This window comes from Bacillus cereus group sp. BfR-BA-01355 (assembly GCF_022663675.1).
GTDB lineage: Bacteria > Bacillota > Bacilli > Bacillales > Bacillaceae_G > Bacillus_A > Bacillus_A thuringiensis_S.
On record NZ_JAKUFY010000022.1, the window covers coordinates 1 to 57548 of the forward strand.

A 57548-nucleotide genomic window follows, 5' to 3' on the forward strand; every position below is an offset into this window, starting at 1 on the left:
CTCAAGAAGCAGCTAAAGCTCAGGCAGATGCTGAAGCTCAAGCAGAAGCTAAAGCTCAAGAGGCGGCTAAAGCTCGTGAAGCAGCTAAAGCTCAAGCAGATGCTGAAGCTCAAGCAGCGGCTAAGGCTCAAGAAGCAGCTAAAGCTCGTGAAGCGGCTAAAGCTCAAGAAGCAGCTGAAGCTCGTGAAGCAGCTAAGGCTCAAGAAGCAGCTGAAGCTCGTGAAGCGGCTAAGGCTCAAGAAGCAGCTAAAGCTCGTGAAGCGGCTAAAGCTCAAAAACCAGCTACACAACAACCTGCTGCAAAAGAAACTGAAACAAGTACACCATCATCTTCTCGTGAGTTACGTGTTGTAGCAACAGCTTACACAGCAGATCCACTTGAAAATGGTTATAAAGCAGGCGACCAAGTAAAATCAGCTATGGGTCATAACTTAACAGCTAATCCAAACATGAAACTAATTGCAGTTGATCCAAGTGTCATTCCATTAGGTTCAAAAGTATGGGTTGAAGGTTACGGAGTAGCAATCGCTGGTGATACTGGTGGGGCTATTAAAGGTAATAAAATCGACGTTTTAATGCCAGATAAAGGCACATCAAGTAGCTGGGGACGTAAAACAGTTACAGTTAAAGTATTAAACTAGTTATAAAAAAGAGTCAGTCTCATCGTTGAGGCTGGCTCTTTTTTATGATTCTTACATGCTTTCTTTCTCTTGAAAGTAAGTAATATTATCTCGAAGCCACTCCCTCTCCGACATAAACAAGTTTCCACGTTTTTTGTACACTTTATCAAATATCTTTAAAACTTCTTCATGATTAGCAAACTTATGTAAGAAACGAAGAGCAATGATAATCTCTGCTTCATCCGTAGGCTCTACTTCATTTTTACGTCTTCTAGCAACAATTTTATTCACACGTTCGCAAATTGCTCTCATTGCCATTTCGTCGCCATACGTATAAATAGCTCGAACAGCTTCATATTTCACCATCACATTTCTATCATGTAAAGCTTCAATATAAACTATTTGTAAGTCCGATCCCCCTATTTTTGCTAAAACCTCAATAACGGTTGAACGAACATAGACACTATTACTATATAAAAGCTTTGTTAACGGCAGAATCGATTGCTTCGTTCCAATCTCAAGCAATGTATAACAAATATGTGTAATCTCATCTTTATTTTCTTCAGTATCCAGCAACTTTAGCAACGCACTTTCCGCTTCTAACGATTTATATAACTTTAAGGAAGCAACTGCCCAATAACGAACACTATCGTTTTTATGATAAATATACGGAATGATTTTATTTGTACTACTTACTTCTGGCAATGTATAAATATTACTAAGCAGTTCACTTAACAAAGTCGGGATTTGTTCACATTCCAAACGATCTATAAGATAATCAGCAATATAGATTTCCTTCGTATTGATGGCGAGTTTCGTCATTAAATAATAAATATCTTTCTTCATAGATACCTTTTTTGCTTTGATTACCTTCTGCTGTAAATAAGGAAAAGTTAATAAGTCATTTAACGCTTTTGCTTCATCATACGCACGATGCCAAATCTCTGTTTCTTCATCAGCCATCCGCCTTAATAAATCATCTATATACTCTTCCATCTCCTTCTCTCCCGTCCAAATGAAATCTATCTCTTTGCATTCTATATACGATAGACTACTATATCAATAGAAAAAAGAGGATGCCACAGCATCCTCTCCTTCTCTTCTCTATTCCACACAAGTAAACTGCGTCCAAGCTCCTACATAATTTAGTAAGAATAACTCCTCTTCCGCAATTGTACCGACGATATTTTTCCGTTCATCTATCGGCATTTCTTTTAAAATGATTTGCAGTTCACCTTTATACTTTCCGAATGAGTTATTACCAATTACAACTTGCCCTCTTTCCTGTAGCACACTTTCGCGCACTGGGAAGTCATAGTCTTTATATTTTTTACGCACTTCTGTAGAACGTATCATATACTCTGTTATGTCGCCGCGTCTTACATGTAATTCTTGCAGCGTAGCTCTCTTCTCTACTTCAGTCGCTTCGTCTACAAAGTGCACTTTTAGCTGTAACATGTAGCGATTTAAATTTCCTAGTTTTTCTAACTCCTCTTCACTTGCATAAGCATTTCCGATAATGACATCATCAATTAGCCCTGTTGCCCATAAATGCTTCGCTTGTACTTCAATTGGTAAATTACGATGCTCTTCTAACGTACATAATCCGTCGTTAATATCCCATGGACCGATGTTTGCGGCATGTGATGTAATAAAGGCTGCACTGCGAATACCATGCTTTTTAAAGCGTTCACTACAGCGAATGAAATAATCGTACGGAAGACCAGTGAATTTTTGCGGATAAAAATTATGGCAACCAATTAAAGCTGATTTATTCGCTTGATGCGAAAGAATATTTTCTAAGTACGCAATATCGTTACTTACATTTAACTCGATTTTTAAACCGTACGGATTATTCGTCATTTTCGCTTCCGTCAATCCGTCAAAGCCTACATCTAATCGAATACCATCTGCACCTAACTCTGCGAAAAATGATAGATCACTATAACTAATACCAAGCTGATCAAACACAGCTGGAGCTACATCTAAAATAACTTCCATATTGTTATCTTTCGCATGATTAATAATCTCTTTAAATTCAGCTATAATTTCTTCTTTCGGACGATTCACAGATAACAAACAAGTAAATATTCTTGAAAAACCGTGTCGTGCCGCTGACGAAATATAAGCCATATCTTTTTCTTTCGTTGAATGTTCTGGATAAAGTGAAATCCCTAATTTACGCTCCATGCTTTTGCATCTCCTTCACACGTTGTATTAATGCCATGCTCGTAAATCTATATTTTGCAGATAAACATGTTGCACATAAAATTGTCGGTACAATAATTACGTACGGTGAGTGTAGACCTAACATTACATATGCACCCATTGAACAACCGATAAATAAAACTGATACTAGTAGTAACACTAATAAGGATTTACTTTGTACCCATTTCGAATAATGGGCAATACACTGTCCGATCACAAATGTAATTAAGATGATAATTGCTCCGAGCATTCTGTTTTCTCCTCTCCTGCTAATTGTTGTTTCTCATACATTTTGAAGAATGGATAGTAAATAACGAATGAGATTACAAAGTTAACAAGTACAAGTACACCAGCCATAATTGTCCAGTCCGTACTAATCACCGCTGCAATTGGTGCTAACATCGTAAATGGCAATTTCGCCATCATGAGTGGAATCATACCTGAAACAACTGCGAAATATGATACTGTCGTTGTCACTAACGGTGTAATAACGAACGGAATAATTAAGATTGGGTTCATTACAATTGGTGCCCCGAAAATAATTGGCTCGTTAATATTGAATAAACCTGGTACGAATGATAATCTACCTAACTCTTTTAGGAACTTAGATTTAGAGAACATAAACATAATTACTAAAGCTAACGTTGAGCCAGATCCGCCAATCCATACGAACCATTGAATGAACTGCTCTGTAAATAAGTTTGGTAACTGATGTGCATTTCCTGTAGCCGTGAACACTTCCATATTTTCAAGAATTGCGGAATCCCACATCGGACGAATGATTGGTCCTAAAATTGCCGGTCCATGTATACCAAATGACCAGAAGAACACGATTAAGAATACTGTTAATAAACCACCGAATAAGTTATTTCCTACTAGTACTGATTTTAATGGTGCGATTAAGTATGTAATTGTTGTATTTACATCGAATTTCAAACCGTAGCGAATGCCCCAGAATAAAAGAATAACTACTAATGTTGGAATTAATGCTGCAAACGAATTTGAAACTGCTGGTGGTACACTGTCTGGTAATTTTATTGAGATATTATGCTTAATCATAAAATGATAAATTTCCACTGCAATTAATGCTGTCACAATTGCGCCGAATAAAGACGTTGCACTTAATGTTCCTACTGAAATATATCGACCTGCATCAATAACACCTGGTACAGCTTTCGTAATTTGAATTGGTTCAACTGATGCTAGTAAAAAGGCGAGTACAGATAGTAGCCCTGCACTTAATTGATTGAGCTGATAAAAGTTCGCGAGCGAAGCCCCTACTCCAAACGCTGCGTATAAGGCCATTAGTCCTACTGTAAATCGGAATGGAATATCTAAAATATGGCGAAACGGTGCAATCCATTCCATATATGCATCAATTGGTAAATTTAAAAAGATAACGAAAAATGACCCGACGATCGTTAACGGTAATGTAGAAATAACCCCATTTCGAATTGCCAATAAATGTCGTTGTCCTGCAATCTTTTGCGTTGTTGGCATAATCTTTTGTTCCATAAAACTCATAAACCCATTCATCAATAGCCCTCCTCTTTCTCTCTACTATAAAAGAATGAAATAAACTTTATAACATTATAATGTTTATATTTAAAAAAATATAATTATGCTAAAACTAATTGTTCTGCTTGCCTAAGCACTTTCAAACCATCACACATGCCATAATCTCGTTGGTCTATAATTGCAACTGGTATGTTGTATGAGTTTGCAAGAAACTCTACAGCTGGAAATAAATATTTCACTTGTGGACCGATTAAAACGACATCGGCTTCTTTTATTTCAAGTTTCACAAGTTCTGAATCAACCGCCTTAATTTTATAATTCTTCCCCTGTTTCTTTGCCTCTTCTTGCATTTTTCTTACGACCATACTCGTTGACATGCCTGCTGCACAACATAATAAAATATACATCTTATACTGTCACTTTCTCTTCTACTCGTTTATGAAGAGTAATAAATTCTTCAGCTAGTTCTTTCACTGTAATTGCATTCATTAAATGGTCTTGTGCGTGCACTAACAGTAAACTGATTTCTGCATGATTTCCTCTTGCCTCTTCTTGAATTAAATCCGTTTGAATACGATGTGCTGCTGAAATTTCCTCACTAGCAAGTTTCATCTTTTCACCCGCATTCTCAAAATCTCCTTGTCTTGCAAAAGCGATTGCTTCAAGCGCTGCACTTCTCGCATTGCCACCATGTAAAATTAATGCAAATGGAGTTTGCATATCAGCCATTTTAAATTCCCCCAAGCTATATGTTTTCTATATTTTTATCTTATTATGAAAACGCATACAATTAAACATAAAAAACTTCCGTTATGTAACGGAAGTTTTTATATACTTTTTCAAAATGATAATAAAATCTCTTGAAAATCTTCAATTACCTCGGTCTGAGTAAGTTTCTCTATCGTAGTTTGACTAGACATAATATCATATAAAAAATCATAAAGCCTTTGCAAATCTTCATTATTATTGCGCTTTACACTAAATAAAATAATTACTTGTACTTTTTTATCTCCCCAATCAACAGCCTTTTCAAGTGTGCAAAACATCAAAAAAGTTTCCTCACTTAATAACTGCATCGGATGCGGGATTGCAACTGAATTCCCAACCGCTGTCGGAGACGTATTTTCTCTTTCCATAACAGAAGCATAAAAGTTTTCTTGTACATAATGTTTCTCAGCAGCTTTCTCACATAAAAACTGAATAACATCCTCTTTCGTAGAAGCACTATGATTTAAAAAAATTAAATCTTCCTTAATATAAGGCTGCACACTATTATTCACATGCGTAAACAACCGCTGACCAATCGATTTAATCTCTTTATCATCAAATATTGAATTCACTTTTATAACTGGAACAGGCAAGCCACTCGGTATATGAATCGTACTAATAATACAATCTATTTTTTCTTTATAAAGATCTTCTACTTTCAATTGATAATAGCCTGTAATACCTACAATCTCTAATTTATCTCGGAACTGTGATAAAATTTTATATTTTAATAGTTGTGCACTTCCTTGACCAGTCGCACAAACTAATAAGCATCTTTTCTTTTGATTTTGCTCCTGCAAACGGCTCATCGCTCCGCCGAAGTGAATTGCAATATAGCCAATTTCACTTTCAGGGATCGATTCACCCGTATATTCACCAATGATATCTCCAACAAGAACCGCAATTTCAAAAGCATACGGATAATTCTTTTTCACTTCTGCCAAAAGAGGATTTCTCGTATTTAACTTATACTTCAAACGATTTAATAACGTTTTTAAATGAATACCAAATCCAAATAATAATTCTTCATCATAATAAAAAATAAGATTCCGTTCTTCCGCTACTTTAAAAAGAATATGTTGCATAAATGCATATATATCTTTTCCTAATAGCTCTTCTACATTTTCATAGCGATCTCTCGTTGTAACAGCAGTACTTAATAAATGCATCGTCACATATAATACTTCTTCTTCTGGAAATGAAAATTTCAACTCTTTCTCTAAATCTCCTAAAATCTGCTTCGCAATTGTATATTCTTTCTTTATTATAAGTTCTGATTGCTCCGTATGCAGTTCTTTCATATAATGTTGACTTTGACAACGCTTTAATGCGATTGCAATATGAATGACTAAATTATCAATTTCTATATCAGATAAATATATTGTTCCACCTTCAATATACTTTAATATAATTGAACGGATGTGTGATATATAAGGTAGCGATAAATATGTCTCCGTCTGCTCAAATTGCTCATGAAACGGAGTATGGTCATAACGCGGTAAACCATATTGTGATAAACAAGAACGAATATTAAATTCCTCTCCAACAATACGTATACCATAATACGGTCTCTTCTCAATTTGTAATTTATAGCGACCACATATATCTGTAACATCTTTCATAATTAAATTAACCGTTGATTTGCTCACATAAATCTCTTCCGCTAATTCTGAAAGCTTCACATATCCCTCTGCCGTTAAAACACGCTGCAGAATGTACGCTATTCTTTCTTCATAAGAAGTTGGGATCTTTTCCGTCTGTTTTTGAAATAGACTCACACAAAAGTCTTCAAATTTCTTCGTTTGTATAATTTCTAATTCGTACCCAGTCCCTCTTTGCGATTCGATTTTCGCTCCGTTTTCTTCCAATATATCATTTAATAATTTTATATCCTTTTGAATCGTCTTCGTTGATACATGTAAACGGCCCGCTAAAAAAGCTCGATTTAACATCGATTTCTCTTCTAAAAACTCCTCTAAAATAGAAATTAATCGCTGCTGCACCTTTGTCATAGCTCTTCCTCTCGCTCTTTATATATAAAGGGGGAAAAGCTGCTGAAATCAGTAGTTTTTCCCCTTTATATTCTCTCTATTTCTTTAATATGAATCCGAATTTATCCCATGCTTGTAAATAATCTAATAAGAAAATTTCTTCTTCTATAATTCGACCAACTACATTTGTTTTTCCTGTATTCACCATATCTTTTAATGCAATTTGTAATTCGCCCTTATACTGGCCATATTGTTCATTATCAATTAATAAATCTCCACGCTTAATTTCGCGCGTATTATGAGGTTTAAACTCTTCTTTTTTATATTTCACACGACTTTGTGTAGAACGAATCATATATTCAGATACATCTCCGCGATAAAAATGTGGTTCGTCTAATACGATAATTCTTTCTAGTTCTGTCGTTGTATCATATAGTTCTATATCAAATGTTTGTTTCTCTTTATTTAATGCACCTAGTGCTTGTAATTCTTCTTCTGACGCATATGCGTTTGCAATAATAACATCATCAATTAATTCTGTCGCAAATAAATGCTTCGCCTGTGTTGTCATCGATAATTCACGATGCTGCTCTAATGTACATAACCCTTCTGTTACTGGCCAAGGTCCGTATGTTGCATCAAATGATGAAATAAAAGCAGCCGTTCTCATACCGTAATCTTTAAATTGTTTCGAGCATTTAATGAAATGATCGTATGATAACCCTGAATAACGATGCGGATAAAAATTATGACAACCAATTAAATTTTCACGATTTGGTCTATGACTCATAATGTTATCTACATACTTCGTACCATTGCTCATATTAATCTCAATTTTCAAACCATACGGATTATAAGTCATAATTGATTCTTCTAATCCTGAGAAACCAACATCTAAACGAATACCGTACGCACCCAATTCATGGAAGAATGATAAATCATTATACGAAATACCTAATTGTTCAAAAACAGATGGACTAATATCAACTAATACTTGGAACCCTAATGCATTCGCATGTGAGATCGTTTCTTTAAATTCTTCAATAATTTTCTCTTTTTCTCCATCCACAGATAATAAACATGTGAACACACGTGTAAATCCATATTTACTTGCTAATGTTAAATACTCCTTATCTTTCTCTACTGTTGAATGTTCTGGATAAATAGAAATACCTAATCGTCTCATATGTACACGCCTCTTTCTTCATCATATTGTAAACCTTTTCAAATATATGTAGTGAAAAAGTATATCTCCCCTTCTTGTTCACTACTCTTTTGAATCCGCTTTCTTTAAAGAAAAAACAATTTCTATCATTCTTAACACCTACAAGTCTATACATCTATACTTTACATCTTTTTTTCATAGTTGTGTAGCTTTTACACAAATTTGTCAGTTTTTCGCCTTAAAAATTGTTATCCGTTTTCAAGACACCTTCCTTGACTGTTGCATTGGCCAATACATATACTCGAAAGAAAAGAGATAAAGTGAAACTTTAATCAGTGAGGGGGGTGTTCATCCCCCACTGATTATTAGTTGAACCAATCGGGCATTTACGGGCAGTTGATCTCCCACCTAACTTCTTTGCTCCAGTCCGATTTTGAGGTGGGAGTTTTACTGCCCGTTAATAGCGGGAAAATTTTATATAGGGGATGAATATATGGGAGAAGCAATACTCGTAAAACGAGAACCGTTATGGACAAAAGAGTTTGTTGCTTTAATTTTTGCAAACTTATGTATGTTTTTAGGGTTTCAAATGTTAATTCCAACCTTACCTGTTTATGTGAAAGAAATTGGTGGCACAAGTTCCAATATCGGATTTGTTGTCGGTATGTTTACCGTTGCGGCACTTTTTGTTAGACCGCTAACTGGGAACGCCTTGCAAAAATTTAATAAAAAAATCATTTTAATGATCGGTACTGCTATCTGTTTACTCGCTATGGGCAGTTACCTTTTCGCCTCAACTATCTTTCTCTTGCTTGCTGTTCGTATTTTACACGGAGCTGGTTTCGGTATTACAACGACTACATATGGAACTGTCGTTTCTGATTTAATTCCCTCAGCTCGCCGCGGAGAAGGCATGGGATATTTTGGCCTTTCTGGAACAATTGCAATGGCCCTCGGTCCACTTATAGGACTATGGCTCATGCAAACATATAACTTCACAATTCTTTTTTTATGTGCACTATCGTGCACAATTGTTTCATTAATATTAACGAAACTACTTCAAATCCAAAAAACGAAACAGCCGCCACAACAATCATCTAGTACTTTTCTCGATGGATTTATTGAGCGTAAAGCTTTACTTCCTTCATTATTAATATTATGTATTACATTAATGTACGGAGGAATCGGAAGTTTTATCACACTATTTGCTACAGAAGTCGGCATAGCTGATATTAGCCTCTTCTTTTTATGTAATGCACTAGCAATTGCTGTAACTCGTCCATTCTCTGGAAGGCTATATGATGCGAAAGGCCATACATTCGTCATCATTCCGGGAGTTATTATAACGTTTACAGGCATTATTTTATTGTCGTATACGACGACAATTCCGAGCTTAATTATTGCTGCAGCATGTTACGGAAGTGGTTTTGGAGCGATCCAACCTGCACTACAAGCATGGATGATTGACCGCGTAGCACCGCATCGACGCGGCGTAGCAACGGCTACATTCTTCTCCGCATTTGACCTTGGTATCGGCGCTGGAGCTATTATATTTGGATTTATTGCTCATTTTACAAACTATGCAACTGTATATCGTTACTCCTCTCTGTTACTTATTGCTTTTCTCTTCATTTACATTACAAGCATAAGAAAACAAAAGCATAGCGATAAAAACACGGAAAAAGCTGCTGGATAAATCAGTAGCTTTTTTATCGTGTTAAAAAATTATTTTCCCTCATTTTGCTGTTATAAAACTACATGCATTTTCCTGCATATTTTTTTAACTTTCATCAAAAAATATACGATGAACTCGCAGACGCTTTCCTTGATATTCAACTGAACATTATTATTCTAAAAAGTGTGATTTCTTTACAGAATTAAGATTTTTACAAGATGAAAACCAATAAAATACAGCTGTTTCTTTAAGGGATTGTAAACTTTTCTTCTCTTTGTAAAATTAGTGTAAATTTTACTAGCAAACCGTTTACAGTGTCTCAAGGTTCAGTTAATAATTACATCGTACATGAAATTTAAGGAGTGGAATGCGTGGAATATAATGTTCAAGATATGATCTTCCAGTTCATTGGTGGATTAGGTATTTTCTTATTCGGGATTAAATACATGGGCGATGGACTGCAACAAGCAGCTGGAGATCGTCTTCGAGATATTCTAGATCGTTTTACAACAAACCCACTTATGGGTGTACTAGCAGGTATGTTAGTTACCGTATTAATCCAATCAAGTTCAGGAACAACCGCTTTAACAGTCGGACTTGTAAGTGCTGGATTTATGACATTAAGACAAGCAATCGGTGTTATTATGGGTGCAAACATCGGTACGACAGTTACTGCATTTATTATCGGAATTAAAATCGGAGAATATGCTCTCCCAGTTATGGCAGTTGGAGCAATCTTACTATTCTTCTTTAAAAATAAAAAAGTACATTCTGTAGGTCAAGTTGTATTCGGTTTTGGTATGCTATTCTTCGGTTTAGAATTAATGAGCGCAGGTATGAAACCTCTTCGTTCTTTAGAGTCATTCCAAGATTTAATGATTAGCATGAGTGATAATCCAATTTTAGGAATTGTTGTCGGTACAGTCTTCACTTTAATTGTACAGAGCTCAAGTGCAACAATCGGTATTTTACAAGAACTATTCGGTCAAGGTGCAATCGATTTACAAGCATCTCTTCCTGTATTATTCGGTGATAACATCGGTACGACAATTACAGCAGTATTAGCAGCAATCGGTACTTCAATTGCAGCAAGACGTGCAGCATTAGTTCACGTTATCTTTAATATTATCGGTACAATTATCTTTACAATTTTATTAGTACCATTTACAAGTTTAATTCAATATTTCCAAACATCATTAAACTTGAATCCAGAAATGACTATTGCATTTGCACACGGAACATTTAACGTAACAAATACAATCATTCAGTTCCCATTCATTGCAGTATTAGCATGGATTGTAACAAAAATTATCCGCGGCGAAGATTCTGCTATTAATTTCAAACCGCAACATTTAAATCCAATCTTTATTGAACAATCTCCAGCCATCGCTTTAACTGAAGCTCAAAAAGAGATTGTGCGTATGGCTGAGTTTTCATTACACGGATTAAAAGAAGCAAATCAATTTTTAAATACGCAAGACAAAAAACATGAAAACATGGCCACCCAACTAGAAGGAGCTATTAACAATTTAGATAAAAAAATTACCGAGTATTTAGTTTTACTATCTGAAAAGCCACTTTCACCTTCAGATTCTGAAAAACATTCCGTATTAGCAGGTGTTGTTGGAGATATTGAACGTGTCGGTGATCATGTAGAAAACCTTGTAGAACTTGTAGATTTCCAAATTTCAAATCGTGTTTCACTATCAAACGAAGCATTAGCTGAGTTAAACGAAATGCTTGAATTAACAATTTCAACACTGCAAGACTCAGTTGAAGCATTAACAAACTTCGATACTGAACTAGCTCAAACTGTTATTGCAAAAGAACGCAAAATCGATCAAATGGAACGTGTTCTTCGTAAACGTCACGTATTACGTCTAAACGAACGTAGCTGTTCAGGTGATGCAAGTATCATCTTCGTCGATATGGTAAGTAACTTAGAGCGCATTGGCGATCACGCTGTAAATATCGCTGACGGTGTTTTAGGCGAACAAGGAAAAATCAATTTAAAACAATCATTATAATAAGAAAGAGACGCTAACTTAAGCGTCTCTTTTTTCATTATATTTTAACAACTGTTCTTCCTTTTAACTTTCCTTGCAATATAAGTGTAAACTTCTTCTCTAATTCTTCTAATGTACATTCTTCTGTATAAGATAGTAACTCTTTATTTCCCCATTCATTCGCTAAAAGCGTCCACACATCTCTTCTCACATCCACTGGACATTGCACGGAATCTATCCCTAAAAGGCTTATACCTCGTAAAATAAACGGATATACCGTGGTTTGTAGTTCCTGGCCTGCCACATTACCGCATGTCGTTACACAACCACCATACTTTACTGTTTTTAAAGCTGTTTCTAACATATGTCCACCTACAGTATCGATAACTCCGGCGTATATCCCTTTTAACATTGGTCTTCCTGATTCATCATTCAATTCCGCGCGATGAATCACTTTTTTCGCTCCTAGACGTAGTAGCATCTGTTCCTCTTCCATTTTCCCTGTCGCTCCTACTACGTTAAACCCTAACTTACTTAATATACTAACAGCTACACTCCCTACGCCGCCTGTAGCACCCGTTACTAAAACATCTCCCATACTAGGCTTGATTCCTGCTCCAATAAGCTTATATACCGACAAAGCAGCAGTAAAACCCGCTGTCCCATACATCATACTTTCCTTTAATGACATTCCTTCTGGTAAAGGCACGACCCAAGATGATGGGACGCGAATATATTCTCCGAAACCACCAGAGGTATTCATACCTAAGTCATATCCCGTTACAATAACTTGATCTCCTACCTTAAAGGAGTTATCTTCACTACTCACAACTTCTCCTGCGGCATCAATTCCTGGCGTATGAGGATACGTTCTCGTAACACCTTTATTACCAGTAGCTGAAAGGGCATCTTTGTAATTTAATGAAGAATAATGAACTTGTATGAATACGTCTCCCTCAGGTAAACTACTTACTTCTCTCTCAACAACTTTTCTTACAAACTGATGATTTTCCGTTTCGTTCACAACGATTGCTCGGAATGATGTATGATTCATTATGCTCTCTCCTTTATCCGTCAAATTCTTCTTTATTATATAGAAGAAATAAGTAAGCTTACTCATTTCTTCTTGGCTATATTTCAACAAATCTTACTTCCCTATCACTTTCTCATAATATATATTTTCATTTCTACCAAAAGCCCTTATACTTATTCTACATCTAAAAAAGAATATATAGAAAATCTGACTTTTTATAAATAAATTGAATTTTTACGAAATGTAAATGATTTGTAATGTTTTTTTTCGCTAAATTTCATTATAATAAGTGGATATGAGTGTCGTATTTCAATCCAAATGAAGGAGTACAGGAAATGGAGCAAAACCCATCTTTGCAAGAAAATACACGCAGTAAACCGAACAAAAATAAGAAAAAAATAAAAATTATTATAAGCGCTATACTATTCGTTTTATTAATAGGTGGCGGTTATACTTGGTTTTTAGTAAATAAAGCATCTTCTGCTGTTCGAAATGCCGCACACGATTTAGCACGCGGTGATAAATCAGATTTACGAGATAAAGCTGTTAAACCTATTACAAATAACGTCTCTGTTTTAATAATGGGTGTTGATGAAAGCGATGTCCGAGGAAAAGAATATGGTGAAGCTATAAGAACAGACGCGCTTTTACTTGCAACATTTAATAAAGATAGCAAAACTGTTAAACTATTAAGTATCCCACGTGACACATATACTTATATTCCAATAGAAAAGAAAAAAGATAAAATTACACATGCTCATGCATTCGGTTCTGCTAAAAACGGAAAAAATGGTGGACCACAAGCAAGCATTGATGCAGTTGAAAAATTAATGAATGTTCCTGTCGATTATTTTGTGAAATTTAACTTTAAATCATTTATAAAAATCGTCGATGACTTGGGCGGTGTTGAAGTTGATGTACCAGTTGAATTTACTGAGCAAGATAGCAATGATAATGCTGAGGCAATTCACCTAGAAAAAGGTGTTCAAAAGTTAAATGGCGAAGAAGCTCTTGCTCTTGCTAGAACAAGACACATCGATAGTGATGCAATGCGTGGACAACGTCAACAACTCGTTATCGAAGCTATTTTAAAGAAACTAACAAATGCTGGTTCTGTAACAAAAGTTGGCAACATCATTGATGATATTAACGGACAATTCGTTACAAACTTAACATTTGATGATATGCTTTCATTCTATAAGTACGGATCGGATTCGGAAATTGAGAAATTACAAATCCAAGGTGATGATTGCTATATGGCAAAAGGTGACGATACATGTAGCAAATCTGCTGGTGGTGGTCGAACTTACTACTACAATCCAGATAAAAAAGAATTAGCTAATGTTACAAATGAACTTCGTACTCATCTTGGGCTACCTGCATATACAAAGTCTGACTCAGACTCTGATTCGAAAAAGACAAAAGAATCTAAGTCTGAAAATTCAAGTGAACGCGAATCAAGTAACAATGAAGTGAAAAATAAGAACAAAAATAGCAGTGAAGATACAGAAACATCGTCTAACGACAATGAATAGTAAAGAAGCAGTACTCTATGGAGGTAGAGTACTGCTTCTTTTTATTTCGTCAGAATCAAAAATCAGAACTTTCTAACTATCTTTTTTAATATTTTTAAATTATAATAAACAGTAGCAATCTATTCCAATTATCAGGGGGCTCATACATATGAAAGCTGCAGTAAAACATAACATCTCAGATTTTAAAGACTACTTAAAATCCAACGATATATACATGGAAGAAAATATAGATGAAAATGATGGCTCTGTTCATTTTTCAGTAGGATTAGAGACAGAAGCTGGCGCAAAAATTCAACTTATCGCTGCTTTCCAAAACGAACATCCTACGGTGGATATATACTGCTTCAATGTTGCTCACGTGCCTGATGCAACATCAACAAATGATATTTTACATGTCATTAATGAATTAAACACATCTTATCGCTTTGCAAAATTCACATTAAACAAGCAAAATGCAATTGATATTTCAGCATCTCTTGCATTCTCAGAACCAAACTTTAATCCAGCACTTGTCTTTGAACATACGAGAATGCTATATAAATTAGCAAATGACGAATATAAAAACTTAATGAAAGTTATTTGGGCATAAATAAAAGGATGGGCTACAAGCAGCCCATCCTTTTATTTCGATATCATATCAATCCACATTTTAACAGCAGTGCCTACAATCAAAATCGATAACATATATTGCAGTGCTTTTTGATTGATCCTCTTCCCGACTCGCACTCCAAGCGGCGCAGCAAAGATACTTGCAACCGCAATAATAAGAGCTGGAATTACAACTACTTGACCAGTTATCACTTTTCCAGTCGTAATCCCTACTGAGGAAATAAACGTAATAGCGATAGATGTTGCTATTGTTGTACGTATCGGCAATTTTAAAATAACTAACATAATCGGTACTAATAAGAAAGAACCGCCAGCACCTATAATGCCTGATGCTCCTCCTACAATAAACGCTAACAAGCTTGCTAACCATTTATTATATGTCACTTCACCACTATTATTTCGTTTCGGTACGAACATCATAATAGCAGCAATTGTTGCTAACGCTGCATAAACAACATTGACCGTATGTTCCTCTAATACGTTAGCACCAAAGCTCCCTATGAAACTTCCTATTAAAATACTAGCTCCCATATACACAACTAACGTTTTATCCATATCATTACTTTTCCGATAAGCCCATGCGCCTGCAAAAGTTGCAAAGAATACTTGTACCGCTGTAATACCACTCACTTCATGTGACGTATAACCAGTAAATCCTAACAATACTGGAATGTATAAGATCATCGGATAATTAATAATCGCACCGCCAATTCCAACCATTCCTGATATAAACGATCCTATAAACCCAATTATAAAAAGTAATAATACTAAACTCACCTTACATCCCCCTCCTTCTAAAAAGAAGGTGATTTAAATGAATAAGTTTACATTCCCATCCGAAGCATCTGCTAAATATGCCCCTACGCCTGCAAACTCTACCCCTTCCATAATCTCTTCCTCTTTTAACCCTAATAAATCTACTGTCATTTGACAAGCTACAAGTTTAATTCCTTGTTCTTTCGCCAAATCAATTAAATCTGGCAAAGGCATTGCGTTATGTTTTTTCATAATGCCTTTAATCATCTTTGGCCCCATGCCAGCAAAATTCATTTTGGATAATCCCATCTTATCGGCACCGCGTGGCATCATTTTTCCAAATACTTTTTCTATAAATGTTTTCTTTACATTCACATGTTCATCTTTCCTTAAAGCATTTAATCCCCAGAAAGTATGAAAAATAGTTACCTCTTGGTCATACGCCGCTGCACCATTTGCAATAATATAAGCAGCCATTGCTTTATCGTAATCTCCGCTAAATAACACGATTGTCGTTTTCTTCTGTTGTTCCATATTGTTCCTCCTTCAAATTACCTATAGGGGTATTTAATTATTTATAAAAAGGCTCAAACCTTTTATCTCTATGCTATATGACTTTACCTTCCCAAGCTAACATACCACCTACCATATTGATTGCTCGAAAACCGTAACCTTCTAAAAATTGAACGGCTCTTGCACTTCTCGCGCCAGAGCGACAAACGATAATATATTCTTTCTTTTTATTCAACTCATGCATACGAAACTCTAATATCCTTAGCGGAATATTACATGCTTCTGGAATTTTTCCTTCAGCTACTTCTTCTACTTCACGGACATCCACAATATTTACTGCTTCTTTACGTAATAATTTTTCTTCTAATTCTTTTGCTGTCATTTCTTTCATTTTAAAGTCCTCCTCACAAACCATTCATACCACCTGAAACATTGATAAGGTGCTGGAATCCTAATTTCTTTAATACCTTTGCCGCTTGCTTACTTCTCATCCCGCTCTGACAAATAACGATTACTTCCGCATTTTTATCTAATTGATTTGCTTTACTAGCTAACTCATTTAACGGGATATTTCGAAATCCCTTCATATGATTCCCTCTATATTCACCTACTGTACGAACATCGATAAATTGCTTCCCCTTTTTCCCCACTATACTCTTTAATTCTTTTCCACTTATATTTCGAACACCTTTTACCGGTAAAAAACGTGAAATAACAAATCCTGCAGCAAGTACAATGAAAAGCGTACTTAATATTGTGTTCATATAACTCCCCCTCTATATTTATAAAATTATTTCTTTACTACGCCTTCTTAATCCAAAACTTTAGTACATCGCCTTCTTCTTCATGCTTTACAATGTCATGACCACTTTTATTTGCCCACGCTGGAATATCCTTAACTGACCCTTTATCCGTTACATGTATTTCTAACACTTCTCCAGTGTCTAAAGCATCCATTGCTCTCTTTGTTCTTACAATCGGCATTGGACATGCTAAACCTTTCGCATCTAATACTTGTTTTATATTCATGATCAATTCCTCCAATTTGTTATTTTTATAATGACTCATGCACTGCACAACGATTTGGGCCAATCTCCATTTCTCGCTCTTCTTCCACACTCGGATGAATTTTCCCCATATTCGTTTGACGAATTTCTTCATATGCATTTGGTTGTGGCGGTAAGTTCTCTGTCACAGCTTTACGAAACTCTATTTCATCAGCAATATTTAACCCTACATTCTCTTTAAATAAATCTTGTAAGCTCGCACTCACAACGCCTCTTTCATCCATTTCACTTATTTTTGAATAATGGGCTGGTAAAACAATTAAATCTTGAGACAGTTCCTTATAAAGTGTATATAACGTATTTCTTAAATCACTCACCCAATCTTCAGCCTTACCAGCAAGATCAGGACGCCCGATTGAATCTACAAATAAAATATCGCCTGATAATAAATAAGAATCATCAACAATGAATGACGTACTTCCAATCGTATGCCCTGGTGAGTATAATGCGTCAATTACAATTTTAGTACCCCCCACCGTAATAACAGATCCTTCAACAAGCGGTTCGTATGAGAAAACAACTTCCTCGGCATCTTTTGGCGGTAACCAATACGTACCACCTACCTTTTCAGCTAACTTACGTCCACCAGAAATATGGTCTGCATGTAAATGTGTATCCATTACATTCGTAATCGTAACGCCATGCTCTTTCGCAAACTCTTCATATGCCTCGGCTGTCCTTACCGCATCAATAACTGCTGCTTCACCGTTAGAAACAACCATATAAGATAAACAGCCTTTTCCAAGACGATTAAATTGATATATACTCCCTCCGCCCTGTACATCCCCTACTTTTAACGGCTTCACATATTCACTCCAAGCTTTCATTCCACCAGCTAAATAATAAATATTTTGTAATCCCGCTTCTGTTAATTGCTCTGCCACAAATATAGAAGACCCTTCTTTTGCACATACTACTAAAACATCTTTATCTTTAGGTAATTCACTTACAATATGATCTACACCATCTAACAAGTCAAAGTAAGGTTTATTAATAGAAGAAACTTGTTTCCCTTCAATTTTCCAATCTTCATAATCCGTCTCATTACGAACATCTAAAATGAATAACTCTCCGAATAAAACTTTCTCTGCAACATCTTTTGCTTGTAACATCTTAATGTCCATTTAATTACCCCCATAGGTATATTTTTGTTTAAAAAATTTTATTTCTCCACATTTCCTTGCCACCCTAACATACCAGGAATGACATTTTTCACATTTGAAAAACCTTTCTCTTTCAACATTTGGCAAGCTACATCACTGCGGTTACCAGTTCGACAAATAACATAAATTTGCTTCGTCTGATCTAACACTGCGCTGTCTAATTCACCTAATGGCACCGAAATGGCAGATGGAATATGGCCAAAAGTAAATTCCGCTGCTTCGCGAACATCTAATACAATGCTCTCTTCCCCATGAGACAATATAGACTGTAATTCTGCATTCGTAATTGTATGTGGATATTTCACAGCTTCATTCACTTCATGCTCGTTTGCTTTCCTAACATAATGCACCAATACATCACCCTCGTGTTTCGTCCCGATATATTGATGTCCTACTTTACTCGCCCAACTTTTTATATCTACCGTAGATCCTTTATCTGTTGCCTTAACTTCAATCACCTGCCCTGGTGTTAACCCTTCTATCGCCTTCTTCGTTTTCACAATAGGCATCGGACAAGCCAAACCTTTACAATCTAAACTCATATCCACTTTTATACTCATAATCGATTCCTCCACAATTTACATACATATACCTGTAGGGGTATATTAAAATGTTTTTGAAAATCTGTCAACACTTACGTTTGACAGATTATCGGCTTTTTACAAGTAATTGAACAGCTTCTTTAATTAACTCTTCATTTGAACCATTGCCACTTTCAAACTGTTCACGTAAACAATGCTCTAAATTCGTTCCAACAACAAGTCCAATTGTACGATCAAGTGCAGAACGAGATGCCGTTAACTGTGTAATAACTTCTCGGCAATCTTTTCCTTCTTCCATCATACGAAGCACACCACGAACTTGACCTTCAATACGTTTCAATCTATTTTTCATATCTTGATTGTATTCCACTATAGACCACCTCCGTAATTGTAACTATATTATACATTACTTTATAACTTTGTATAATATCATATACCCTTCAGGGTATATTGTAAAGTTTTTAATCTTTAGACTGAAATTTATACTTACTTCACAATTTTTCTAAATCATATAAAAATAGGCCGAATCAACCATATGATTGGTTTCGGCCTATTTTTATTAATTTACGTTAATCATTATTAATTTAGCTACATTTCTATCATTAATCACAATCTCTTTTTTCTCATTATTCGGCAATAAAATTATATACTTTCCTTTTCTAGGAATCTTCCAAATCAATTTTCCTTCTTGATTAGTTTTCCCTATCGAAATCACGATTTCTTTACTAGACTGAGGTAATTCATCTTTTATAAGCATAATTTCAAAGTCTTTTATCTGTTGTTTCTCTTTATTTTGAACATAGAAAGTTATAGGATTAACAACTTTACTAACATTCTCTTCGTTATTTACTATATAACTAGACATCATGATTATGACCAATATACAATACAAAATCCAAATAGAATTACTATATTTATTCAGGCCATTTTTTAATATTATTAAACACATCGTCTGTTATCCGATTTCCAAAATTCATATTTTTATTTCCTCTTGTATGAATGGCTATTATTTTGATACCGGTATCGAAATACTGATATACAGGTGATCCACTTTGCCCCTCATAAGTATCAATCTTGTATGTTAACATTCTAGGAGAAACTCCCTCAATTGGACCATAGTCTCTCCACATTGTGTAACGTTCATTTCCTATTTTATCAGCGGGATATCCAGGAATCGCCGCAAGTAAACCTTTTGGTGATTCTACATAGGTAGTTCTATATCCCAACCAGCCAATATAATCTCCTGGAGACCCATTTAATTTAATCGTTCCATAATCATAATCTGAATTTTCATTATCAGTCCATCCACTTACTGAATAGAGTTTTGTCCAACTATAAGGTAAATACGGTGCTTGGTTTCCATTTCTACCAGGGGTCACAATAACATTTGTCGCCCATCCACCAATTTCTTTATTGTAAATACAATGTCCAGCTGTAAGCACTGTATCTTTACTAATTAGTGCTCCTGTACACCCATAAACTTCTCCACTATTATACTGAGTCGCAACATGGACTATAGCGCTATACGGATATGAATTTGTATCATTAACCCGTATTCGATCATCGCTTCCTATAACAGAATAGGTAAGAATATTAGGTGAATAATTTAACGTACTATTTTCCAAATATGCTCCCCAATCTTCCCCACCATGTTTTCGCCCTTCAAATGAGGGCGAAACAAGATCTTCTCCCCTTCGATCATTACTATACAATGATTGTTCTTGAAACAGTTCACGTTCTCCCTCATTTGAGACCGATGTCCACGGTACATCTTCTGCATACACCTTCTGATGCACCAAAAATACTATGCAAAAAAATATAAAAAGAACACCAAAACGATAAAGAGCCAACCTGCATCTTATAGAAATAAAGCTATCCAACATAACTTACCTCCTATACAAGTGATAGCAAACAATTGAGGATCCCTTTATAAATTCTAGTTTTTCTTTTTTTAGAAGTCAATGTAATTAACAATGATAATCATTGTTAATTACATTGACTTAATAAACTCAAACAATTATTTATATTCTTTACTCTGCTTTCAAAAATCTGTCTTATTAAAGCTTCACTTTATTACATAAGCCCGTAACCTTCTTCACAATCAGCTCCGCAGTATTTTTCTCCGGTGGCATCAATAAATTCGTAACAGGCCCATATACAACAGGATTTAATTCTACTTCATATCCACCATATGTAAACTCTTCCCTTGTCGGTAAATAACCAATATATCCATTCGTATATCCACCAAGAAAGGCTATTTCATTTTGAAGACTCTCTTTCACTTCTAACGCGGTTTCTGAAAAAGGTTCCATCGGTATACCAAAGAACATTCCATCATTAACTTGAAACAGTTGAACTTCTAAATCAATACGTAACTGCCGAATACCTTGCTTATATTTCTCTAAAACGATAGTAAGCCACTCGTCCGTGTTCACACCCCACTGCTTCTCCGCCAATTGAGCCATGCTTCGTATCTCATTCATTTCAGGAATATCTTTCAACTTCATTTGCATCATACTCGAAACTGTTCTTAAATTTACAATTGGGCTATATGTAACTATTGGCAATATTGTTAATACATGTCCACTAAGTGTGTAAGCCATTTGCTTTACTGCTTCCCTTGAACCGCGATACTTCGCATTTACATTACCAGCAGCTCCTTGCACAATAATAACAGGGCAATTTACGATTTTCTCAAGAATCTCCCTCGTCATTCCAGGATAATCCGCTGATAATACATCGCTATCACCTTTTAAAACATTCGGATGCGCAGTACAAAATACAATAATCCCAGATAGCTCCTTCGTTTCAGCATTTCTTATTGCTAACATGCCAATTCGCTTATCTACAACACCCTCTATATTTGTTCCCATCTTTGCTCTTCCATCAGATGTTCTCTCTCTTCGGTTTATCCCAATATCACCTGTCGTAACACTCCAGCCAACTTCACATAGCCCCAAGTTATTATTTGCAGTAACAGCACCGTGCACTACATTATTTACTAAACTCGTTTTATACGACTTTACTAAAGCTTGCTCACCAACAGTTTCCGGACCAGAATGTGTATGTGTATAAACAACTGTTATTCGCTCAAATGGCACATGAAGCCTGCTAGCTACGCGCTCACGAATAATATTCGTATCTTCTACTAACATCCCAATATTATCAATGCTTATAAACACAGTTTTCATTTCATCTTTTTCAAATACAAAAACTGTCCCATAAATATGCTCTTCAATATTATTTATTCCTGTCTCTCTATGGTATCCAACAAAATCAATACCGACAGGCGGCGTAATATCTACCTTGCATACCCCTATTTTGCTCATTTGAATCGCTCCATTTCTCTATATAACTCCCTTTCTTCAAGAATAGCATATTTAACTTTGCCCCAAATAAAAAAGAACGGACATAGCATTCTATGTCCATTCTTTTCATCACACATACTTCCGATGCACCATCTTCCCATCATAAGAAAACACAACGCCCTTACTTTCCACAATCGACTCCATATGCACCGTTCTTCCCCATAACTGATGAATGTATGGCAGTACTTTTTCTAAGTATTTTAAATCGAGCTCAATTCCTTCGTAACTATGTTTAATGTACAACTCTCCGTTCTTTAAGTAGTCACCATCTTCTACTACTAAGTACGGGAAGCCACCATTTGTACGCATATTTACGAGCTGATCACGTACATGTTCCCACTCTTTATCTATTACTTTATATTCTTTTCCTTGGCGTTGGAATAAGTACATATCTTCTCTCATTACGAGATCTTTGTTTAAGTAGTTCCTTAAGAATGATACATCCCATTCGATTTCGCGTACTTCAAAGATTTTGTCACGGCCAGATCCTGGTTTTACACCGCGTCGTTTCATTTCTTCTGTCGGGTTATTGTAGCGCTCCTCTATATCTTCAAACATTTTAATACCTAGGTAGTATGGGTTAATACTTGTTTTTGATGGTTGAACTACACCTGCATTAAGCTTTGCGAATTCAATCGCTTCAGAAGATGTTAAGTCCATTTCACGGAGTATGCGTTGATGCCAGTATGATGCCCAGCCTTCATTCATAATTTTTGTTTCAAGCTGCGGCCAGAAATATAGCATTTCCTCACGCATCATCGTTAATATATCTCGCTGCCAATCTTCTAGCTCACGGCTATATTCTTCAATGAAGAGGAGTAAATCTTTCTCTGGTTGCGGCGGAATTTTCTTCTTTTTATGCATATTAGGTCGTTCTCTCTTTTTGTTTCGATCATCTAAATTCCATAAGTCATCGTACTGTGATATCTTTTTCTTTTCTACATCCTCTTCTAAATCTTCAATACTCCACGCAAGTTTTGGACGCATAATCGATGGGTCAATATGCTCTTGAATGGCAAGTACGGCATCTAAAAATGTTTCTACCTCTGCTTTTCCGTACTTATGCTCATACGCTTTCACACGGTCCGCTGTTGCCGCCATACTTTCTACCATATCTCGCTTCGTATTTGAAAAACGAATATTATTTTTGAAGAAGTCACAGTGTGCTAAAACGTGCGCTACAATTAATTTGTTTTGAATTAACGAGTTCGTATCTAATAAAAAGGCGTAACATGGATCAGAGTTAATAACGAGTTCGTATATTTTACTAAGACCTAAATCGTATTGTAATTTCATTCTAAAAAACTGTTTTCCAAAACTCCAATGTGAAAACCGCGTCGGCATCCCATATGCACCAAATGTATAAATAATTTCCGCTGGACATATTTCATAACGCATCGGATAAAAATCAAGCCCAAATCCAGTCGCAATTTCCGTAATTTCCGCAATCGCATATTGCAGTGCTTTATCGTCACTTGCTCTCATTATTTTCCCTCCTTACACTTTCCCTTAAGAAAGTGTATGATGGAGAACAAGCTTTCATGAGGATTGATTGCATAATAAAAAGACACCCCCGCAAAAACGAGAATGTCTTATCTATTAACCTTCAATAATCTCCATCTTCTCCGTAATCGGAGTACGAGCTTTTCCTTCTGGTGCTTTATCGAAATAGCCAAGGTGAAGAATTCCAACGATACGTTGACCTCTTGTTAAACCAAGTCCTTCTATAAATAATGGATTATAGTTTAATCCGCCTGATTTCCAAACACAACCTAATCCACGTTCCCAAGCAAGCAGTTGGAAGTTTTGCATAAATGCACATGTTGCAGCGTAATCTTCGTCACGTTGAATTTGACGTGGATCTTCATTAATATAAACAACGATTTGTGCGGGCGTGCTTAAGAAACGATCTGATAAAATTTTGCCGCGTTTCGCTCTTTCTTCTTCTGTGAAAGAGTTTAATACTGCGTCTACTAATTTTTTGCGACCTTCTCCAATGTATAATTTACAATTCCATGGTTCACGGTGTTTATGATTCGGTGCCCACGTTGCGTCGTTTAATAGTTCAATTAATAACTCTTTATCTACAGCTTTATCTGTGAATGTACGTACAGAGCGTCTTTCTTTAATCACATTTGCGATGGAAGTATATGTAGTCATATTTTTCTCTCCCTTATTTTCATCTATATGTATACATTTGTTATTGATATTGATTTTCAATTTCGATTATACCTTAGTTTTTTACTATTAATCAATGTTTTATGTTGGAAAACTTCTAAAAATGTCATTTCATACTGTGAATAAAAAAACTTAACTTGTTCACAAGTATTTCACATTTTATGGAAATGATATGTGTACAGTTTTCTACATTATCCATCTAGGAGGAGTTTACATGTACAAAGAAATCGCAGTAAGTATGACTATGGCAGCATTATTATGCGGGATATCCACCTTCCCTACGTCCGCTGCCACGCCAAAAGAAGTAACGATACATCATCATAAACCAATTTCAGAAGAAGAAATGCAATCGCTAGAAAAACTTGGCTATAACAAACATGAAATTTGGAGGGCTGCTCACATTGCAAGGATTAGTAATAAAGAAATAAAAGACGTTTTAGCTTACTATAAGCAAAATAAATCTTGGGAGAAAACAGCCGAGCATTTCGGTGTAGATCCAAGTAAGCTGAAAAAACATCATATGAATAAAGAAACAAAGCAAGCACTGCTACAACAGTTAGCAACTATGCAAAAATCCACACCGGATCAGCTAAAACAAAAAATGAAAGAATATAACATCAAATTGCGTCACCTTACTGTGTTAACAATCATCTCTCAAAAAAGCAATACCCCTCTTGATGATGTATTAAAAATGAAAAAAGATGGAATGGACATTAAACAAATTGCCGAAAAATTAAATGTAAAAAGAGAAGATATACGGGCGGAAATGATGAAATTAGTGAAGTCTATTAAAGAACAAAAAACAAATTAAAATGCTAAAAAGGAAGAGCCATTCACCACTCTTCCTTTTCTTTATGAACTTTCAATTTTTAAGTATAAATTCCCGTCTTTCCCAAAAACTAACACAAGTAAATGATGTAAGTTAGGGGTGAGAAAATGTTCGGTTTATCATCTAAGAAATCAAAAAAGACTAATACAAAAACACTTTGTTCTATTCCAGAATTTATACAAACCATGAAAGAATCAAGCGATTTTGTCTCTTATAACATACTTAAAGATGAAACGTTGTGCTTGTTTTATTATAAATCTGTCGTGGAAGCACTTATTATTAAACAATTCATTTTAACTCCTATAAAAAAGGAATCGGAACAAATCCAAAACATCTCTGATTTATGTAATATCATCTCTATTGAAGATATCATTACATCCCCTTCTATTGATGATATTCGTGAAAAATTATTAGGTGGATATATTTTAATACGCTTAAAAAACAATTCGAATCCTGATCAATATGCTTTAATTCGTGCCGAAAGTACTGTTTTAGGAAAACGATTATATAACGATACAGAAAATGAGTATAGCGTAATCGGGCCTAAAATCGGTTTCGTTGAAAACCTTGATACAAATATCCACTTATTACGCCGAAATATCGTAACGGAGCAACTCATTTTTAAAGAAGTTACCGTCGGATCTATATCAAAAACAAAAGTAGCAGTTGCTTATATAGAAGGAATTACAAATGAACAATTTGTCAACGCCGCAATTCAACGGCTAGAAGACATTGACTTTGATGTCCCATTTGATTCAACTATGATTGAGCAATTTATTAGTGATAATAGCAATTCACCTTTTCCTGTTCTATTACCTACAGAGCGATTAGATCGAGCTGTATTTGCGTTAATTAACGGGGAAGTTTTAATTTTAACAGATGGCTCTCCATATGCTTTATCAGGACCAACAACGTTACTGGATTTTTTCATTTCACCAGAAGATTATTATTTACCGTGGATGATTGGATCGTTCTTTCGTATTATTCGTTTTTTCGGAGCTATATTTTCTCTGTTTTCCTCCGCTATTTATACAGCGGCTTTAACATATCATTATCAAATGATTCCTGCCGATTTACTAGGTCCTATTATTTTCTCGAGAGCTAACGTACCTTTCCCTCCTATTCTAGAAGCACTCTTTTTAGAAATTACAATCGAATTGCTTCGTGAAGCGGGAGCGCGTTTACCGACAAAAGTCGGACAAACGATTGGAATTGTTGGGGGGATTGTAATTGGCCAAGCATCTGTTGAAGCGGCTTTGACAAGTACTATTTTACTAATTGCAGTTGCTTTATCCGCTCTTGCATCATTCACAACACCAACCGTAAAGATGTCTTCTACTATCCGGTTGTTACGCTTTCCGCTTATTCTTTTAGCCGGTGCATTCGGAGGATTAGGCCTTATTGTCGGATTTGTATTTATTTTAGCTCATTTAATTAAATTAAAATCACTTGGATCACCTTATTTATTACCTTTATATCCATTTCGTGGTTTAGGTACAGCAGAAGGTTTTCTTCGATTACCATTTAGTCAAACGGCACAAAGACCTTCTTTTCTTAGACCAAAATCAAAATGGCGCTATAATCCAAACAAATCGAAGCAAAAACGTGATGGTGAGAATGAATGAAAAAAGTTTTATTGCACCTTATCATTATCTTCTTCGTTTTACAAACTGGCTGTACACAAACGTATATAGTGGATGCACAGCGTATTATTCATATTGCTGGATTTGACATCACAAAAAACAAAAGATTCCAAGGAACTATTCTATTCCCAGAGTACACACATGGTGTAAAGTCTAAGCCAGAGACGCAAACAACATCTGCCCGTTCACTTGAAACAATTGCTTCACGATTGAATGCGAAATCTCCTCACAATGTTGTTGTAGGTCAAATGCGTGTCGTCCTATTTGGAAAAGCTCTAGGAGAACGCGGAATGGGAGAGATTATTACTAACTTACAACGTGACCCAAATATCGGGCGTGATGTACAACTAGCAATTGTAGATGGATCGGCTGAAGAGCTTTTAAATTACGGAAAAAAAAATGGGTCTTTATATATTGCTGATTTACTCGAACAAAATATAAGAAATGAGAACATTCCACAAACCGAATTAAACATTTTTTTATATAATTATTACTCTTCTGTATGTGATGCCTATGTTCCTTATATTAAAATGGACGATAATCATTCTGTCGCTGTCAAAGGACTTGCCTTTTTAAAAGGCGATAAAGTCGTCATGTATACGGATAAAAGACATTCTGTTTTAGCAAAATTACTTATTAACCCTACGAAAAATGGACGTTACGAAGCTGCGATAACAAAGGATAAACATAAAGGCATGGTTGTTATACAAAACTTAGCTGGGGAAAATAAGTATGATATAGATCAATCTGGCGACATACCAAAAGTAAAAATCCATTTAAAATTAAATGGATTAATTAAAAACTCTCCTAATTGGATTGATTTAAGAAAAAAAACAAATATCAACTATATAAAAAAACAAATTGAACGAAATGTCGAAAAAGACTGTGAAGATTTAATAAAACAATTTCAAGAAAAGGAAATTGATCCTTTAGGAATACGAGATGAAATTAGAAGCCATACAAGAAAATGGAATATAAAACAAATTCGAAATATGTATAAAAATGTAGCGGTGGATATAAATTTAGATCTTAATATTGTACAATCTGGAATCGGAGAATAGTGAGGTGAAATAAGCAATGAATACAATAAATAAAACAAAGACAGTCTCTCCATATTTTGCATTTATTTTATTGCATTCTCTCCAGATTGGTATAGGAATTCTCGGATATCAACGTGTAATTTTAAAAAACGCTGGTTATGATGCCTGGATTTCTCTTATTATTGCGGGAATTGCAACTCATATTGTGCTGTTTTGTATGTTAAAAATGCTTGAAAAAGACGGAGATTTAATTAGTATCCATACAACAACCTTTGGAAAGTGGTTTGGCTCTATATTTTCTGTAATTTTCACTCTTTATTGCTTATTATTTTGCCTTACTGTTCTTCGTACATATATGGAAGTGATACAAGTTTGGATTTTCCCTACCATTAAGTTATGGAAACTTACGCTTATGTTTTTGTTAGTCACTTACTACATTATAAAAGGTGGCTTCCGTTCTGTGACAGGGATATGTTTTTGGGGTATTGTTCTTCCTATTTTCGTTGTATTCTTTTTAATCTATCCAATGAAATATGCTCATTTCCGTAATATTTTACCTATTTTTACACATTCACCTTTTGACATGCTTATATCTGCAAAACACTCTGCATTGGAATTTCTGGGGTTTGAAACAATTCTTATCTTTTATCCCTTTATTGAAAAAGGAAAATCTTTAAAACGATGGGCCCATGCTGGAATTGCTTTTAGCACCTTAATTTATGTAGTTTTAGCTATCGTATCCTTTATGTATTATAGTGAGGGTCAATTAAACCGTACTATTTGGCCTACTTTAACAATGTTAAAAATAATTAAAGTTCCTTTTATTCAGCGTTTTGAATATATTATTATTTTCGTTTGGTTTTTAATTATTTTACCAAATCTTTGCTTAACCATTTGGTCATCATGTCAAACGATGAAGCGTTCCTTTCATATTTCATTTAAATTTACATTACCGTTTTTTATTTTCATCATATTTTCAGCTTCTCTGCTTTTCACAAACCGTGAAAGTATCAATACATTAAATACCGTACTATCTCAAGCGGGTTTATATATTGTATACGCTTATATCCCAATTTTATTTCTATTTCATTCGCTAAGATGGCGTTTCAAAAATCAGTCGAAAAAATCTTCACCCGACACTCCATAATCTCTGATACAATTTGATTAATACATTTGTAAAGGGGACAAGCGAATGAAAAAGTATGTATTTTCTTTACTTGCAGTACTAAGCTTAATTCTTGCTGGATGCGGAAGTACTGGTACAAATGACCAAAAATCTTCTGAATCAAAAAAAGAAGAACATGACCATGCATCCCACACTCAACAAGCTGACATTCAAGAGAAAACAAAAGGAGTCGACACACTTCCGACCTTCCTAGATAAGCTTGATCCACAAATGAAAGATATTTACACCGTCGCTGGGCAAAATGCAGAGCTATTAGATTGGATTCCATGCTATTGTGGTTGCGGTGAAAGTGTAGGACATAAAAATAATAAAAACTGCTTTATTCGTGAAATTAAAAAGAATGGTGAAGTTGTTTGGGATTCCCACGCAACGACTTGCGTCAATTGCCTAGAAATCGCAGTTGAATCTGCTTCCATGAAACAAAAAGGAAAATCAACGCTTGAAATTCGTAACTATATCGATAATAAATACAAAGAAGGCTATGGCAAACCAACACCTACGCCAATGCCAAAAGCTTAAAAAACGAGGGAATTCCTCGTTTTTTCTTTTCATTCTCTTTTTTTCTTAACAAATTCTTTCAAGTGTATTTCTCCTTACTTATCACACACTATATATAACTCTCGGTAAGGAGGGTACACAGTGCAAACATATAACGACTATGATAAAGCTCTCTATTACACGTATTGCTGTAATTGGGATAAATTACTCGTTCTCATGGTTCAAACGAACGATCAATTATTTTCTAAGCGTATTGAGCATTTTTTACACGCTTATCAATACAGCAAAGAACTACCAGAAGTTGATAAACAACTGCAGCTCCTATTTCAATATATTGACCATGCATCCCAAAAGTCGCATGTAGAAGAAGTAGAGCAAATTCAAATGTAAAATATAGCGCTATTCTCTTTAGGAGAATGGCGCTTTTTTAAAATATTAATACCAATAAAAGTTTCCTCTTATAAAACTTTTATTGATAAACATATTTTTTCTTTCTTTTCTATACCACTTCATACTATAATTTAGTATGTAACTATTATAAGAGAGGTATAAAATATGGGACGAGAAAAAAAGCAAGAATATGCTTTACTTACCGCATGGGGAGCTTCTTTTGTCGCTACACTAGGAAGTCTGTACTTTTCCGAAATCATGAAATTTGAGCCTTGTGTCCTTTGTTGGTATCAACGCATTTTTATGTATCCATTCGTTTTATGGCTTGGTATTGCTGTAGCAAAGAAAGACTATCGCATCGCAAGTTATTCTTTACCAATCGCAACTATTGGCGCTTGTATTTCTTTATATCACTATGCAATTCAAAAAGTCGCAGCATTTTCAGCAGCTGGGGCAGCTTGTGGACGTGTACCATGTACGGGAGAATACATAAACTGGTTCGGCTTTGTGACAATCCCGTTTTTAGCACTTATCGGCTTTATTACAATCGCTGTTTGTAGCTTTATTGTCATCAAAAACAAATAAGGAGATGAAAGAATGAAAAAAATGCTTATATTTGGTGGTATTATTATCGCCTTGTTCGTGGCAATTTTTGCAGTAACACAAATGGAAGAAAAAAATGCTACTAGCCAAAAAATTGATAATCCTACTGAAAGTAAGACAAACGTTTCTGACTACTACACAAATAAAATCTCTCTTTCAGATCTTCAAAAGAACTTAAAAGAGAAAAAAGAAGAAACAGTATACTTTTATCAAACATCTTGCGTTCATTGCCAAAAATTATCTCCTGTCGTAGTGCCGATGGCTAAAGACTTGAACGTTGATATGAAAGTTATGGATATTGAAAAACTAGATGCTCCTTGGGATGAATATAAAATTCAAGGTACACCAACAATCATTCATTTTAAAGATGGCAAAGAAGTAAGCCGTATTAGCGGTGAACAGCCAAAAGACAAATTAAAAGAATGGCTTGAGCAAACGAAAAAGTAACGAGAAAAGGAAACTCCTTCTACACATGAAATGGGCGTAAAATCTCACACTAATGTATAAGGAGGGGGTTTTATGCCAGAAGTAAGATGTTCTGTTTCCAACTGTTCTTTTTGGGGACAAGGTAACTTTTGTCAAGCAAGTGCGATCGTCGTTCAGCCTGATGCAGATGAAACTGGTCAAACTGAAAATGATTCATATACAGCTGCTGTTTTAACAAACGAGACGCTAGAAAGTTCTGTAGCAACGAGTGTAGAGACTTGTTGTCATACATTTAAGCCTAAATATTAAACATAAAAAGCATACGATTCATCGTATGCTTTTTTACATCCCTCTCCAAAAATCATGCATAATAAAAAAATATAAAATAACGAGAACGGCCGTCCCGCATAGGGTAATGCGCCGATATATACTCTTCTCTCCTTCCCTCGCTTTCACAAACGCCCAAATAAATCCGAAGAATAATATTAAATCAACATATGGAACATAAAAAGAAAAGACGAGAAACGCATATAAATACACGATAAATAAACAGGTCGTTACTAAGAAAACTTTAAACGCAAATTCACTTTTCATAATATAACCGCCCCCTATCTGTACTGTATTATATTCAGCAAAATACAATAGTTGCAGTTAAACTCCAAGTATAAATAAGCTACCGTCTGTAATACGGTAGCCATTACGGAACATTGTATTTCCGTTTATATATATTACTTAAGATCGAAGAAGGAATTTGCTCGTAACGAATTTTCTCTCCTGTTTCATCTATAATATACGAATTGTTTCCTATATAATATATTCCATCTTTTCGCTTTGAGTACACTGGATATCTTTCGTTCGGCAATACCGTTTTCACTTTCGTTAACTGTCCATTTGGTTCTTGCCAATATATATCTGCGCGGTCTACTAACGTAAGTACTCCAATTTGTTCTTCTTCTATTTTTCGTCCATTCCAGCTCACAACGCGATAACCAAGCTTATTCGCTTCATATTCGGGGCTCGTATGAAAACGAGAAATGATTACTTTTGTTTGTAATTGTACTCGGTCATATAACCATTGTATATCCCTGTCATGCATGCGAATACAGCCATTTGATTCCCTACTTCCAATCGTCCATTCCCGATTTGTCCCGTGAATCGCATATTCATTCTTATCTAGCCCAAGCCATCTCGTACCAAGAGGGTTATTCGGTGCACCCCCAGCTATTTTTTTTCGATGGTATTCTTTATTTTTAAATTTAGTTATAATACAAAAATTACCTTCAGGCGTAGGTGTACGATCTCTTCCAGTCGTTACTGGAAATGTTTTTGTGTAATTTCCATTCTCAAAAAAAGACAACTGGTTTGTGGTAAGATTCACTAATATTAAATGATCTGTATCAGCAAAAGCACTAACCGGTAGGAAGAAAAATAATAGTAAAACGAAACATACCCTTTTCACCTATATCCCCCCTAGCGCTCACCATAATAATTGTAATTAGCTTTACTTTGCTCTTATAAATGAAAACTATCCATTTACAATAACGCCCCCATTTACATGTATCATTTGTCCCGTAACATAAGAAGAATCACCAGACGCTAAATATACATATGCCGGCGCTAACTCATATGGTTGACCAGGCCTTTGCATCGGGACATTGCTCCCAAACTGAGAGACTTTCTTCTCATCAAAGCTCGATGGAATAAGCGGTGTCCAAATCGGTCCCGGCGCAACACCATTTACACGAATTCCTTTTTGTACTAATGATTGAGAAAGTGATCTTGTAAAAGCAACAATAGCTCCTTTTGTTGCGGAATAATCAATTAACGTTTCATTCCCTTCATATGCAACGATAGATGCCGTATTTATAATGACATCTCCTTTCTTCAAATGAGAAAGTGCGGCTTTCGCAACGTGAAAATAAGAAAAAATATTAATACGAAAAGTCTTTTCTAGCTGTTCTGCTGTAATATACTCTAGTCCTTGCTGCGGATATTGCTGCGCGACATTATTTACTAAAACCTGTAAACTACCTAGCTGCTGGACGGTCTCTTGAACAACATCTTTACAATGCTGTTCATCACTTAAATCACCCGGCAACAATACACACTTTACTCCTTCTTTTTCAACACGTTGTTTCGTCTCATTTGCATCTTCTTCCTCATCTAAATAAGCAATCGCAATATTTGCTCCCTCTTTCGCAAAAGCGATGGAAACAGCTCGTCCAATCCCACTATCTCCCCCTGTAATTAATACATTCTTTCCTTTTAACTTTTCGCTACCTTTATAATTTGAATCTTCAAACTGCGGAAGTGGATTCATTAATGATTCAATACCAGGCTGTTTATTTTGATGTTGCGCTGGCATTGTTACAAAGTTTTTTTGCTGTGGCATAGCTTCTTTCAACTCCTTTTTCTTATAATGTGCATAATAAAAACTGAAATTCAAACATCAAGTTACGATTAATATTCGAATTTAAGACACAAAATATGAATTGTTGTAAACTTTTTATACAAAACTATTGCAAAATAGTTAAAAAACGAATATTATATATAACTGTTGTGAAAATTATTCGTAAACAGAAAGGATGTTTATATGTTTAACCTTTCAAAACATAAAACTTCTATTAAAACTGAAATTATGGCAGGTATTATTACCTTCTTAACAATGGCATATATCATTGTCGTAAACCCAGTCATCCTTGGGGATGCAGGTGTTCCATTTGAACAAGCATTTACAGCAACAATTATCGCTGCTGTTGTCGGAACATTATTTATGGCGATCTTTACAAACTTACCAATCGCAATTGCACCAGGTATGGGATTAAATGCTTACTTCTCTTACTCTGTTGTAAAAGCTCATGAAGGCATGACTTTCGCAATTGCATTCTCTGCTGTATTCGTAGCAGGTATGATTTTAATTTTGCTATCATTTACATCTTTCCGTACAAAATTAATGGAAGCAATTCCTGAAAACTTAAAACATGCAATTACTGCTGGTATCGGGCTATTTATCGCCTTTATCGGTTTACGTTTAACAGGTATCGTTACAAAAAATGATGCAAACTTAGTTGGACTTGGTGATCTTCACTCTGCTCCAGTTCTACTAGCATTAGCTGGACTTGGAATTACTATTATCCTTATGTCTTTAAATGTAAATGGCGCACTATTTATCGGTATGCTATTAACTGGTATTATCGCTTTCTTCACAGGACAATTAACATTCTCAAACGGTGTTACATCAATGCCTGGATTACCAGAAGGAATTATCGTTTCAAATCCAATTACTGCTGTATCTGACGTAATTAACTACGGATTATACGGCGTTGTATTCTCATTCTTCCTTGTTACATTATTCGATACAACAGGTACATTACTTGGCGTTGCTCAACAAGGTGGATTTATGAAAGATGGAAAGCTTCCAAAAGCTGGACGAGCTCTTCTATCTGACTCATTCTCAGCAACAATCGGTTCTATGTTCGGAACAACACCATCAACAGCGTACATTGAATCATCTGCTGGTGTTGCAGCTGGTGGTCGTACTGGTTTAACAACTGTTACAGTAGCTGTTTTATTCGCACTAGCAGCATTCTTCGGACCATTAGTAAGTGCCGTTTCTGGTGTATCAGCTATTACTGCACCATCATTAATTATCGTTGGTAGTCTTATGATGGGATCAGTTCGCCACATCGATTGGGACGCATTTGATGAAGCATTCCCAGCATTCTTAGTAATCTTAAGCATGCCACTTACATCAAGTATCGCAACAGGTATCGCTCTTGGATTTATTTCATACCCACTTATGAAAGTGGCAAAAGGTAAATTCCGTGCTGTTCACCCACTTGTGTATGTATTTGGAATTTTGTTTGCTTATCAATTAATTTTCTTACCACATTAAAATCCCTCATAAAGAGGGATTTTTTATTTATAAAAGAAAAGTAGAGCATCGAAATTAGATGCTCTACTTTTCTTTTGTTACTTTTAACACTTCTCATTTACTTGTAATTCTTTACTGTACTTTTGAATGAACACTGAAGAAATAACCATTACCATCCCTACACTCAACCCAATAAGCTGATCTAGTAGCATTTCATCATGAATGAACCAGCGCAGTAAAAATACACCACCAAAAATAAGCAACATAGTAAATCCAGTATGTCTAAGACCTTTATATACATTTTCCATATGTATCACCTCTTCACATACTTTTATCCATATTATACCATACATCCATCAAGCAAACGTATTGTCCTCTGGCAGCATGCAGCTACCTTTTGATCGTGTGTTACAACTAGCACCGTTTTCCCTTGTTTATGAATCTCTTTTAAGATGCTCATAATTTTCTTTCCGTTTTCTTGATCAAGAGCACCCGTTGGTTCATCAGCGAGGATAATTTTAGTATCTTGTGCTAAAGCCCTTGCTATTGCTGTTCTTTGCTGTTCTCCACCTGATAACTCGTAAGGATATTTGTTAATATGCCTCTCAATCCCTACCATTTTCAGCATTTCTTTTGAAATTTGCATACGTTTCTTATGAGAAATTCTTCTATATACAAGCGGAAGCATTACATTTTCAACAACTGTATAATCATCTAATAGCGAAAAGTTCTGAAACACAAATCCCACTTCCGTATTTCTATACTTATGATAGTTTGCCTTTAATGTACTTGTATCCACTCCATCTAAAAAATACTTTCCAGTAGAGGGGCTATCAATTAAGCCAATAATGTTAAGAAGAGTAGATTTCCCTGAACCAGAGGGGCCCATAATAGCTATCATTTCGCCTTGTTCTATTGTAAGATTAATATCTTTTAAAGCACTAAAATTACTATGTCCAAAGCACTTCGCTACATTTTCAAGCCTAATCATCTATAACACCTCTTTCATATATATTTTTTTATTTTTAATACAGTGAAATAAATGATTGCATATATAATGAAGATCATTATAATTGATAAAGCACCTATAACAACCAATGATTCTATAGAGACTTTTAACGTTCCAAAGAAAGATACTATACTATTTTCTAGCCCTTTCTGAATTTCAATTACTCCGCTATTCTCCCATTGAAAATACATTATTCCTAAACATATCGATAAAACGAATAGCAACATATACTCAATAATAAATGGAAGACATATTTGAAAAGTGCTTGCACCTAACGCTGATTTAATAGAAATATTTTTACACTCCATATAAAGTGCTGCCATTGATGTTAATACGATAGATAGAAATGAAAAAAATAAGACTGTACCGCTTAATAATAAGGGGTATGACATATTATCAATACCTTGTTTTTCATTTTCTAACAATTTATTCGGATTTGTAACATAATACGAATAACCCTTACCTTCTGTTACCTTTAATACTTTCTTTTGAAATTCATTTATATTTATCTTCTCATTTGTTTCTATAATTAACCCATTGTATAAAAGTTCTGCACTATAGAACTCTATTTCTTCTGTTCCAATTGGTAAAATCGCCATGTCATCTAATAATGTAATACGATTATCCGATATTTCACCGCTTCGAGGATATGTGAATGGTGAATTTTTTTCTAAAAAGCCAATTACTTTTAGCTTCATTTTTCCAGATGGTATAACATCACCAATAGATACCTTACCTATATAATTAGCCCCTAATATAACAGGTCTAATATCAAATACTGATTTATGAAATTCCAATTCCTCAAAATATCTTCCTTGTGAAATTCGTATATGAAAGTACTTATTAATATCTTTATCAACAATAAGAGTCTTTATCGTTCCATTTTCTTCTTTTAAACTAAGTGAATAGTTACGGAACAAATAATTTGTTTTATTTGTTATTGGTATCGTATTAGATAACCCTTGCATGAAATGTTGATAATCATTTTTCGCTTTTTCTTCGCTAAACAATGTTATATCTTGCGTCGCATAAAGTTCATAGAAATTTTTATGAGTCGATAAATTATTTGCTATCGTCATCATTTTTCGATATCCGGAAAGATTACTAACAAATTCTATTGCTGAAGAAAATGCAATAATTAAAGAAATTACTATAATCAAACTTGGTAACAACCGTTTTTTCACAGACCGTATAGAATCAAATATAAAAAACATGAAGACCTCCTACGTTCTTAAATGTTTTCCGGGATATATATTTATAATGTGCTTGATTGGAATTACAGTAACACAAATTGTAAGAAGAATTATAAAAACAACATTGCATATCAATACATATAGTGTTAACGGTTTTACTAAGTATGTCTGAAAATAAGTATGAATTGTTCCCGAAAACATTTCTAACGTAATAAAAACTAAGAACATCGCTACTAGAGAAATAAACAAAATTTGAATATATAGTTCGCAATAAATAGATATATTAGAAGCACCTACTGCTTTTTTTAATGAAATCTCTTTTTCTTTTTTATAAATCCAAAATAAAACCGCAGAAATGCCAGAAACAATTGCAACAAGAATGAATTTATAGTAATACTTATTTGCTGGATCTACATGTGTCACATCTAGTTCCTGAAGATTTCGTTCATTCAGTATTTGAACATCTCCCGAAAGCACTTCTTTACTCCTACCCATAAACTTTTTTATTTCGTTATGAATAGATGATGTAGGATTAACAACTGTTAATTGTAATTGTTTACTCGCGATAATACCTTTTTTAGATATAGTAGGTAAGTTTTGAAGTGGAACGTATATGCCTGCTACACCGACGTCACTGTCCTTTCTTGATATAGTTCCTATTTTTTTATATGTATCATCAAATTCATATAACTCCTCTACATTCGTTTGATCGCCAACAACCATATCGTTTACATTTTCACGATGAAAATATTGTCCTTCAGAAATATATGGCTTCCAATAATAATCATCTTTTAAGTTCACAGCTATGATCTTTGTTGCCCCTGAACTATTCAATGCTTTTAAATTTTCTACGTAAATATCACTTTTCACAAAAGTATCTTGTATGAGGGGAATTATCGTTTCCAATTCGGTTTCATTCGCTATCGGAACAGTTAACGTTTGATTCTTTTCTGGAAAACCAATTTGAAAGGCAGCTATAAAATTTCGTTTAGACTCTGTTAAAAGCGCGGCTACTGATATAGAAAGAAAAGAAATAAAAAATGACATAAGAAGAATTAAGAAAAACAGTTTATTACTTTTTATATTTTTAAAAGCTAGGTACATGTCTGTGCTCCTTTTAAATAAGAAGGAGATGATGAACATCCCCTTCTCCTTATCCAAATATTTATAAAAACAACTGTTTAATATTTTTTACCACTGTAATCGTAAGTTACCATTACTATCAAAAGTACCTTTGTGTGTATCTTCTTGATAGTCATTATTCTCATTCGCATAGTGCTCCGAGTATAGTCCTTTTGCACCAAAGGCGTTATATGCACCATTACTCACAGTTGCGTTTAATGCTCTTCCAGATTCATGGGATCCTAATTTGTCTGAAGCGCTTTCAATATATGAATTATTTCCATTTGATTTAATAAAAGAAATTGCTACTGAACAACGAGATGCATTTTGATTCGTAGTAGTTTGAGCTCTGTAAGATAGTAGGTTACCGCTTTTGTGACCGCTTAGAGTTGGATAGAATGCACTTGTTGAGATTGATGTTGCTAATAATACTAAAGTCGTAATTGAAAAAACTTTTCCTTTCATTAACAAGCACCTCATAAATTTAATAGTTTAGTAGCGCTACATCATCATAATATCCTTCAAATAAATTCTCCTCAATAAGAAACCTCGATGTTTTACAAACTCTTTAAACACTTAAACATTCATACATTTTTAAAAAGTAACGTATAAGTAGCAATATAAAAAGACTGCAGAGAAATTCTTCTCCGCAGCCTAATCATTATTTTTGTAAAAACGACTGTAAATCTGCAAACTGTCTCTTTGCATCTTCATAGCCTTGCTCGTATAAATTTTGTAGTTTTGCTGTATCTTTTTCCATACGATCTACTTGAAGCGGCACTTCTGGGCGAATAACAAATAAATTACCCGCTTGCTCTTCTTTTTCAATGTAGTGAAGCGTTTCATTATACACTTCATAACGATTCAGCATCGTGTTAACAAGGTTCGGATATTTTTTATACGCTTTCGCTGCAATCCATCCAAACTTTGATTTTTTCTTCGCGTAACCGTGATTTCTCGTTAAAATAACGACTGATTTTTTAAATCCATCTTCTTGCGCTTTACGAACTGGAATCGGATCAGAAATTCCTCCATCTAATAACTGCTTACCACGGTAATTTACTACAGGTGCAATGAAAGGTAATGAACTAGATGCTTGTAATAAATTTAGTGCATCATCATTTGTCCCCTCTTTTTCAAAATAAACAGACTGTCCTGTTTCACAATCTGTTGTGCCTACAAGGAAACGCTCTGGACTATTAAAGTATGTTTCAAAATCAAACGGTACATGCTTTTCTGGAATCTCATGAAAAATGAACTCCATATCAAATAATTGGCGTTTTCTCCATAAGTTTTTATACGATAAATATTGCGGGTGTGATGCATAATCAATATTTACTGTTTTATTTCTATTTCTTTGTCTGGAAAGATACGACGCTGCATGACAAGCACCAGCTGATACACCGATTACATATGGAAAATATAAATCTTGTTCCATAAAATATTCTAATATCCCGCCCGTATATACACCACGCATACCGCCGCCTTCTAATACTAACCCCGTATTTTCAAGCATGTTACTCTCTCCTCTATATATATTGACTCTTTAATTATTCACCATGTTAAGTATCTTTTTCTATTATATATGAGTTCTTTCAGAAATTATATTCAAAAGACTTGAGAAAAAGGAGTTTTTTCTTCCAATTATATTTCCAAATGATCTGAGACATCCTTTATAAACCTTTGAATAAAGTCTTGCTCTGCTTTCGTATAACCATCTAAAAGTAACAGCCACTTTTCTTCAGCTTGCTTATGCAATTTTTCATGAGCTATATATATTTCATTCCCACTTTCCGTTAAGCGGAAGAAGATTTCTTTTTGATTATCTAACATTTGCATCTTCTCAACGAATTGCTTTTGAAACAACTTTGTACAAATTTTAGAGATCGCTCCCTTCGTCATGCCCATTTCTATCGTGATTGCCGTTACATTCATCAAACCATTTTTTCCGATACATTCGATTACATGTAACTCAGATAAAGACATACTACTTACACCTGTCTCATAAAAAAACTTCTCGTTTTGTCGTTTTAAATGTTCTTCTTTTTTATGCAAAAGTGTACGAATGTCCGACAGTATTTCCATTTGCTTCGTTGTATGCTTCAATCCGTTCGCCTCCTAAGTTTCCAAAGAAACAATTTAACTATATACCATTTTAAAATTATTTTTTCATCTTTACAAGTGAGAAAATCATGTTAAAATAATTTTAGTTTCCAAGGAAACTAAAATACAAGGAGGTTAACAAGATGAAAAAATCTAAACTAACTTTCATTTTATATGTTGTCTGTATTAGTGCCTTACTCGGTTCCTTCGCTCAAAATATTTACACACCTATCTTACCGATGATTCAAAATTCTTTTCACACTTCTCTTTATCTTGTAAATGTAACAGTTTCACTTTTCACATTCGTTCTTGCAATTATGCAGCTCGTATATGGACCTTTAATTGATACAAAAGGGAGAAAATCTGTCCTTATCCCTAGTTTAGTCATTAGTACAATTGGTTCAATCGGATGTGCTTTTTCGGCAAACATTTATTTATTTCTCTTTTTTAGAGCTGTTCAAGCTATAGGAATAGCGGCTATACCTGTAGTTTCAGCAACGATTATCGGCGATTTATTTGAAGGAAAAGAACGCGGAGAAGCGATGAGCCTGTATCAAATGTTACTTGCTCTCGCTCCTGCGATTGGCCCTCTCATAGGTGGTTATCTCGGCAGTATAAATGGCCACTTATCCGTATTTCTCTTTTTATCTACACTTGGCATTATCTTATTAATTATAAACATTTCACTACTTCCAGAAACAAAGCCAACTGTAAGTAAGCAACCGCAAGCAAAAAAAAATTGCTGGTTTATCTTAAAAAATAAAACTGGATTTTCTATTACTCTTATTGGCTTCATTCAATTTTGTATTTACTTTTGCTTTCTCGTTTTTTTACCGAGCATTTTAGCAAATTCATTTCATTTAGCTGCAAATGCAATTGGTCTTATGTTTGTACCAATGTCTCTTTCTATCATGCTAGGAAGTTATTGCTACAAGCTTTTGCAAAAACGCCTCACAACAAAGCAAGCTTTATTCATCACTAGTTTCTTCAATATTATATGTATCACTTTATTCTCTTTAGCATATAGCAACAATATCCCAACCGTCATTATCGTTACCTCTTTATACGGTTTTAGCATGGGACTTTCTATGCCAACTCACACTACTTTATTAACGGAGGAATTCGTACAAGAACGCGCAACAGCCATCGGTATGTATAACTTCATACGCTATCTCGGTATGGGCACAGGGCCACTTGTAGGTGGATTTCTTGTATTTAATCAAAATTACTTTTGGATTTTCTTCCTAGGTGCAATTACATTTCTATTTATCATTTTATGCGCAATGAAAATGCTACGTTTTCAGGCTGTACAAAAAGCAAAATAGAGACCTATAGATGGTCTCTATTCTAAACTCTTTGATCTGCAACGATATGAATATCAATATACTTCGTTTCTCTCATAATTTCATTTACAATTGAACCTTTTCGAATTTCTTCCCACCTTGTTCTTGCTGATTGTCCGAGTAAAATTTGCGTTACTTGTAGTCTTTTCGCAACTTCAATAATAACATCCGCTGGCTTTCTTCCTTTTGCCTCTTCTAAAACAAAACTCGCATCAAATTGATTCGTTAACGACTTCCACTCTTCAATCGTCTGCTTTTTCCCAGCTGAAATAGAATCTATATTTTCCCTCTCAACGTTTAATACGTACAATTCAGCATTTAACCGATCAGCCATGCGCCATCCCCGTCGTATTAATTTCTCCGCTGTCGAACTGTATTGTACACAAACAAGAATTTTTTCTTTTACACCAATCGGTTCTATTACTGTTTGGCTAATTTTCTCGTCCATATCATCTGCCACTTCCCGAAGTGATAATTCTCTTAGTGCCCCTAAATTATTAAGCGTAAAGAAATTTTGTAAGCTTTGCTCTATTTTTTCTTCCTTATATATCTTTCCATCTATTAACCTCTTCCTTAATACTTCCGGCGTTGCATCAACGAGCTGAATTTCATTTGCTTTTTGTAAAATAAAATCTGGAATACGTTCTCGCACTTTAACATTCGTAATTTGAGCAACAATGTCATGAACACTTTCTAAATGTTGAATATTAAAAGCTGATAAGACGGATATACCGGCATCTAGCAATTCCTGTACATCCATATAACGTTTCTTATTTTTAGATCCAGGAATATTGCTATGCGCAAGTTCATCCACAACAACGACTTGCGGTGCACGTTTTATAATTCCTTCCACATCGAGTTCATAAAATACTTTCCCTTTATACTCTATTTCTTTTAAAGGAACTTTTTCTAAATCAGCAATTGCTTCTTCCGTCTCTTTTCTACCGTGCGTTTCAATTAAACCAATTACAATATCCGTACCATCCTTTTTCATTTCTCTTGCATCAAAGAGCATTTTATAACTTTTTCCTACTCCTGGAGCCGCTCCTACATATAACTTTAACTTCCCGCGGTTTTGCTGACGAATATATTCTAAATACTCTTCTGGTGTTCGCCTTTGAAAAGTTGGTTTATAGTCATCCGCATACAAAACACTCACAACCTTTCTTTCGAAACAACGCTACCTCAATCCGTTAGATTGAGGTAGCGTTGTTTCTATTTCAGTAGTTTCTGCAATTCTAAATTTAACTTTAAAACGTTTACGCGGTTCTCTCCAAATAAGCCAAGTGCAGCACCTTCTGTTTGATCTTTAATCAACTGATTTAGCGTTTCTTTCGGAATATTCGTTAATTTAGAGATACGATCCACCTGCACAGAAGCTGCCTGCGGACTAATATCAGGATCTAGCCCTGAACCTGAATTCGTCACTAGATCAATCGGCAATTCTGTTACCGGAACAGCCCGATTTTGTTTCTTCCACTCTTCAATACTTTTCTCTACTCGTTTCTCTAAATCTGGATTAGATGGTGCATAGTTATTTGAACCAGATGCTTCAGCCTTATATTCAATACTAGAAACACGCCCTTGAAAATAACGTGGATCCGTGAAGTTTTGACCAATTAATTTAGAACCAATCACTTCATTTTTATCATTATATATTAGACTTCCATCCGCATTATCCTTCATTACTGCTTGTGCAATACCAGTAACAATAAGCGGATATACAAGCCCGCACAACACTAAAAATGTAAAAGTAATACGGATAATTGGTGATAGTATACTTTGTTTCTTCGCCATCTTTTTCCCCTCTTCCTTATATGAACAAGCCGACAATTATATCAATTACTTTAATTCCAATGAATGGTACAATCACTCCGCCAAGTCCATAAATAAGTAGGTTTCGGCCAAGTAGTGCATTCGAACTCATTGGTTTATATGCGATACCTTTCATCGCCAATGGAATGAGTAATGGAATAATAACTGCATTAAATAGTAATGCTGATAAAATCGCTGACAGTGGTGATGTTAGTTTCATAATGTTTAATGCCTCCATTTGCGGAATCGCAAGTGTAAACATCGCTGGAATGATTGCAAAATATTTTGCAATATCGTTCGCAATACTAAACGTCGTTAACGCACCACGCGTCATTAACAATTGCTTACCAATCCCTACAACCTCAATAATTTTTGTCGGGTTCGAATCTAAATCAATCATATTCGCTGCTTCTTTCGCAGCTGTCGTACCACTATTCATCGCTAATCCAACGTCAGCCTGCGCTAATGCCGGCGCATCATTTGTACCATCACCTGTCATCGCTACAAGTTTCCCTTTATCTTGCTCTGCTTTAATAACCGCAATTTTATCTTCTGGCTTACACTCAGCAACAAACTCATCTACCCCTGCTTCTTTTGCAATCGTTGCTGCTGTTAACGGGTTATCACCTGTACACATAACCGTTTTAATCCCCATTTGGCGCAATTGTTCAAAACGCTCACGCATACCTGGCTTTACTGTATCCTTTAAATAAATTAAACCGTAAATACGATTATCCACTGCAACTACAAGTGGTGTCCCGCCCTCTTTGGAAATGGAATCTGCTTTTTGATTTACATCTTTCGGAATCGTTCCACCTTGTGACCTAACCCATTCAATTACGCTACCTACAGCACCTTTTCTCACTTTCGTTCCATCCTGTAAATCCACACCACTCATTCTCGTTTCTGCTTTGAACGGAACAAAATCACCTTGCTCTGCAATTTCTCGATTATATGATATAGCTTTCGTTTTTACATATTCTATAACTGATCGACCTTCTGGTGTTTCATCTAAAACTGAACTAATCGCGGCCCATTTCCCTACTTGCCCAATCGTCTCATTTCCTACAGGAAGCAATGTATGTGCCATTCGGTTCCCGAAAGTAATCGTACCTGTTTTATCTAAAATGATTGTATTAATATCACCCGCAGCTTCTACTGCTTTACCCGACATCGCTAACACATTGAACTTTGTCACGCGGTCCATCCCGGCAATACCAATTGCTGATAATAAACCACCAATTGTCGTTGGAATTAAACAAACTAACAACGCTACAAGTACAGCTGTATCAATTTGAAATCCTAAATAGTTTGTAAAAATCGGCAACGTCACAACAACGATTAAGAAAATAAGCGTTAAACTCGTTAATACTGTATTTAAAGCAATCTCATTCGGCGTTTTTTGACGAGCAGCTCCTTCTACTAACGAAATCATTTTATCAATAAATGATTCACCAGGATTACTCGTAATGACAATTGTAATCTCATCACTTACGACCATCGTCCCGCCTGTTACGGAACAAAAATCGCCGCCCGCTTCTTTTATTACAGGAGCTGATTCCCCTGTAATTGCAGATTCATCTACAGATGCTAATCCTTTGATTACTTCGCCATCATTCGGAATCATTTCTCCTTGTTTTACGATAACAACGTCACCTTTTGTAAGATCAGTTGCTGAAACTTGGACAATGTCTCCATTTTCTTTTACAACATTTGCAAACACATCTTTCTTCGACTGCTTTAAAGAATCGGCTTGCGCTTTACCACGACCTTCTGCTAATGCTTCTGCAAAATTCGCAAATAAAACTGTAAATAATAGAATGAGAGAAACTGTTATATTAAACCAACCTGGTATACTACTAGAACTACTTGGAAGAAAAGATAAAATGAACGTAATGATAAATCCAATTTCCACAACGAACATAATCGGATTCTTTATCATGACTTTCGGATTCAATTTCGCAATGGATTGCTTCATCGCATGTGTTACGATATCACGATCCATCGTTTTCGCTTGTCTAACTTCATCTTCTACAGCATGTATTTGTGACTCATTTAATTGTTTTTCTTTTACTACTACCGGTCTCATCATTTACCCTCCATTACTTCAATGTAAGAAATTCTGCAATTGGTCCGAGTACTAACATCGGGAAGAATGTTAATGCACCAACAATTACAATTGTTCCGATAAAGATACCACCAAATAAACTATTATCTGTACGGAACGTTCCGACTGTTTCTGGCACTACCGTTTTTTCTTTCAACGAAGCTGCCACAGCTAGCATCGTAATTAAACTGAAGTAACGTCCTAAAAACATAACTAAACCAGTCGTAATATTCCAAAACGGTGTATTATCTCCTAATCCTTCAAATCCAGATCCGTTATTCGCAGCTGACGATGTATATTCATATACAACTTGCGTTAAACCGTGGAAACCGGAATGAGAAATAGCATCCGTCCCTAAATTTGTTGAAAGAGCTAATGCCGAAAAGCCTAAAATGAGCAATGGATGAAATAAAATCGTGACCGCAATTAATTTCATTTCCTTACCTTCAATCTTTTTACCTAAAAACTCTGGTGTCCGTCCAACCATTAACCCAGATATAAACACTGCAATAATTGCATACATAATAATATTTACAAAACCTGCTCCAACGCCGCCATATACTGTGTTTAACATCATATTTACAAGTGGAACTAAACCGCCAATTGGTGTTAACGTATCATGCATCGTATTAACGGCGCCTGTTTCAGCAGCTGTCGTTACCGTTGCGTATAGTGAAGAAAATACCGTTCCAAATCGTACTTCTTTCCCTTCTGTACTTCCTTGTACATGTTCGATACCCATTCCATTTAATGCCGGATTCCCGTTTAGTTCAGATGTCGTAATTGTTATAAATCCTAGTAAAAACACCATAAAAAGTGAAACGAAAAGGATGCGACCTTGTTTTTTATTTCCTACCATTCGTCCGTACGTAAATGGAAGTGCTGTTGGTAATAACATCATAAGCATCATTTGCAAAATATTACTCATTTGTCCTGGATTTTCAAAAGGATGCGTAGAGTTTGCTCCGAAAAATCCACCGCCGTTATTTCCAAGTTCCTTAATGGAAACGAATGATGCAACTGGCCCACGTAATATACTTTGTTTCGCGCCATCAATCGTTTGTGCTGTAACGGCCCCGTCTAACGTTTGTGGTACACCAAGTGCGACAAAGACTAGCGCCGCAATAAATGCGATAGGAAGAAAAACTCTCGTTAACGCTCTCGTAAAATCAACGAAAAAGTTACCAAGTTCTTTTCCAGCGAGCCCTCTTATAAATGCCATAACGAGTGCTAATGTCGTTGCTGGTGCTGCAAACATTAAAAATGTAATTCCGATTAATTGTGATAAATAAGATAAACCATTTTCACCGCTATAATGCTGTAAGTTTGTATCAGCCATAAAACTAATTGCTGTATTAAAAGCGAGCGTAGGCTCCATTCCTTCAATATGTGCTGGATTTAGCGGCAACACACCTTGTAATCTGAAAATGAAATATACGACAACAATCATAAATCCATTGAGTAAAACTAATGATAATGCGTACTGTTTCCACGTTTGATTGTATGCTTTTACACCTGTAATTTTAAAAATAAGTTTTTCAAAAGGCCCGAATACTTTATCTAGCGTTTTGCTACCTTGAAAAGCTTTCTCTAAATAAATCCCCGTTGGCTTTGCTACTAAAATAAACAAGAGCATTGTAATAATGACTGCAACCCAAATCATAATGAATGATTCCCCCTAATTAAAACTTCTCTGGATTTAATAATGCATACACTAAATACACTGTAATTGCTGCGACTATAACCGATAAGACAATCATCATGATTGCTTTCCTTCTTTCACAACTTTATCTGACCAACTTGCAAGACTTGCCATCGATGCAACTAATAAAATAAAAATCCCGACCATTACAACATCTAACATAACTATCCCTCTCTTCATTTTGTTAAAATTTACCATTTAAATATTAAAAAAGAACACTGAGCTCTACTCAGTGTTCAAAAAATGAACAACAAAAAGTAAACCTCCTCTCTAAACGCTTACGAGGTTAGCTGTCGGATTCGGGCCTAAAGAGTAGCCCTACTTTCAAAACTGAAAGATTCACCCCAAGTGACGATGCACAAAATTGGTTCCCCCGCTCCATTTCTGGAACTCAGCGATTTTAGGTTTTTTTGGAAATTTTATGAATGATTTATGAGAGTAAATATACTCCTCTATATTTCACTTGTAAAGGGGTAAATTACTGAAAATAAGAAAATATCCATCTATTTAAACGCTTACATTGAGTATTATTAATATTCTTTCATCTATTTACTCGTCTTTTCTTTCATTTTCACAGAAATGATCTTTTCGATACGAAATAAAAAGAGCGAATGACATAAAGTGCATAGCTTGTTGCACTTAGCATTCGCTCTTTTTATTTCACTATTTATTCTCCTCGTAAAAAAGCACGTAAATTTCTCCCGCGAATATAAACTTGTGACAATTCTGCATGTAGCTGCTCATATTCGATAACATCTGTTTTTAAATATAAAGCGTCTTTCGATGGCAATATGATATAGGGCCTTGGAAAAATAGGATCCAGCACCACCAATTCTTGAACTCGCTCTACTGATACCGCCCAACGATTCGCTATATCTCCTAGTAACAACACTTTCATCTTCTTTTCCTCCACCCTATTCAAAAAATAAAAAAGAAATATTATCACAATTCGTAAACACGACAAATTTAGCTCCAATTGTTTCATAGAGCCTCGCTGGATATCGTTTATTCCTTGTAACAACAGTAATAGGTGCTTGAAAAGAAAAGCGAATGTGTTCTGTGAAGAAACTAACGATTGGAAGCTCATCTCCTAGTAAAATCACCTTCTTAATACACTCACAAATACTAGTAAAGTCCTGCTCCTTACTGCAACTATAAGTCCAATCAAACCCACAATTCCTAACTTCAGCCGCTATCTCTTCATTTGCCGTAAAAATAATTAACTCATGTTGAAATGATACTAGATCTCTTAAACTATCTACCTTACTTTCTTCTCCAACACAAATAAGTGTTAGTTCCATGTACCTCATCCTCCTTAGTATAAAAGAAATCAAACATAGATTGATATTCCCCTATACTAATCAGATCGATGAAGTGATGTATCCATCATGGCACCGTCCTCTCTCAAGACGCTTACGAAGTTAGCTGTCGGATTCGGACTTTGAGAGTAGCCCTACTTTCAAATTTGAAAGATTCACCCCTAGTGCAGACGCACAAATTGGTTCCTCCGCTCCATATAATTGGACTCAGCGTTTACAAAAAAATATATTCTGGCTGATATATTACTCCTGTATTTTGAAAAAGTAAACAGAAAAAAAGCCAGTTATAAAACTGGCTTTTCACTTATCTATACACGCGTTCTATTCACTTTATACGCAAAATGATTCGTCGGTCCATGACCACTACCAATATTCAATGGCTCTTCAATTGCTATACTAATAAATCGTTTTGCTTCTTGAACAGCATCTTTAATTAAGTATCCTTTCGCAAGTCCTGCTGTAACCGCTGAAGCAAATGTACACCCACTTCCATGCGTTTGCTTTGAAGGAATTCGCTCGCTTCTAAACTCAATAAATTTTTCTCCATCAAAGAGGAAATCAATTACTTCATTACCTTGATATTCTGCATGTCCGCCCTTCATAAGCACATATTTAGCACCTAATTCGTGCAATACTTTTGCAGCTTCCTTACTATCTTCAATATTATGAATCTCCATCCCAGTTAACACTTCTGCTTCTGGGACATTCGGTGTTATAACAGTTGCTACTGGTAATAAATATTCTTTTAATGCTTGAACTGCTTCTTGCTGTAATAATGATGCACCGCCTTTTGCAATCATAACGGGATCTAGCACAATATTATTCCAGCCAAACTTTTTAATTTGTTCTGCAACAATTTGAATTATTTCACTACTAAATAACATTCCTAGTTTCACTGCATCTGGTGTTAAATCCGTACCAATTGAATTCAGCTGTTCTGTAATACCTTCTAACGGAACAGGATATACCCCTTGAACGCCAAGCGTGTTTTGAGCAGTAATTGCCGTAATAGCCGTCATTCCGTATACACCAAGCTCTTGGAATGTTTTTAAATCTGCCTGAATTCCAGCACCGCCGCCGCTATCAGACCCTGCAATTGTTAAAGCTTTATTCACTTTCATCCCACTCATCCTTTTCTATCCAAAATAGCGATGATAAATCGTTTTTGCTTCGCTTATATCTTTCGTTCCATGTACGAGTACACGACCATCTTTAAAAGCAACTAATCTCTTTTCTTCCACAGAAAATGATAATAAATATGGATTTACATTTAAATCATTTACACGATCATCCAGCAGCTTTTTGTACCTCTCAAAATCCATTTCCTCTTTATGAGGTGGTCTAATTTGAACTGTATTTCGCCCGCATAAAACTGCTGTTTTCGATGTGTTTTCTTTATTTAAATACGGGTATATCGCATTCTCTCCACATGAAGGACAATTATGCTGGCGAAGCTTTTGTACATTCATACATAAATACTCATTCTTCCACATATCAAACGATACAAGCCCATCTCGAAGTGATTCGTAATCTTCTACTAACAGTTTAAGAGCTTCTGTTACTTGATGAGAAACGACAAGAGATACAGCAGGTGATATAATACCCGCTGTATCACATGTTGCCCCGCCAAGCGGAATCGACTGTAATAAACATGATAAACACGGTGTTTTACTAGGAAGGATTGTGTAAGAAAGACCGTAACTACCTACACATGCACCGTAAATCCATGGAATAGAATATTTTTGTGCTATATCATTCACAATAAAGCGTGTTTCGAAATTATCAGTCGCATCAATAATTACATCAACGTTTGTAACAAGTTCTTCTAGCTCTTCAGCTGTTACATCTTGAACGAGAGCTTTTATTGTTACATCGCTATTAATCTCTTCTAAACGTTTTTTAGCCGCTATAGCTTTTGGGAGATTATTCTTTACGTCGCTCTCTGCATACAATTGTTGTCTTTGTAAATTACTCCAATCTACATAATCACGGTCAACAATTGTTATCTTGCCCACACCCGCTCTTACAAACATCTCTGCATTTGCACTACCTAATGCACCTGCACCGATAATAAGTACATGCTTTTCTCTTATCTTTTGCTGCCCTTCTGCTCCAATTGGAGAAAATAGTTCTTGGCGAGAATATCGATTATTCAACTACGCTCATTCCTTCTAAAGGACTACTTGCAGTTGCACAGCGCTTACGTGCAATACGACCTGCTTCAAATCCTAAACGGCCTGCTTCAATACTTAGTTTCATTGCTTGTGCCATTTTAATAGGATCTTTTGCTCCTGATACAGCTGTATTTAATAACACACCATCTGCTCCTAATTCCATTGCAAATGCCGCATCAGCTGGGCTACCAATACCAGCATCAACGATAACTGGTACTGTCGCTTGTTCAATAATGAAGCCCAAATTTAATGGATTTACAATACCAAGTCCTGATCCGATTGGAGATGCTCCTGGCATAATCGCATGCACGCCAAGCTCTTGTAATTTACGTACTAATACAACATCATCAGATGTGTACGGAAGTACGATAAATCCTTCTTCCAGTAACTTTTCAGATGCCTTTAACGTTTCTACCGGATCCGGTAATAACGTTCTATCATCACCAATAACTTCTACCTTTATCATGTCACAAAGCCCAGACGCTTTTGCTAATTTTGCAATGCGAACAGCCTCTTCAGCATTTTTTGCCCCTGCTGTATTTGGTAATAACTTATATTTTTTCACATCAAGTTTCTCTAATAAATTAGGTTGCTTTGCATCAAAGATATCCATACGACGTACTGCAAACGTTAAAATTTCAGCTTCAGAAACGTCAATTGCCTTTTGCTGTACGTCAAAATCAGGGAATTTACCTGTTCCTAATAAAAGTCTAGAATGAAATGAAAATGGTCCAATGTTTAACATAATCAACCGCCTCCTACGAAAGTTACAATCTCAATTTGGTCTCCATCAAAAACAGATGTATCTGTATGATCATCTTTTTGTAAAATATCTTTATTACGCTCTACTACAACAATTCTGTTATCTAGCTCTAAATGTGTAAGTAGCTCGGCTACTGTTTTTACACTCTCTGGCACTTCAATTTGATTACCATTAATTTTCAAATTCAAACTTCCATCCCCTTTCTAAACCGTTTTAGAAAGCAATGAATCTAGCAAATGATTCTCTTGCTTTCCTTCTATTAAATCAGCCATATATTGGCCAGAAACAGGACTTAATAAAATACCGTTTCGATAATGGCCCGTGCAAGCATATAAACCTTTTATTTCTTCATGCTCTCCCATATAAGGAGCTTCATGATTCGATTGTGGTCGTAATCCTGCCCACGTGCTTTCCCATTCTGCTTCTTTTAAAGCTGGCAATATTGTATAAGCACGCTCTAATATAGAAGTTATACTTTCTGGCTGCACAGTTTTATTGAACGTATGTGGCTTCATTGTTGCCCCAATTACGTAACGTCCACCGCGCTTTGGAGTAATGTAAAATCTTTCTTGAAAAATAGGTGCTTTTAAAAGTTGTTTTCTACTTTTTACCGCAACCACTTCTCCTTTAACTGGATATGTACCCCAATCACGGTGAAAATAACTGAGTAACTGCGTACTCCATGAACCTCCTGCAATAACGACTTTCTCACATGTGACAATACCTTCACTTGTAATAACTCCAGTCACTTTATTATTTTCAATACGGATATCAAATACTTCTGTTTGCTCATATATATCCGCACCGGAAATTGTCGCAGAATGTGCAAATGCTTTCGTAAGCTCTGGTGCAATAACATGACCGTCTTTCGGATAATATACTGCTCCTATAATAGATTCGGATAGATATGGCTCTTTTTCCCGCACATGGTCTCCCGTTAGAAAATAAGAATCTTCACCTGTTTTCTGCTGCCAATCCATAATGTGAAGAATTCTTTCCTTCTCATCTGCATTTTGAGCAATACGATAAATTCCTTTTTCTTCATATCCAATATCAATACCCGTCTTTTCACGTAAAACTGCTGCAAGTTGTGGAAATATAGCTCGGCTTTCTCTAGCAAGTTCAAATAGCGGATCATACGCATCCCATTCTGCTTGAACACCAAGTAAACCAGCAGCTGCTTTCGAAGCTTCCGATGCAATTTTTTGCTTCTCTACAATCGCTACTTTATGTCCTCTTTCTGCTAGAAAATGTGCAACTGAACTACCAATTACACCACCACCAATAATCGCTACATCATACTTCTCACACATGTTTTTCCGCCCACTTTCTTATTGATTCCTTATAAGACTTCGCTTTGCTATACGGGTTACTACTACTTAAAATTCCAGACATAACAGCAATTCCACTTACTTCACTTGCCAGAATATCCTTTGTATTCTCAGGAGTAATCCCTCCAATAGCTATAATTGGTATCGATAAGCTCCTTGCAATGTCCGAAATTTCTTCAAGCCCTCTCGCTGGCACACCTTTTTTACACTCTGTTAGGAATACATGACCATAAACGAGCGAATCAGCCCCGTTCTTAAAAGCCTCTATCGCCTCTTCTAAAGAATGTACGGAATAACCGACATGCAAATAAGAAAACTTTTCTTTCACTGACCTTACATCTGTGCTTCGATACCCTAGCTGTACACGCGGGATATTTAATAAAATAGCAATATCAATTCGATCATTGATAACAAGCTTTGATGCTGGAAAGCCTTTTTTCAAAAGGCTTTCCACCCCTTCATATAATTCCTTCGTACTTTTCTCACGCTCACGAATATGCAAATAATCAATCTCGCTCTCAATTTGCATCGCTACACTCACTAACTCTTCGAATGACATGTGACCATTTGAGATTACATGAAGCTCATTTTTCATATTCATTCGCCTACTTTAAAATATTTTCGAATAGCTCATCGGCCGGAACGATTTCTTTCGTCATTCCTTTATCTTTCAGCCATTTATTTTGTTTTTCCCATGATTCTTTTGAATCTGATAAAAATGGCTCATCTTTCGTTTCCATCTTCTCTAATAAAATTTTCATACTTTCTTTTTCAACTTCTGGTACAAGCGGGAAGTTTTCTTTTTCTTGATGATTTAATAAAATATTTAATGCTTCATCTGGATTTTTCTTCATGAAATCATAGCCTTTTTTCGTACCACGTAAGAAGGCTTGCAACGCTTCTTTATCTTTTTTCAACGTTTTATCACCTGTTACAAATACAAGCTCATGATAATTCGGTACACCATAATCTGCTGGATTAAAGTACGCTGGTTCATGACCTTCATGACGCATAACAGGTACTTCATGGTTAATGTATGCCCCTGTTACCGCATCCACTTTTTTCGTAATTAATGCTGGTACTAAATCAAAGCCAACATCGACTACTTTCACTGTATCTGGATTACCACCAGCTTCTTTTACCATCGTTTTTAAATACATCTCACTTAAAGGTGTTCCAGAATATCCAACTGTTTTCCCCTCTAAATCTTTTGGCGATTGAATGCCTGCTGACTTCAGTGATACAACATGATTTAATGGGGAACGTACGACAGCTCCAATTGATTTCACTGGAATTTGTTCGTTTGCTTTTGCCATAACAACATCTGGTTGATAATATAAGCCAACCGTTACTTTTCCTGCAGCTGCTAAAGTTAATGGATCAGTCGGATTAGAAGGGAATTTAATATTCACCTTTACTCCTTCTTCTTTAAAATAGCCTTTTTCAATTGCTGCATAAATAAAGCTATGTACCGCATTTGGGTACCAATCAAGCATGACCGTTATTTCTTTTTCTTTTTTACTCTTATCTGATGCTGAATTACTAGAACATCCAGCAATCATTGCAACTAATAATGTAAACACAAAGATGCGTTTTAATAATTTCATGAATGCCTCCTCCAACTAATGAATTTCTTTTCTAATATCGAAATAAGGATGACGAAGAAAATAGCTAGTAATGATAACAATACAATGGGTGCAAATACACCTGCTCCGTCTAACTGCGTCATCATTCTTTTACTGAAATATCCTAACCCAGCTTGCGCACCGAGCCATTCGCCAATTGCTGCTCCGATAACACTAAGCGGAACTGCGATTTTTAAAGCTGAGAAAAAATAAGGAAGAGCAGACGGCAATTTTAATTTAAGAAAAACATCTTTTTTCGTTGCCCCGTATGTAACTAAAAGCTCTTCCCATTCTTTTTTCGTACTGCGTAGTCCATCATACGTATTGACCGCAATCGGGAAAAACGTAATTAAAACCGTAACAACGACTTTACTCCAAATCGTATATCCAAACCATAAAACGAAGAGCGGAGCAAGCGCTGTAATAGGAATCGTTTGTGAAGCGACTAATAATGGATAAAATGCTCTCTCCATCCAATTACTCGCGTTCATTAACATCGCTAGCCCTACCCCAAGTACGATAGAAATTGCCACACCTATTAAAACGACATATAATGTTGCCGGCAAATGAACCGTAAATAATATATCTTTTAGTTTCCATATCTTCATTACAATCGCAGACGGTGACGGTAAAATGTACATTTCATCTACGATCCTTGCGCCTACTTCCCAAAAGGCAAGTAAAATACTAGAAAGTGTAAGGGCAGGTAATAGCTCCTTCAACCGGTTCATCATACGAGTACCTGCCTTTGTAACATACTAAGAAGCTCATCTTTAAGCGCTAACACTTCAGGTTTATATAAATCTTTTCTTGTTCGATTACAATCAAGCGGTACAACCCTCTCGGTTAAAGTAGTTATCGGTTGCTGCTCTACTACTAAAATTCGATTAGAAAGAAACAACGCTTCTTCCACATCATGAGTGATAAATAAAATTGTTTTTTCCCACTCTTTCCATTGTTCAAACAGCCATTCTTGCAAAGATGCCTTCGTTAAAGCGTCCAACGCGCTAAACGGTTCATCTAACAACAATATCTCCCCACCTGTTAATAAAGTTCGAATAAAAGATACGCGTTGTCTCATACCACCAGATAAATCTTTCGGATATTTTGTCTCATACCCTTGTAAGCCAAATTTATGTAGCAGTTCCTTGGCCTTTATTTGTGCTTCTTTCTTCTGTACACCTTGACACTCTAGCGGCAGAGCAGCATTCTCAATAATCGTTCGCCACGGCAGGAGCATATCTTTTTGGGGCATATACCCTACAGGATGGCTCTTCGTTTCTGTCAGCTCTATCTGCCCAGTACTTACTTCTTCTAAACCTGTAATAAGGCGAAATAGAGTACTTTTCCCGCATCCACTCGGTCCGATAATACTTACAAACTCTTTATCTTGTATAGAAGCATTTAATTCATTGATGATTGGTTTCTCATCATAATGAAAAGAAACATTATGAAACTGTAGTATGTTCTTGCTCCTCAAATCCCCACATCTCCTTACGATAGGACATATCCCAGAATAAATATTCAAATCGACTGGAATATAGGAAAATCTCCTCTAATTGATCTAGCTCTTTTTCAGACTTTCCAACTGCCATTTCATTTAATAAATCGATTAACCAAATACAAAGGTTACCGTATTCTTCAGAACTATATCCTTGAATCCACTCACCAAAGAACTCATGATCTCTTGCTCCAGAAATATCATTTAAACGCTTTCCAATTTCCCAGTAGCTCCACATACATGGAAGAAGTGCTGCTATTAATTCCGCAAGTGTGCCATTTTGAGATACAGACATCATGTAATTTGTATAAGCCAAATTTTTAGCAGATGGCTTTGCAGACTCTATCTCCTCTATAGAAATTCCCAGTCTTTTTGCATATTGTTTATGGATTGTCATTTCTCCATTTAATATGCCATCAATTTGTTCAGCAAATTTCCCCATTACTTGTGGATTTGTTGCTTTTACAACACCAATCGCATATAGCTTTGCATAATCTAACAAATATAAATAATCTTGAATAATGTAATACTGAAACTTATCTTTTTCTAACGTGCCATCCCCCATACCTACTACAAACGGATGATTATGACTCATCTCCCAAACTGGTTGTACAGTTTCTAATAATCTATCGCAAAATTTCATTTCGCTATCCCCTTCCGGTATGTGTATTTAAATAAAAAACCACTTCTAAATAAGAAGTGGTTACAGCAAATAAAATTATAATTTATTCGTTGCTCCACTTCCCTTCGCTAGTATTACCTAGATCAGGTCTGTAAGGGTTAAGGATTATTCCTCTCTCAGCACAACAAGCACCCCTAGTGGTTTCAATATGAAATTTTTAAACAAAAAAGCCCCGTTTCTATACGCAAAGAAACGGGGACTTATTATTAGTGTCCGAATTGCTTCCCTACGCTAGCATAATCTAGATCAGGTAATGAAAAGGATCAAAGGCTTACGGCCTACTCTCAGCTGGCAACACCAGCTCTCCTAGCAAACTATGAAATTATCACTGTCAGTATAACATCGTAATAAGACATCATCAACTGTTTTAATTTTCTCAATTGTCAACAAAATAACAAAACTATATAATACTTATATTCTATCTTAGAAATTATTATCCTAATTAATTGGATAATAAGGAATCATTATCCTCAAAAAATTTATTTTTATATTGATTTCATATTACATTTATGTGAATACACCCACTATATTATATCTTTATACTATAATAAAATT

The 57548-nt window shown here is 35.5% G+C and carries 65 protein-coding genes, 1 pseudogene and 4 riboswitches; of the genes and pseudogenes, 16 read left to right on the top strand and 50 right to left on the bottom strand.

Going from position 1 to position 57548, the window contains the following annotated elements:
• On the top strand, nucleotides 1-641 hold a 641-nt coding region (locus MR167_RS09815), incomplete at its 5' end, for a 3D domain-containing protein (protein ID WP_242314500.1).
• A gap of 51 nt (nucleotides 642-692) precedes the next feature.
• On the opposite strand, the gene MR167_RS09820 is transcribed toward MR167_RS09815, so the two are convergent.
• From MR167_RS09820 to MR167_RS09855, 8 genes are all read right to left on the bottom strand, one after another.
• Nucleotides 693-1616: a HEAT repeat domain-containing protein gene (locus tag MR167_RS09820; protein ID WP_000393376.1), complete on the bottom strand. Its 924-nt coding sequence runs from the start codon at nucleotides 1614-1616 to the stop codon at nucleotides 693-695.
• A 108-nt stretch (nucleotides 1617-1724) separates the two neighbouring features.
• Entirely contained in the window at nucleotides 1725-2810 is a 1086-nt protein-coding gene (locus MR167_RS09825; RefSeq protein WP_000440072.1) for a DUF871 domain-containing protein, read from the bottom strand.
• The gene (locus MR167_RS09830) at nucleotides 2800-3078 is read right to left on the bottom strand and encodes a hypothetical protein (protein WP_000900039.1); all 279 of its coding nucleotides are present in this window, start codon (nucleotides 3076-3078) and stop codon (nucleotides 2800-2802) included. Before MR167_RS09830 ends, MR167_RS09825 begins: the two co-directional genes overlap by 11 nt.
• The gene (locus tag MR167_RS09835; protein WP_001013060.1) at nucleotides 3054-4364 is read right to left on the bottom strand and encodes a PTS sugar transporter subunit IIC; all 1311 of its coding nucleotides are present in this window, start codon (nucleotides 4362-4364) and stop codon (nucleotides 3054-3056) included. The genes MR167_RS09830 and MR167_RS09835 overlap by 25 nt, the downstream gene beginning before the upstream one ends.
• Nucleotides 4365-4447: 83 nt before the next feature.
• Nucleotides 4448-4753: a PTS sugar transporter subunit IIB gene (locus MR167_RS09840; protein ID WP_000275645.1), complete on the bottom strand. Its 306-nt coding sequence runs from the start codon at nucleotides 4751-4753 to the stop codon at nucleotides 4448-4450.
• Nucleotide 4754: 1 nt separating this feature from the next.
• On the bottom strand, nucleotides 4755-5075 hold the full coding sequence (locus MR167_RS09845) for a PTS lactose/cellobiose transporter subunit IIA (RefSeq protein WP_000774623.1): 321 nt from the start codon (nucleotides 5073-5075) through the stop codon (nucleotides 4755-4757).
• A 110-nt stretch (nucleotides 5076-5185) separates the two neighbouring features.
• Complete coding sequence (locus MR167_RS09850; RefSeq protein ID WP_000170100.1) at nucleotides 5186-7126, bottom strand: BglG family transcription antiterminator; 1941 nt, start codon at nucleotides 7124-7126, stop codon at nucleotides 5186-5188.
• Between the two features lie 76 nt (nucleotides 7127-7202).
• A complete protein-coding gene (locus tag MR167_RS09855) occupies nucleotides 7203-8291 on the bottom strand; it encodes a DUF871 domain-containing protein (protein ID WP_001253355.1) in 1089 nt (362 codons plus the stop codon).
• Between the two features lie 472 nt (nucleotides 8292-8763).
• Here MR167_RS09855 and MR167_RS09860 point away from each other — a divergent pair, with 472 nt between their 5' ends.
• Nucleotides 8764-9966 carry an MFS transporter gene (locus MR167_RS09860; protein WP_106082136.1) on the top strand — a complete coding sequence of 401 codons (1203 nt, stop codon included), beginning with the start codon at nucleotides 8764-8766 and terminating at the stop codon, nucleotides 9964-9966.
• 350 nt (nucleotides 9967-10316) lie between these two features.
• Entirely contained in the window at nucleotides 10317-11972 is a 1656-nt protein-coding gene (locus MR167_RS09865; protein WP_242314502.1) for a Na/Pi cotransporter family protein, read from the top strand.
• Nucleotides 11973-12009: 37 nt separating this feature from the next.
• Here MR167_RS09865 and MR167_RS09870 read toward each other — a convergent pair whose 3' ends face one another.
• Nucleotides 12010-13005, bottom strand: coding sequence for a YhdH/YhfP family quinone oxidoreductase (locus MR167_RS09870; RefSeq protein WP_242314504.1), 996 nt, complete (start codon nucleotides 13003-13005; stop codon nucleotides 12010-12012).
• 314 nt (nucleotides 13006-13319) lie between these two features.
• Between MR167_RS09870 and MR167_RS09875 the strand changes: the two genes are divergently transcribed.
• Both MR167_RS09875 and MR167_RS09880 read left to right on the top strand, forming a co-directional pair.
• Nucleotides 13320-14519, top strand: a complete 1200-nt coding sequence (locus MR167_RS09875; protein ID WP_000437427.1) for an LCP family protein — start codon at nucleotides 13320-13322, stop codon at nucleotides 14517-14519.
• A gap of 148 nt (nucleotides 14520-14667) precedes the next feature.
• Entirely contained in the window at nucleotides 14668-15108 is a 441-nt protein-coding gene (locus MR167_RS09880; RefSeq protein ID WP_000642361.1) for a hypothetical protein, read from the top strand.
• A 32-nt stretch (nucleotides 15109-15140) separates the two neighbouring features.
• Here MR167_RS09880 and MR167_RS09885 read toward each other — a convergent pair whose 3' ends face one another.
• The 13 genes from MR167_RS09885 to MR167_RS09945 form a co-directional block, all read right to left on the bottom strand.
• Nucleotides 15141-15905 (bottom strand): sulfite exporter TauE/SafE family protein, encoded by a 765-nt coding sequence (locus MR167_RS09885; RefSeq protein WP_017762812.1) that lies wholly within the window; start codon nucleotides 15903-15905, stop codon nucleotides 15141-15143.
• 33 nt (nucleotides 15906-15938) lie between these two features.
• A complete protein-coding gene (locus MR167_RS09890) occupies nucleotides 15939-16418 on the bottom strand; it encodes a DsrE/DsrF/DrsH-like family protein (RefSeq protein ID WP_000437741.1) in 480 nt (159 codons plus the stop codon).
• A 73-nt stretch (nucleotides 16419-16491) separates the two neighbouring features.
• Nucleotides 16492-16788: a rhodanese-like domain-containing protein gene (locus MR167_RS09895; protein ID WP_000661799.1), complete on the bottom strand. Its 297-nt coding sequence runs from the start codon at nucleotides 16786-16788 to the stop codon at nucleotides 16492-16494.
• Nucleotides 16789-16801: 13 nt separating this feature from the next.
• Complete coding sequence (locus MR167_RS09900; protein ID WP_001092313.1) at nucleotides 16802-17161, bottom strand: rhodanese-like domain-containing protein; 360 nt, start codon at nucleotides 17159-17161, stop codon at nucleotides 16802-16804.
• Nucleotides 17162-17198: 37 nt separating this feature from the next.
• Complete coding sequence (locus MR167_RS09905) at nucleotides 17199-17426, bottom strand: sulfurtransferase TusA family protein (RefSeq protein ID WP_001022560.1); 228 nt, start codon at nucleotides 17424-17426, stop codon at nucleotides 17199-17201.
• 25 nt (nucleotides 17427-17451) lie between these two features.
• Nucleotides 17452-18588, bottom strand: coding sequence for an MBL fold metallo-hydrolase (locus tag MR167_RS09910; protein ID WP_000351932.1), 1137 nt, complete (start codon nucleotides 18586-18588; stop codon nucleotides 17452-17454).
• 38 nt (nucleotides 18589-18626) lie between these two features.
• The gene (locus MR167_RS09915) at nucleotides 18627-19187 is read right to left on the bottom strand and encodes a sulfurtransferase TusA family protein (RefSeq protein WP_000023977.1); all 561 of its coding nucleotides are present in this window, start codon (nucleotides 19185-19187) and stop codon (nucleotides 18627-18629) included.
• An 88-nt stretch (nucleotides 19188-19275) separates the two neighbouring features.
• The gene (locus tag MR167_RS09920; protein WP_000456202.1) at nucleotides 19276-19539 is read right to left on the bottom strand and encodes a metal-sensitive transcriptional regulator; all 264 of its coding nucleotides are present in this window, start codon (nucleotides 19537-19539) and stop codon (nucleotides 19276-19278) included.
• Nucleotides 19540-19728: 189 nt separating this feature from the next.
• Complete coding sequence (locus tag MR167_RS09925; RefSeq protein ID WP_242314506.1) at nucleotides 19729-20118, bottom strand: DUF2606 family protein; 390 nt, start codon at nucleotides 20116-20118, stop codon at nucleotides 19729-19731.
• A complete protein-coding gene (locus tag MR167_RS09930; protein WP_142399140.1) occupies nucleotides 20084-21052 on the bottom strand; it encodes a trypsin-like serine peptidase in 969 nt (322 codons plus the stop codon). The genes MR167_RS09925 and MR167_RS09930 overlap by 35 nt, the downstream gene beginning before the upstream one ends.
• Nucleotides 21053-21226: 174 nt before the next feature.
• Nucleotides 21227-22498, bottom strand: coding sequence for a neutral/alkaline non-lysosomal ceramidase N-terminal domain-containing protein (locus MR167_RS09935; protein WP_000034541.1), 1272 nt, complete (start codon nucleotides 22496-22498; stop codon nucleotides 21227-21229).
• Nucleotides 22499-22606: 108 nt separating this feature from the next.
• Nucleotides 22607-24022, bottom strand: a complete 1416-nt coding sequence (spoVR, locus tag MR167_RS09940; protein ID WP_001202690.1) for a stage V sporulation protein SpoVR — start codon at nucleotides 24020-24022, stop codon at nucleotides 22607-22609.
• A 114-nt stretch (nucleotides 24023-24136) separates the two neighbouring features.
• The gene (locus MR167_RS09945; protein WP_000214808.1) at nucleotides 24137-24697 is read right to left on the bottom strand and encodes a nitroreductase family protein; all 561 of its coding nucleotides are present in this window, start codon (nucleotides 24695-24697) and stop codon (nucleotides 24137-24139) included.
• 232 nt (nucleotides 24698-24929) lie between these two features.
• Here MR167_RS09945 and MR167_RS09950 point away from each other — a divergent pair, with 232 nt between their 5' ends.
• From MR167_RS09950 to MR167_RS09990, 9 genes are all read left to right on the top strand, one after another.
• The gene (locus MR167_RS09950) at nucleotides 24930-25526 is read left to right on the top strand and encodes a hypothetical protein (protein WP_242314508.1); all 597 of its coding nucleotides are present in this window, start codon (nucleotides 24930-24932) and stop codon (nucleotides 25524-25526) included.
• A 125-nt stretch (nucleotides 25527-25651) separates the two neighbouring features.
• Nucleotides 25652-27169, top strand: a complete 1518-nt coding sequence (locus tag MR167_RS09955) for a spore germination protein (RefSeq protein ID WP_106082130.1) — start codon at nucleotides 25652-25654, stop codon at nucleotides 27167-27169.
• A complete protein-coding gene (locus MR167_RS09960; RefSeq protein WP_106082129.1) occupies nucleotides 27166-28248 on the top strand; it encodes a Ger(x)C family spore germination protein in 1083 nt (360 codons plus the stop codon). Before MR167_RS09955 ends, MR167_RS09960 begins: the two co-directional genes overlap by 4 nt.
• A 16-nt stretch (nucleotides 28249-28264) precedes the next feature.
• Entirely contained in the window at nucleotides 28265-29374 is a 1110-nt protein-coding gene (locus tag MR167_RS09965) for a GerAB/ArcD/ProY family transporter (protein ID WP_001092365.1), read from the top strand.
• Nucleotides 29375-29419: 45 nt separating this feature from the next.
• Nucleotides 29420-29932 carry a PCYCGC domain-containing protein gene (locus MR167_RS09970; protein WP_000761026.1) on the top strand — a complete coding sequence of 171 codons (513 nt, stop codon included), beginning with the start codon at nucleotides 29420-29422 and terminating at the stop codon, nucleotides 29930-29932.
• A gap of 120 nt (nucleotides 29933-30052) precedes the next feature.
• A complete protein-coding gene (locus MR167_RS09975; RefSeq protein WP_001195459.1) occupies nucleotides 30053-30301 on the top strand; it encodes a YhdB family protein in 249 nt (82 codons plus the stop codon).
• Nucleotides 30302-30466: 165 nt separating this feature from the next.
• Nucleotides 30467-30886 (top strand): disulfide formation protein C, encoded by a 420-nt coding sequence (locus MR167_RS09980; RefSeq protein WP_000532272.1) that lies wholly within the window; start codon nucleotides 30467-30469, stop codon nucleotides 30884-30886.
• Between the two features lie 12 nt (nucleotides 30887-30898).
• The gene (locus MR167_RS09985) at nucleotides 30899-31351 is read left to right on the top strand and encodes a thioredoxin family protein (RefSeq protein ID WP_242314510.1); all 453 of its coding nucleotides are present in this window, start codon (nucleotides 30899-30901) and stop codon (nucleotides 31349-31351) included.
• Nucleotides 31352-31423: 72 nt separating this feature from the next.
• Entirely contained in the window at nucleotides 31424-31639 is a 216-nt protein-coding gene (locus tag MR167_RS09990) for a DUF1540 domain-containing protein (RefSeq protein ID WP_001115488.1), read from the top strand.
• A 33-nt stretch (nucleotides 31640-31672) separates the two neighbouring features.
• Here MR167_RS09990 and MR167_RS09995 read toward each other — a convergent pair whose 3' ends face one another.
• The 3 genes from MR167_RS09995 to MR167_RS10005 all read right to left on the bottom strand — a co-directional run bounded on the left by MR167_RS09995 (nucleotide 31673) and on the right by MR167_RS10005 (nucleotide 33722).
• Nucleotides 31673-31924, bottom strand: a complete 252-nt coding sequence (locus MR167_RS09995; RefSeq protein ID WP_000834195.1) for a hypothetical protein — start codon at nucleotides 31922-31924, stop codon at nucleotides 31673-31675.
• A 103-nt stretch (nucleotides 31925-32027) separates the two neighbouring features.
• A complete protein-coding gene (locus MR167_RS10000; RefSeq protein ID WP_000831959.1) occupies nucleotides 32028-32789 on the bottom strand; it encodes a L,D-transpeptidase in 762 nt (253 codons plus the stop codon).
• A gap of 66 nt (nucleotides 32790-32855) precedes the next feature.
• Complete coding sequence (locus MR167_RS10005; protein WP_106082124.1) at nucleotides 32856-33722, bottom strand: SDR family oxidoreductase; 867 nt, start codon at nucleotides 33720-33722, stop codon at nucleotides 32856-32858.
• A gap of 201 nt (nucleotides 33723-33923) precedes the next feature.
• On the opposite strand from MR167_RS10005, the gene MR167_RS10010 reads away from it, so the two are divergent.
• A complete protein-coding gene (locus tag MR167_RS10010) occupies nucleotides 33924-35225 on the top strand; it encodes an NCS2 family permease (RefSeq protein WP_000482710.1) in 1302 nt (433 codons plus the stop codon).
• Nucleotides 35226-35308: 83 nt separating this feature from the next.
• Here the strand turns inward: MR167_RS10010 and MR167_RS10015 are convergent, their stop codons facing one another.
• The 7 genes and pseudogenes from MR167_RS10015 to MR167_RS10045 all read right to left on the bottom strand — a co-directional run bounded on the left by MR167_RS10015 (nucleotide 35309) and on the right by MR167_RS10045 (nucleotide 40634).
• Nucleotides 35309-35512, bottom strand: coding sequence for a hypothetical protein (locus MR167_RS10015; RefSeq protein WP_000432821.1), 204 nt, complete (start codon nucleotides 35510-35512; stop codon nucleotides 35309-35311).
• A 32-nt stretch (nucleotides 35513-35544) separates the two neighbouring features.
• Nucleotides 35545-36195, bottom strand: coding sequence for an ABC transporter ATP-binding protein (locus MR167_RS10020; protein WP_000620150.1), 651 nt, complete (start codon nucleotides 36193-36195; stop codon nucleotides 35545-35547).
• A pseudogene (locus MR167_RS10025) lies at nucleotides 36196-37427 on the bottom strand (ABC transporter permease family protein).
• Nucleotides 37428-37436: 9 nt separating this feature from the next.
• Nucleotides 37437-38510, bottom strand: a complete 1074-nt coding sequence (locus tag MR167_RS10030) for an ABC transporter permease (protein WP_000280233.1) — start codon at nucleotides 38508-38510, stop codon at nucleotides 37437-37439.
• A gap of 87 nt (nucleotides 38511-38597) precedes the next feature.
• Complete coding sequence (locus tag MR167_RS10035; protein ID WP_000676983.1) at nucleotides 38598-38993, bottom strand: hypothetical protein; 396 nt, start codon at nucleotides 38991-38993, stop codon at nucleotides 38598-38600.
• Nucleotides 38994-39189: 196 nt separating this feature from the next.
• Complete coding sequence (locus tag MR167_RS10040) at nucleotides 39190-40044, bottom strand: patatin-like phospholipase family protein (protein ID WP_242314512.1); 855 nt, start codon at nucleotides 40042-40044, stop codon at nucleotides 39190-39192.
• A gap of 128 nt (nucleotides 40045-40172) precedes the next feature.
• Nucleotides 40173-40634, bottom strand: coding sequence for a MarR family transcriptional regulator (locus tag MR167_RS10045; RefSeq protein WP_000683325.1), 462 nt, complete (start codon nucleotides 40632-40634; stop codon nucleotides 40173-40175).
• Between the two features lie 140 nt (nucleotides 40635-40774).
• Here MR167_RS10045 and MR167_RS10050 point away from each other — a divergent pair, with 140 nt between their 5' ends.
• Nucleotides 40775-41956, top strand: coding sequence for an MFS transporter (locus MR167_RS10050; protein WP_242314514.1), 1182 nt, complete (start codon nucleotides 40775-40777; stop codon nucleotides 41954-41956).
• 22 nt (nucleotides 41957-41978) lie between these two features.
• Here the strand turns inward: MR167_RS10050 and kdpDN are convergent, their stop codons facing one another.
• The 18 genes from kdpDN to tenA form a co-directional block, all read right to left on the bottom strand.
• Complete coding sequence (gene kdpDN / locus MR167_RS10055; RefSeq protein WP_074790778.1) at nucleotides 41979-43133, bottom strand: KdpD-like non-kinase potassium sensor; 1155 nt, start codon at nucleotides 43131-43133, stop codon at nucleotides 41979-41981.
• Between the two features lie 56 nt (nucleotides 43134-43189).
• Complete coding sequence (gene kdpC, locus MR167_RS10060) at nucleotides 43190-43771, bottom strand: K(+)-transporting ATPase subunit C (RefSeq protein WP_242314516.1); 582 nt, start codon at nucleotides 43769-43771, stop codon at nucleotides 43190-43192.
• 16 nt (nucleotides 43772-43787) lie between these two features.
• Complete coding sequence (gene kdpB, locus MR167_RS10065; RefSeq protein WP_242314517.1) at nucleotides 43788-45878, bottom strand: potassium-transporting ATPase subunit KdpB; 2091 nt, start codon at nucleotides 45876-45878, stop codon at nucleotides 43788-43790.
• 13 nt (nucleotides 45879-45891) lie between these two features.
• On the bottom strand, nucleotides 45892-47559 hold the full coding sequence (gene kdpA / locus MR167_RS10070; RefSeq protein WP_000638328.1) for a potassium-transporting ATPase subunit KdpA: 1668 nt from the start codon (nucleotides 47557-47559) through the stop codon (nucleotides 45892-45894).
• A 19-nt stretch (nucleotides 47560-47578) separates the two neighbouring features.
• On the bottom strand, nucleotides 47579-47659 hold the full coding sequence (gene kdpF, locus MR167_RS10075; protein ID WP_000973728.1) for a K(+)-transporting ATPase subunit F: 81 nt from the start codon (nucleotides 47657-47659) through the stop codon (nucleotides 47579-47581).
• Nucleotides 47656-47760, bottom strand: coding sequence for a SipW-dependent-type signal peptide-containing protein (locus tag MR167_RS10080; RefSeq protein WP_000887894.1), 105 nt, complete (start codon nucleotides 47758-47760; stop codon nucleotides 47656-47658). Before MR167_RS10080 ends, kdpF begins: the two co-directional genes overlap by 4 nt.
• 99 nt (nucleotides 47761-47859) lie before the next feature.
• A riboswitch (cyclic di-AMP (ydaO/yuaA leader) is annotated at nucleotides 47860-48005 on the bottom strand.
• A 260-nt stretch (nucleotides 48006-48265) separates the two neighbouring features.
• Nucleotides 48266-48496 (bottom strand): hypothetical protein, encoded by a 231-nt coding sequence (locus tag MR167_RS10085; protein ID WP_000866315.1) that lies wholly within the window; start codon nucleotides 48494-48496, stop codon nucleotides 48266-48268.
• Between the two features lie 16 nt (nucleotides 48497-48512).
• Entirely contained in the window at nucleotides 48513-48899 is a 387-nt protein-coding gene (locus MR167_RS10090; RefSeq protein ID WP_000424067.1) for a hypothetical protein, read from the bottom strand.
• A gap of 93 nt (nucleotides 48900-48992) precedes the next feature.
• Nucleotides 48993-49140, bottom strand: a riboswitch (cyclic di-AMP (ydaO/yuaA leader).
• An 85-nt stretch (nucleotides 49141-49225) separates the two neighbouring features.
• Nucleotides 49226-50038, bottom strand: coding sequence for a bifunctional hydroxymethylpyrimidine kinase/phosphomethylpyrimidine kinase (gene thiD, locus MR167_RS10095; protein WP_242314519.1), 813 nt, complete (start codon nucleotides 50036-50038; stop codon nucleotides 49226-49228).
• A gap of 15 nt (nucleotides 50039-50053) precedes the next feature.
• Nucleotides 50054-51073 carry a thiazole biosynthesis adenylyltransferase ThiF gene (gene thiF, locus MR167_RS10100; RefSeq protein ID WP_242314521.1) on the bottom strand — a complete coding sequence of 340 codons (1020 nt, stop codon included), beginning with the start codon at nucleotides 51071-51073 and terminating at the stop codon, nucleotides 50054-50056.
• Nucleotides 51066-51836 (bottom strand): thiazole synthase, encoded by a 771-nt coding sequence (gene thiG, locus MR167_RS10105; protein WP_242314524.1) that lies wholly within the window; start codon nucleotides 51834-51836, stop codon nucleotides 51066-51068. Before thiG ends, thiF begins: the two co-directional genes overlap by 8 nt.
• 2 nt (nucleotides 51837-51838) lie before the next feature.
• Entirely contained in the window at nucleotides 51839-52042 is a 204-nt protein-coding gene (gene thiS / locus MR167_RS10110; protein ID WP_001049505.1) for a sulfur carrier protein ThiS, read from the bottom strand.
• A 15-nt stretch (nucleotides 52043-52057) separates the two neighbouring features.
• Nucleotides 52058-53167 carry a glycine oxidase ThiO gene (gene thiO / locus MR167_RS10115; RefSeq protein ID WP_242314526.1) on the bottom strand — a complete coding sequence of 370 codons (1110 nt, stop codon included), beginning with the start codon at nucleotides 53165-53167 and terminating at the stop codon, nucleotides 52058-52060.
• Complete coding sequence (tenI, locus tag MR167_RS10120) at nucleotides 53160-53780, bottom strand: thiazole tautomerase TenI (protein WP_000787187.1); 621 nt, start codon at nucleotides 53778-53780, stop codon at nucleotides 53160-53162. Before tenI ends, thiO begins: the two co-directional genes overlap by 8 nt.
• A gap of 10 nt (nucleotides 53781-53790) precedes the next feature.
• Nucleotides 53791-54792 carry an ABC transporter substrate-binding protein gene (locus MR167_RS10125; protein ID WP_000771335.1) on the bottom strand — a complete coding sequence of 334 codons (1002 nt, stop codon included), beginning with the start codon at nucleotides 54790-54792 and terminating at the stop codon, nucleotides 53791-53793.
• The gene (locus MR167_RS10130; protein ID WP_242314532.1) at nucleotides 54789-55541 is read right to left on the bottom strand and encodes an ABC transporter permease; all 753 of its coding nucleotides are present in this window, start codon (nucleotides 55539-55541) and stop codon (nucleotides 54789-54791) included. The genes MR167_RS10125 and MR167_RS10130 overlap by 4 nt, the downstream gene beginning before the upstream one ends.
• The gene (locus tag MR167_RS10135; RefSeq protein WP_242314529.1) at nucleotides 55541-56290 is read right to left on the bottom strand and encodes an ABC transporter ATP-binding protein; all 750 of its coding nucleotides are present in this window, start codon (nucleotides 56288-56290) and stop codon (nucleotides 55541-55543) included. The genes MR167_RS10130 and MR167_RS10135 overlap by 1 nt, the downstream gene beginning before the upstream one ends.
• Nucleotides 56259-56954, bottom strand: a complete 696-nt coding sequence (gene tenA, locus MR167_RS10140; RefSeq protein ID WP_000666835.1) for a thiaminase II — start codon at nucleotides 56952-56954, stop codon at nucleotides 56259-56261. Before tenA ends, MR167_RS10135 begins: the two co-directional genes overlap by 32 nt.
• 82 nt (nucleotides 56955-57036) lie before the next feature.
• Nucleotides 57037-57139: riboswitch (TPP riboswitch) on the bottom strand.
• Between the two features lie 60 nt (nucleotides 57140-57199).
• A riboswitch (TPP riboswitch) is annotated at nucleotides 57200-57311 on the bottom strand.
• Nucleotides 57312-57548 lie beyond the last annotated feature (237 nt).

Excerpts from the sequence above, each read along its gene's own strand:
- MR167_RS10085 (WP_000866315.1), bottom strand. The coding sequence starts at position 48,496 with ATGAAAGTGTTGTTACTAGGAGATATAGCGAATCGTTGGGCGGTATCA.
- MR167_RS09950 (WP_242314508.1), top strand. The coding sequence starts at position 24,930 with ATGTACAAAGAAATCGCAGTAAGTATGACTATGGCAGCATTATTATGC.
- MR167_RS09850 (WP_000170100.1), bottom strand. The coding sequence starts at position 7,126 with ATGACAAAGGTGCAGCAGCGATTAATTTCTATTTTAGAGGAGTTTTTA.
- MR167_RS10080 (WP_000887894.1), bottom strand. The coding sequence starts at position 47,760 with ATGTTAGATGTTGTAATGGTCGGGATTTTTATTTTATTAGTTGCATCG.
- thiG (WP_242314524.1), bottom strand. The coding sequence starts at position 51,836 with ATGTTAAACATTGGACCATTTTCATTTCATTCTAGACTTTTATTAGGA.
- MR167_RS09965 (WP_001092365.1), top strand. The coding sequence starts at position 28,265 with ATGAATACAATAAATAAAACAAAGACAGTCTCTCCATATTTTGCATTT.
- MR167_RS10130 (WP_242314532.1), bottom strand. The coding sequence starts at position 55,541 with ATGAACCGGTTGAAGGAGCTATTACCTGCCCTTACACTTTCTAGTATT.
- MR167_RS09880 (WP_000642361.1), top strand. The coding sequence starts at position 14,668 with ATGAAAGCTGCAGTAAAACATAACATCTCAGATTTTAAAGACTACTTA.
- MR167_RS09935 (WP_000034541.1), bottom strand. The coding sequence starts at position 22,498 with ATGAGCAAAATAGGGGTATGCAAGGTAGATATTACGCCGCCTGTCGGT.
- MR167_RS10040 (WP_242314512.1), bottom strand. The coding sequence starts at position 40,044 with ATGCTTGAAAATACGGGGTTAGTATTAGAAGGCGGCGGTATGCGTGGT.
- kdpB (WP_242314517.1), bottom strand. The coding sequence starts at position 45,878 with ATGAGACCGGTAGTAGTAAAAGAAAAACAATTAAATGAGTCACAAATA.
- tenA (WP_000666835.1), bottom strand. The coding sequence starts at position 56,954 with ATGAAATTTTGCGATAGATTATTAGAAACTGTACAACCAGTTTGGGAG.
- MR167_RS10050 (WP_242314514.1), top strand. The coding sequence starts at position 40,775 with ATGAAAAAATCTAAACTAACTTTCATTTTATATGTTGTCTGTATTAGT.
- MR167_RS09990 (WP_001115488.1), top strand. The coding sequence starts at position 31,424 with ATGCCAGAAGTAAGATGTTCTGTTTCCAACTGTTCTTTTTGGGGACAA.
- MR167_RS09875 (WP_000437427.1), top strand. The coding sequence starts at position 13,320 with ATGGAGCAAAACCCATCTTTGCAAGAAAATACACGCAGTAAACCGAAC.
- MR167_RS10010 (WP_000482710.1), top strand. The coding sequence starts at position 33,924 with ATGTTTAACCTTTCAAAACATAAAACTTCTATTAAAACTGAAATTATG.
- MR167_RS09895 (WP_000661799.1), bottom strand. The coding sequence starts at position 16,788 with ATGAAAGAAATGACAGCAAAAGAATTAGAAGAAAAATTATTACGTAAA.
- MR167_RS09870 (WP_242314504.1), bottom strand. The coding sequence starts at position 13,005 with ATGAATCATACATCATTCCGAGCAATCGTTGTGAACGAAACGGAAAAT.
- MR167_RS09890 (WP_000437741.1), bottom strand. The coding sequence starts at position 16,418 with ATGGAACAACAGAAGAAAACGACAATCGTGTTATTTAGCGGAGATTAC.
- MR167_RS09830 (WP_000900039.1), bottom strand. The coding sequence starts at position 3,078 with ATGCTCGGAGCAATTATCATCTTAATTACATTTGTGATCGGACAGTGT.
- MR167_RS09955 (WP_106082130.1), top strand. The coding sequence starts at position 25,652 with ATGTTCGGTTTATCATCTAAGAAATCAAAAAAGACTAATACAAAAACA.
- kdpA (WP_000638328.1), bottom strand. The coding sequence starts at position 47,559 with ATGATTTGGGTTGCAGTCATTATTACAATGCTCTTGTTTATTTTAGTA.
- MR167_RS09930 (WP_142399140.1), bottom strand. The coding sequence starts at position 21,052 with ATGTTGGATAGCTTTATTTCTATAAGATGCAGGTTGGCTCTTTATCGT.
- MR167_RS09820 (WP_000393376.1), bottom strand. The coding sequence starts at position 1,616 with ATGGAAGAGTATATAGATGATTTATTAAGGCGGATGGCTGATGAAGAA.
- thiD (WP_242314519.1), bottom strand. The coding sequence starts at position 50,038 with ATGAAAGTGAATAAAGCTTTAACAATTGCAGGGTCTGATAGCGGCGGC.
- kdpF (WP_000973728.1), bottom strand. The coding sequence starts at position 47,659 with ATGATGATTGTCTTATCGGTTATAGTCGCAGCAATTACAGTGTATTTA.
- MR167_RS09910 (WP_000351932.1), bottom strand. The coding sequence starts at position 18,588 with ATGGACATTAAGATGTTACAAGCAAAAGATGTTGCAGAGAAAGTTTTA.
- MR167_RS09900 (WP_001092313.1), bottom strand. The coding sequence starts at position 17,161 with ATGAACACAATATTAAGTACGCTTTTCATTGTACTTGCTGCAGGATTT.
- MR167_RS09905 (WP_001022560.1), bottom strand. The coding sequence starts at position 17,426 with ATGAATATAAAACAAGTATTAGATGCGAAAGGTTTAGCATGTCCAATG.
- MR167_RS09945 (WP_000214808.1), bottom strand. The coding sequence starts at position 24,697 with ATGACTACATATACTTCCATCGCAAATGTGATTAAAGAAAGACGCTCT.
- MR167_RS09925 (WP_242314506.1), bottom strand. The coding sequence starts at position 20,118 with ATGTGTTTAATAATATTAAAAAATGGCCTGAATAAATATAGTAATTCT.
- tenI (WP_000787187.1), bottom strand. The coding sequence starts at position 53,780 with ATGAAAAATGAGCTTCATGTAATCTCAAATGGTCACATGTCATTCGAA.
- MR167_RS10005 (WP_106082124.1), bottom strand. The coding sequence starts at position 33,722 with ATGCCACAGCAAAAAAACTTTGTAACAATGCCAGCGCAACATCAAAAT.
- MR167_RS09995 (WP_000834195.1), bottom strand. The coding sequence starts at position 31,924 with ATGAAAAGTGAATTTGCGTTTAAAGTTTTCTTAGTAACGACCTGTTTA.
- MR167_RS10020 (WP_000620150.1), bottom strand. The coding sequence starts at position 36,195 with ATGATTAGGCTTGAAAATGTAGCGAAGTGCTTTGGACATAGTAATTTT.
- MR167_RS09915 (WP_000023977.1), bottom strand. The coding sequence starts at position 19,187 with ATGAGTATAAAAGTGGATATGAGTTTAGATTGTAAAGGTTTGGCTTGT.
- MR167_RS09970 (WP_000761026.1), top strand. The coding sequence starts at position 29,420 with ATGAAAAAGTATGTATTTTCTTTACTTGCAGTACTAAGCTTAATTCTT.
- spoVR (WP_001202690.1), bottom strand. The coding sequence starts at position 24,022 with ATGAGAGCAAGTGACGATAAAGCACTGCAATATGCGATTGCGGAAATT.
- MR167_RS10015 (WP_000432821.1), bottom strand. The coding sequence starts at position 35,512 with ATGGAAAATGTATATAAAGGTCTTAGACATACTGGATTTACTATGTTG.
- MR167_RS09985 (WP_242314510.1), top strand. The coding sequence starts at position 30,899 with ATGAAAAAAATGCTTATATTTGGTGGTATTATTATCGCCTTGTTCGTG.
- MR167_RS10030 (WP_000280233.1), bottom strand. The coding sequence starts at position 38,510 with ATGTACCTAGCTTTTAAAAATATAAAAAGTAATAAACTGTTTTTCTTA.
- MR167_RS10035 (WP_000676983.1), bottom strand. The coding sequence starts at position 38,993 with ATGAAAGGAAAAGTTTTTTCAATTACGACTTTAGTATTATTAGCAACA.
- MR167_RS09835 (WP_001013060.1), bottom strand. The coding sequence starts at position 4,364 with ATGAATGGGTTTATGAGTTTTATGGAACAAAAGATTATGCCAACAACG.
- MR167_RS09840 (WP_000275645.1), bottom strand. The coding sequence starts at position 4,753 with ATGTATATTTTATTATGTTGTGCAGCAGGCATGTCAACGAGTATGGTC.
- thiO (WP_242314526.1), bottom strand. The coding sequence starts at position 53,167 with ATGTGTGAGAAGTATGATGTAGCGATTATTGGTGGTGGTGTAATTGGT.
- MR167_RS09825 (WP_000440072.1), bottom strand. The coding sequence starts at position 2,810 with ATGGAGCGTAAATTAGGGATTTCACTTTATCCAGAACATTCAACGAAA.
- MR167_RS10090 (WP_000424067.1), bottom strand. The coding sequence starts at position 48,899 with ATGGAACTAACACTTATTTGTGTTGGAGAAGAAAGTAAGGTAGATAGT.
- MR167_RS09845 (WP_000774623.1), bottom strand. The coding sequence starts at position 5,075 with ATGGCTGATATGCAAACTCCATTTGCATTAATTTTACATGGTGGCAAT.
- kdpC (WP_242314516.1), bottom strand. The coding sequence starts at position 43,771 with ATGGCGAAGAAACAAAGTATACTATCACCAATTATCCGTATTACTTTT.
- MR167_RS09860 (WP_106082136.1), top strand. The coding sequence starts at position 8,764 with ATGGGAGAAGCAATACTCGTAAAACGAGAACCGTTATGGACAAAAGAG.
- MR167_RS09980 (WP_000532272.1), top strand. The coding sequence starts at position 30,467 with ATGGGACGAGAAAAAAAGCAAGAATATGCTTTACTTACCGCATGGGGA.
- MR167_RS09855 (WP_001253355.1), bottom strand. The coding sequence starts at position 8,291 with ATGAGACGATTAGGTATTTCTATTTATCCAGAACATTCAACAGTAGAG.
- MR167_RS09960 (WP_106082129.1), top strand. The coding sequence starts at position 27,166 with ATGAAAAAAGTTTTATTGCACCTTATCATTATCTTCTTCGTTTTACAA.
- MR167_RS10125 (WP_000771335.1), bottom strand. The coding sequence starts at position 54,792 with ATGAAATTATTAAAACGCATCTTTGTGTTTACATTATTAGTTGCAATG.